The following is a 57,359-nucleotide window of genomic DNA, read 5'->3' as shown; positions in this document are numbered from 1 at the left end:
GCATGCCGGGGCACTCAGGCAACGAGCATGGAGGCGCCATGCACGGCCACTGATGTTTCCTACTCGGAGGGGAGGGTTCCATGACTCAGAAGTACGCCGTGATGATCGTCGCCACCCTGGTGGCCTTGCTGAGCCAGGCCGCCTGGTCTGGAGACCCGCCCCCCCAGGCCCTTGCAGGCGACCCCGAGCGCGGCGCCGAGATGGCCAAGCTGTGTACCAGCTGCCATGGCCACCAGGGGCGCAGCGTGACCTCCCGCTACCCCAGCATCGCCGGCATGGAAGAGGGGCGTTTCATTGACGGCATGAAAGCACTGCGTGCCGGCGACAAGGGGCACCTGATGGCCAACATGACCCGGGGTCTGAACGATCAGGACATCGCCGACCTGGCGGCCTATTACGCCCAGCTGGAGCCGACCCCCTGGGACCAGTCCAATGCTGAAAGCGACCCATGACGCCACGCTGACCGCTTTTCCCTGATACCCTCCGGGGTCGGCGCAACGCCCTTCGGATGCTACTATCCCATGCCTGTCGATCAGGATAAGCGACCATGACTCAAGCCCATCGCCCACGCTCCACTTTATGGCGGCCCGTGCTCGGCCTGTTGGCAACGCTTGCCATTGCCTCCACGGCCCTGGCCACCAACTACAATACCAGCGCGGTCGAGCCGCATGGCAACTGGCTCTCACTGACCCTTTCGCTGGGCGACGAGCGCCATTTCCGCGCCCTGGAGCAACACAGCTACAGCGACTCCATCCTCAGCCTGAACTACACCCCCGGGGTTTGCGACCTGCCCTGGCTCGAAGTGCGCGTCGAGCTCGAGGAGCATCAGGCTGAAAGCCGTGTGGCCAATCTTGTGCCCGGCGACCTGCGAGTCGACCACGAGACGATTCACAGCGGCATGGCGGAGTTCGTCACCCAGCGGGGAGACAGCGGTTTCTATGTCAATTTCTACCTCGACGAACAGGCGCTGCTGGTAGAAGAGATGCGCGCGGGCGAGACCCTCAGGCTGCGTCTCGATCGTGGAGAGGAAGATTACTGGTTCATGAGCTTCGACCTGAACGGCGCCGACGCCGCCATCGAGCGTGCCGCACGGCTGTGCGAGGCGGCCAGCTGATGGCGACGCTACTGTTTCGCCTTGCCAATGTTTCCGAAGAGGAGGCATGGGAGGTGCGCCGCCTGTTCGATCAACACGGCTTTGATACCTACGAGACCCACGCCGGCTTCTGGCGACTGGGCGTCGATGCCATCTGGCTGCGTGATGCCTCTCAGCTGGAAGCGGCACGGGAAGTACTCGACCGCTACCAGGCTGAACGCCAGGCGCGAGTGCAGCAGGAGCATGCAGACCAGCTCAAGCACGGCCAGGCGCCCACCCTCTGGCATCGCCTTCGCCAGCAACCCATTCAGGTACTGCTGGTGGGCCTGGCCGTCGTGGCCATCCTGGCGCTGACGCTGGTGCCCTTCCTGGGTCTGATCTGACCCCTCGCGTATGCGTGTCAGTGACCGATCGCCTCGCGCAGTTCCTCCGGCAGGGTCAGCTCGGTGCCTGCAGGAAGCGGCTCGAGATCCTTGGCGTACCAACGCTGGCCAGCCTCGACGCGACTGAACAGCTGGAAAGCGACCTTGTCGCCAGGCGCCAGGTCGGGCAGTGCCTCTCCTTCCGGCAGGTGCAGATACATGCGCATGGCCATCATCACGCCGGGAACAGCCTCGTGCGCCATGGTAATGCGTCCTTGATCCTCATCGAAGCCCAGGAAGATCCCGCGCACCTCATGGTAACCTGCCCCCTCCTGTGCCCCATCGCCATGATGCCCGTGGTCGTGATGTCCCTGATCGGCCTGAACCGGCACACTCAATATCGCGGTTACCAGCAGCGCCAAGATCGCCTTGCTCTTCATGATTCTTCTTCCTCAAACAGGAAAGCCGCCCTTCGAGAGCGGCTGTTGAACGATTGAGTCGCGACTCACCTGGGACTGCTCAGCGAAACATCTGGGTATCGAGATACTCCACCGAGAGGTAGTCCTCGAAGGACCAGAGTCGCACGAAGCGTCCCCTTTCCCGGTCCTCGTTACCATCGCCCCCCCAGACGGTCAGGCTGCCGGGCTCTTCCGGCATGCCTTCCTTGAGCTGCTCGAACCACCACTCGGCCATCTCCTCTTCCCAGGGCTTGCCGTAGCGCGCTTCGAGATCCGCCTTGACGCTGGCGTAGTCTTCCACATGGGGATGGAACGCCACCACCAGGGCAAGCTGGTCGCGTCCCGCCGGGAAGACATAGCGCAGATCCGTTACCGGCTGATCCTCGGCCTGAAGCTCGCCGTCGATGATGACGTCATTGTCTTCGGTCTCCTGCACCGAGACATTGACGACCCGGTCCTGCTCCAGACGCTCCAGCACCGCCTCGGAGGACATCCCGAAGTCGGCACTGCCAAAGCCGCTGGGGCTCTCCGATGCTAACGCACTACCGGCCATCGACAGCGCCAGGGTAGTCAGCAGTCCGCCGACCAGGGCGGCGGGTCGAGTGATTGTCGCCATGCGAACTCCTCAATGTTGGGTGCATTACGGCACCGCTTGCTTGCTGCGTGGAACCGGCCCCGCCGCGGCCGGTTACTCGTCGCTCTCTTCGACCACTCGGATCACGCCATGCATGCCGCGATTTTCGTGTGGCTGGCAGTAGTACTCGTAGGTGCCGGCCTCGTCGAAGGTGCGCTCCCAGCTCTCCTCGGGGAAGAGACGGCCCGACTTGATGTCCTCTTCCGGAAAGTAGATGTCGTGGTTGGAGCGCCGCTCGACATTGACCCAGCGCACCGTGGTACCAACGGTGACTTCCAGCTCATCGGGCTTGAAGCGGTTATCAACCATCTCGACCTCGACGACATCGCCTTCGCTTGTGGCCTGGTCCTGGTCCTTATCGTCGCCGGCCAGAGCCGCCCCGCTCAATAACAGGGCGGTGGTCAGGGCGGTGGCGCCAAGTGTCAGAAGTCGCTTGTTCATCGAAACTCCCTCCTCCTGAATGAACATCACCGGGTGATACGCGTCGCATTGATTTCCACCATGTCGTCCTCGAAATCACCGGGAATCTCGGCGTCGAAGGCCAGACCATACTGCCAGGAGACGTGGTGGAAGCGTGATGAGGCATAGTCGTCATGCAACGCCACGTTGAAGCTGTACTTGCCGTCGGTGGAGAGCGGCTTGTCGCCTTCCACGCCAGTACGCAGGGCACGGGTCAGATACGCGGTCCACACACCGTCTTCCTCCTGTGCGGACATGACCACGGCTTCGCTCTCGGAAAGGTGGCGCTGCTCGAGGATATAGCCACTCTCGGTCAGCTCGTCACCGCTCTTGAAGCGTGCTACGTCCAGGTAGACCCCACCGCCAAGCAGCTCCTCGATTTCAGCCTGCTCCTTGAGCTTGTCCCAGCCACCGCGAGCGGCACCGCGACGGCCACGAATCTCGATCTCCGTGCGACTCTCGGACAGATATTTGGTCACACCGTTCATCAGGTCGAGTCGCTCGGCCAGCTCGGTCTCAGCCAGCGCCTCATCTTCCGGGGCATCCGGCATATAGGTGGAGTCGTGGTGACAGCTCGCCCAGCAGCCGCCGCGGTCAGCCATGTCCACACGATCGTCGGCGAAGCTCACAGTCAGCTTCATGGGGTTGTCCGGGTCCATGCGCCCACCGTCGACGAAGGGCAGGGGGGCATGCTCGCCGGCTTCCCACTGGAAGCGCATGAACAGGTAGTCATCATCGAAGGAAGCCTGCACGGTCATCGGGATATGGCCGCGCTTGTCGCCGAGATCGAAGGTCTCGATCTTCTCGGCATCGACCGCCATCTGGCCAATCTGCTCCTCTTCACCGGCGTGACACCAGACACAGCGATCGCCGAAGCTGAAGGCGCGACCGCCACCGTGCTCGCTGCCGTCCTGGATCCACTCGATGGAGGCCTGTCCGGGCAGGAACAAGGTCACGTCCAGCGCCGGAACGTCGTCCCAGTCGAGCGTCGCGGCAATGTCACCTTCGGCGGCAACCGCTTCACCCAGGTCCTCGGCCTCGAGCGGCATCGCGGGCTCGCCACGCTCCGCCAGATCGGTTTCGGCCTCGTCGTGTTCGAAGCGGGCGGCCCAGACGGGAGACTCGTCCCAGTCTTCCGGCAGCTCGTGGGCGATGCCCTGGTGGCACTCGATACAGGTCTGGCCCTGCTCGAAGGCGCGAGCATGCTCACGGGCGGCACGCGGCGCCTGCTCCTCGAGATCCATGGCCGACCAGTCATGACAGTTACGACATTCGCGGGAGTCGGTACGCAGCATTGAGCGCCAGACGTTCTCGGCCAGGTGCAGGCGTTTGTCCTCGAACTTCTCCTTGGTATTGATCGTGCCCAGCATCCAGTGCCATACCTCGCGGCTGGCCTCGATCTTGCGGATCATCTTCGGCCCCCAGTCGTCGGGCACGTGACAATCCGAGCAGGTGGCACCTACCCCGGTGGGATTCTTGTAGTGGGGCCGGTCCTTGTACTCCTCGTAGACCCAGGTCATCTCGTGGCAAGCCGAACTACAGAACTTCATGCTGTTGGTGGCTTCCATCACGGTATTGAAGCCGCCCCAGAACAAGATGCCGGCGACAAAGAAAATCATGGCGGCACCAAGCGATGCCCCCATGATGGTAATCCTGCGCCAGTTGCGTAGACGCTCCCCCATGATCAATCTCCCGAAATTATCATGACACGGTTCTTGCTGTAATCAGCCTGCCTTGTCGCCTGGCTGAGTTAGTGTTGTCCGGCCTCTTCTTCAGCCGCTCCGAGGCATTGCCTGGAATGAAACGGCTGAAGAAGGGGCCGGAGCGCCCTGAGGGCGCTCCGGCAGCTCGGCTTAGCCGCGCTCGTACTTCTTCAGACGGTTGTAGACGTTGAACTTGCCGGTCGGCGTGTTCAGGTTCTCGACCCGTCCAATCTCTTCCATGGTCTTGTCGTCATAGATCACGATGGCGCCATCATCCTGATGGCCACGGCCGCGGGCCCAGATGGAGACCCACACTTCGGTACCGGACTTGTCGTATTCGAAGTGCAGTGCCACGGCATCATGCTCGCGCGGACGGTCAGCAACGTGGATCGGAGTCAGCTCGCGGGTCTCCTTGTCCATGACCATGACCCACTGGTTGACGTCGGCCTCCGGGTGCATGGACTGGTCGATCCAGACGTGCGGGGAGTCCGGATGGCTGCGCAGGAAGAGCCCCGGGCCGTCGGTCTCGACGGTGCCACAGATCTCCCATGCATGATCCGGATTGTTCTCCGGGTCGGTGCCCCAGAAGGTCACGAGGCCTTCACCCAGGTGAGTGGTGCCGGCTACCGGACCACACTCCGGGTCGATCCAGTTGGCGCCCGGCCCCGGGTGCGGGATCTCACCGGTATTCAGCATGCTGACGAGCTTGCGCTCCACGGTGTCGATGAACGCCATCTTGTGGCTGAAGTTGGCCGCGATCATGAAGTAGCGGCCGGTGGAATCGAAGAAGCCGTCGTGCAGGTACTCGGCAGACGCGATTTGGTCCATACGCAAGTTGTCGATATCGCTGTAATCGACCTGCCAGACCTGCCCGGTCTCCTTGACGTTGACCAGGAAGGTGGGCGCATGGGGCGTGTCATAGAGCGCCGCCACACGGGCCTCGTGGACATACTCACCTTCGGTGTTGTAGCCACGGGTAGAAACGACCTTCAGCGGCTCCATGGTGTGAGCATCGGCGATCACGAAGTGCGGGGGCCAGTAGCCACCACCGATGACGTACTTGTCCGCCCACTCGCCATAGTGGGAGACGGCCACGTCGCGGGCGTCGATACCGATGAACACCTCGGCGGTCACCTGGGGCGGATCCATCCACAGGTCGATCTTCGACAGGCGGCCGTCGCGACCCTGGACGTACCAGAAGCGGCCGTCGGAGCTCGACTTGGCCACGTGAACGGCATAGCCGGTCTCGGCCTCGGTGACGAGTTCCTTGGTGTCGCCGTCGATGATGCCCATGGCGCCACGGTCACGCAGGATCGTGACCATGAAGTTTTCCCAGTTGAGGTCATGCTGCGGCTCGTCCGGCCACTGGTCCTGCGGTACCACGATTTCCCAGGTGTCGCGGATGTCGGCCAGCGACATTTCCGGCGGCTCTTCCGGCGTCTGCTGGATGTACTTGGAGATCAGGGTGATCTCCTCTTCGTCCAGGATGCCGTCGAAGTTGTTCATCCCGCCTTCGGTACCCAGCGAGATGATGCTTTCCAGACGACGCTGGCCCATCTCCTGGGTGTCCTCGGGCAGCAGACCCGGGCCGGTGGCGCCCTTGCGCAGGGTGCCGTGACAGCCGGCGCAGCGCTGGAAGTAAATGGCGCTAGCCCGGTCCATCTCTTCCGCTGACATTTCCGGGGCCGCGGCGTGGGCGGTGCCCATCATGGCGGCCAGCGGGAAGCTGAGGGCAAAAATCCCCTTGCTCAATGCTCTCTTGTGCATAACGTGCCTCGCTTGGTTTCCCCTTCGGGTAGTACCTGGCGGGTGCCCCAGCCTGACCACTTTGTTGGATTCCAGTCGGTCATGGCCATCAGCCACCCTCCACCTGAACCAAGTAGAGCAGCTTTCACGCCCCCCTCACTTGACCACTGTCAATAGATGCATCCTGGAGTTGACTTATGTCACAAGAGACGCCAAGAAATTTGCCAAAAAGGTGTTGGCCCGAAAGAATCGGGCCGACGAAAGGCAGCGGATGGGGAAGGATTCGGCACTCAGCGACAGGGCTGGATTATGCCGCGAACGGAGGACTTCGCGCCTCCGTTAAGAACCGCCGGAGCCACCGATGGCTGACCGCAGGCATTGGCGAAATTGCGCAGGGCCGCGACATCATCGATCTGCACACAGTTGCGCTCACAGGTGACACCGACCTCCCTGAGGCGCGCCATGGCACGGGAAAAGCTTTCGGGCTTCATGCCCAGGCGTCCGGCAATCAGCATCTTGTCGCAGGGCAGGCAGACGGTAGCCTGATGGGCATCACAGGGGCAAAGCGAGACGATGAAGGCGGCCAGCCGCTGATAGGTGGGCTGGTTGGTCAACTGATCGAGCTGGCGCACCAGGTAGCGCAGCAGCCCCGACAGGTTGGCCAGCAGGTTGAGAGCCAGGCCGTGGTTCTGCTCCAGGGTGGTCAGGAAGTGGTCGGCGGTGAACACCAGCAGTCGGGCATCCTCGGCCACCGCTGCGTGAACGGGAAAGCCCAGCCGGTCGAACATCGCCGCCTCGGCGAAGGACTCACCGCGTGTGAACAGCCCCACCATGCACTCGTTGCCGTCGGGGCTCTCGCGAAAGAGCTTGACCCAGCCATCCAGCACAACATAGAAGCGATCCGCGGGCTCGCCTTCACTGAACAGCAGCGTACCGCGTCGATAGCTACGCTCCACGGCGCCGCCGGTCAGCAGCGCCAGGGTCTCGTCTTCCAGACCCCGGAATAACGGCACCTGCCGAACGGCCTGCAGTGCCTCACGGCTCAATGTCGGCCTCATGACCACCTCCTCGAATATGACTTCACGTTCAACCCTCCGCCGCGGAAAGGGCTACCTGGGACAGGTTGCCGCGGATGATGTCTGCCTCCGGCGACTCATCCGGCAGGACGCCGAGCAGCCGCTCCCAGTGCCGTCGTGCAGCGTCGAGATCCGCCTCTTCGAACGCCAGCGAACCGGCCATCCACAGCCCCTGAGCGTGGTCGGGGTCGATGGAAAGCGCACGCTCGATCAGCTCACGGGGCTCCCCCTCCAGGCTGCCCTGCCGCTCCGCCAGCACATCCGCATAGCGGGTCAACAGGTTCGGATCGCGATCGCCGCCATGGACCATCGCTTCGCGGAAGGCGCGCTCCGCCGCCGCCAGGTCGTCCATGAACGTCAGTGTCCGGCCGAGCAGGATCCAGCCCTCCAGGTCATCGGGGTTCTGCGCCAGCCGCCCCTGCAGCTCCTGGGCGAGCCTCTCGAACTGGCGCTGCATCGCCTCATCGGAAGCCGGTGCGGGCTCCTGCATGCTAGCCATCTCCCCCGGGGGCAGCTGCGTGGCAAAGACCTCATCGGCATAGCCAACGCCCAGATAGAGCCCCACGGCCATGAACGGCAGCACGGCGATACTGGCAAAGGCAGCGATGGCGGCCACTCGCCTCGGTCCGCGAGCTTCATGGGCCGCATTGTTGTCCACCGCATCCGGCTCAATGCTGCCGCTGTCGAGCAGCTCCCGCTCGAGATCGGCCAACGCGGTGTCGTACTGCTCTTGGGTCAGGGTGCCTGTCGCCAGGTCCTGATCGAGCTCACGGACACGGTCACGATGCACCCTCAGGTTGATCGCCCGCCGAGAGTGGCCCGTCTCCTGACGCGGCTCACGCAGCAGCGGATAGACCACGAAGGCAAGCGCCATCACGCACAGCACCATGGCAGAAAGCAGAAAAATTCCGTTCATCATCACCTCCGGCGATCAGTCGCCGCTACGCAGCCGCTGAAGCGTCTCGCGCTCCTGCTGGGTGAATTCCGGGCGCTGCGGCATGCGCTTGCGCCCCACGATCATTCGCCACCAGGCTACCCCCCCGATCAGCAACAGCAGGAAGGGGCTGGCCCACAGCAGGGCGGTATTGGCCTGCAGGGGGGGGCGATAGCGTACGTAATCGCCGTAGCGCTGCACCATGAAGTCGACGATGGCGTCGGCATCGTGGCCGGCCAGGGTCATGTCGTAGACCCGGCGGCGCATGTCGGCGGCCAGCTCGGCGTTGGATTCATGGATGGTTTCGCTCTGGCACACCGTGCAACGCAGCTCGCGCACCAGGGTGTCGTACTGGCGCTTCTGGGCTTCGCTTTCGAACTCGATCGGCTGGCCGATGGCCAGTGCCATGGCAAGCCCTGCCGCCAACCAGAGCGGCAAGCCAAGCAGGCTCAGGAACAGGGATCGCTTCATGACTGTGCCACCCTCCTCGCCTCATTCCTGCGCTGTTCATCGCGCAGCTTTTCAACCAGCGGCAGCACCTCGTCGAGCAGCAGCTGCCGGTTGAGCGGCCCGATGCGCTTGTAGCGGATCACGCCTTCGGCATCGAGCACATAGGTCTCCGGCGTGGCGTAGACGCCCCAATCGATACCGGCATCCCCGCGGGGGTCGTAGGCGATGACCTGATAGGGGTTGTCGCTGACACTGAGATAGCGCAGTGCCGCGTCGCGCTCGTCGCGATAGTTGAAGGCATGGATGGGAATGCCGCCGGCAGCCAGCTCCATCAGCAGCGGCTTCTCGGCGCGGCAGGTGCTGCACCAGGTGGCCCAGACATTGACCAGCGCCACTTCACCGATGAAATCCTGCTCGGTGAGGATATGCTCGGCGTCTTCCAGCGCCTCGAGCTGGAAGGCCGGTGCCGGCTTGCCCACCAGCGGCGAAGGCAGGTCGCGTGAGTTCATGCCCAGGCCGATGAACAGCAGGCCGAGCAGGGCCGATATGGCGATCAAAGGTATCAACAGACGCAGGTTCATCAGGTGGTCACCTCCCGCGCCGGGCCGCTGCCCTGGGTGCCGGCGTGGCGCGTATCGACGGCGCGATTGCGTGCCAGCCGATAGCGTCGGTCGCTGGCCGCCAGTAGCCCACCCACGGAGAGCAGGATGGCACCGGACCACATCCAGAACATGTAGGGCTTGTAGTAGAGACGGAAACTCCAGGCATCGCCCACCAGCCGTTCGCCGAGGGAGACGTAGACATCACGGGTCGCCGCACGGTGCAAGGACGCCTGATGCATGGGGTTCTGGGGCTGCGTATCGTAGTAGCGCCGCTGGGGCAGCAGGGTCGCCACCGGCCGGCCGTCACGGGTCACATCGACGACCGCCTGGTCGGCATCCCAGTTGGGGCCACGCACCATTTCCATGCGCTGCAGGGTGAAGTCGAAGCCCGCCGCCGAGGTAGTCTGGCCAGGCTCCATGCGTACGTCGCGCTCCACCTCGTAGGTGTTGACCATGGCGATGGCCACCACGATCAGCGCCAGTCCCACGTGGGCCAGGTGCATGCCCATGAAGCTGGGGCGCATCACCTTTCGCAGCCGAGTGGCCAGGGGCTGCCTCGCCGACCCCATGCGCTTGTGGATATCCAGCAGCGCGGTGACGATGATCCAGGTCGCCAGCATCAGCGACAGCGCGGTCAGCGGCCGCCAGGCGCCCATGGTGAGGGGCCAGAGTCCCCCGGCGATGACGCTCACCAGCAGCGCCCAGCGCAGCTGGCGGAAGGTGTCGCTGGGGTTGGCCTGTTTCCACATCACCGCGGGGCCGAGGCCGATCAGGAACAGCAGCGGCAGCATCAGCGGGGCGAAGACGGTATCGAAGTAGGGAGGGCCCACCGAGATCTTGCCCAGGCCGAAGGCGTCCAGCGCCAGCGGATAGAGGGTGCCGATGAATACCGCGGCGCAGGCCACTGCCAACAGCACGTTGTTGGCCATCATCAGCGATTCGCGGGAGTACCAGGCGAAGGAGCCGCCAAGCCCCACCTTGGGGGCCCGCCAGGCGTAGACGGTCAGCGAACCCAGCAGGGTCAATGCCAGCATGCCCAGGATGAACACGCCGCGCTCCGGGTCGGTGGCGAAGGCATGAACCGATGTAATGACGCCCGAGCGCACGATGAAGGCACCCAGCACGGTCAGGGCAAAGGTAAGGATCGCCAGCATCAGCGTCCAGACCTTGAAGCCGCCGCGCTTCTCCGTCACCGCCAGCGAATGGATCAGCGCGGTGGCGGTGAGCCAGGGCAGGAAGGAGGCATTCTCGACCGGGTCCCAGAACCACCAGCCGCCCCAGCCCAGCTCGTAGTAGGCCCACCAGCTACCGATGGCGATCCCCAGGGTCAGAAACACCCAGGCCACCGTGGTCCAGGGTCGCGACCAACGTGCCCAGGCGGCATCGAGACGGCCTCCGAGCAGGGCCGCCATGGCGAAGGCGAAGACCACCGCCGTTCCCACATAGCCCATGTAGAGCAGCGGCGGATGCAGGATCATCCCCGGGTCCTGCAGCAGCGGGTTCATGCCGCGCCCATCCATGGGTCCCGGAACGATGCGTTCGAAGGGGTTGGAGGTGAACACGGTAAAGGCAAGGAAGCCCACCGAGACCATGCCGAGCACGGCCAGCACCCGGGCCAGCATCTCCCGGGGCAGCGTTCGGCTGAAGATCGCCACGGCGACACCCCAGGCCGCCAGCAGCCACACCCACAGCAGCAGCGAGCCCTCGTGGCCGCCCCAGACGGCCGTGACCTTGTAGATCGTCGGCTGGCTGAGGCTGGAGTGACTGGCCACATAGCGCACCGAGAAGTCACTGACCACGAAGGCCCATATCAGTACCGCCAGGGAGAGCGACAGGAAGACGAACTGGCCGGTGGCCAGGAAGCGTCCCGTACGCATCAGGCGGCCATTGTCGCAGTAGGTGCCCAGCAAGGGCAGTACGCTCTGGATAACCGCCAGGCACAGCGCCAGTATGAGTGCAAAATTTCCGAGTTCCGCCACCATGGATTGGCTACCTCCTGCCTATCCCCGGCTCGGAGAGGATCACCCTGTCAGCCGGTCACGATCTGGGTATTGGTGGGCGAGGCATCGCGGCTTGGAAGACATCGGCGCAAGGTGCCTCGACCTGCATGACTGAATGGTCCGGCGATCGGCGCATAAAAGCCATACCAAGTACTTCTTTACTCCGGTCACATGTGATCCACGTCAAACAATCCAGCGTGGCGGTATGTCGCGCCGCGGCCTCAGGCATCGAAAGCCTGACAGCAGGGCCTCACAGACCGTAAGCTAGGCACACAAACAACATCCCTTCGTTCCACGAACAGGAGCCTCCAGTGCTGAAACGAACCCTGTTGACCCTTCTTGTCGCCGGCACTCTACCGCTGGCCGCCCAGGCCAATGCGACCGACGCCGATGTCATCCTGCATACCAACCACGGCGAGATCGCCATCGAGCTGTTCCAGGAACAGGCTCCGGAAAGCGTCAACAACTTCCTGACCTACCTCCAGGACGGCCACTATGACGGCACCATCTTCCACCGCGTGATCGACGGTTTCATGATCCAGGGCGGCGGCTTCGATGAGGATTTCCGCCAGAAGCCCACCCGGGATCCGATTACCAACGAAGCCGACAACGGCCTGAAGAACGAGCGCGGCACCCTGGCCATGGCCCGCACCGGCGCCCCCCACTCGGCCACCGCCCAGTTCTTCATCAATGTGTCCGACAACGCCTTCCTCGACCATCAGGGCACCCACTCCGGCCAGGCCTGGGGCTATGCGGTGTTCGGCCAGGTAGTGGATGGCATGGACGTGGTGGACGCCATACGCGCGGTGCCCACTACCACCAGCGGTCCCTTCCAGGACGTGCCCGCCGAGCCGGTGATCATCGAGCGCGCCGAACTGCGCTAGGTTCGTCGTCATTGCCAGGCTGAAAACGACGACGCCCCGTCACCTTGCGGTGACGGGGCGTCGCTGCGTATCAGTGCCGCAAGCCTAGGCCGGTGTTTTTATGAAGCTTCGGACCGGAGCTGAAGCTTCCTCCGACAGCGTCGTGGCACCGTTGGTGGAAAGAATCGCTGTCGGAGCGCTGCTCTGCATCGCGACTGGCGCCGTCAGGCGCCTCGGCGGAGGCCTCTTTCAGTGTGGCTCAAGATTGGCCCGATGGCTGATCAAGGTGAGTAATCAGGTCAACCTTTTACGAAAGACATGCAGTACAAGCACGGCAGTTGCCGCGCCGAGGCTGTTGGCGAGGATATCCCACCAGTCCCCACCGCTGCGGCCGGGCACCGGTATCTGCAGGTATTCGATGAAGATGCCATAGAACACCGCCGTGGCGAAGGCCCAGGGGAGCCGCACCCCTGCCAGCGCCACCAGCCCCGCCAAGCCACCGTAACCGACGAAATGATTGAACTTGTCCCAGGGCAGACTCTCGGGCATCTCGCTACCCGGGGTCAGGCTGCCGATGGCAATGACAATAGCTCCCACAATCGCCAGCACCGCCCAGAGGCGGTGCCGGTCATGCCAGGTTTGCAGCGTGCTTCTGTCAGGCATTCTGGTACTGGATGGTACGGTGGTATTGTGGGCTGAGTTCGTTCAACGCGTCCATGAAGGCAGTGACGTTGTCCGGGTCGGTGAACTGGCTGATGCCATGGCCCAGGTTGAAGATATGCCCCGGGCCGTTGCCGTAGCTGTCGAGGATCCGGCCCACCTCGGCGCGAATCGCCGCTGGACGGGCGAACAGCACGTTGGGGTCCAGGTTTCCCTGCAGCGCCACCTTGTGTCCGACCCGGGCGCGGGCGTCGGAAAGCTCGGTGGTCCAGTCGATGCCCAGTGCATCCGGGCCTGCCAGGGCGATATCCTCGAGCCACTGGCCCCCGTTCTTGGTGAACAGGATCACCGGCACGCGCCGGCCCTCATGCTCGCGGATCAGGCCGGCAACGATCTGCTCCATGTAGCGCAGCGAGAACTCCAGATAGGCCGGCGTGGAGAGTACGCCACCCCAGGTGTCGAAGATCTGTACCGCCTGGGCACCTGCCCTGATCTGGGCGTTCAGGTAGTCGGTGACCGAGTGTGCCAGGGTATCGAGCAGCTGATGCATGGCGTCGGGGTTGTCATAGAGCATGGTCTTCACGTGACGGAAGTCCTTGCTAGAGCTGCCCTCGACCATATAGGTGGCCAATGTCCAGGGGCTGCCGGAGAACCCGATCAGCGGCACGCGGCCATTCAGCTCGCGGCGAATGGTCGATACGGCCCGCATCACGTAGTCCAGGTCACGCTCGGTATCCGGCGCCTTCAGCGCTTCCACGTCCGCCACGGTACGCACCGGCTTGCGGAATTTCGGACCCTCGCCGGTCTCGAAGTAGAGTCCCAGCCCCATCGCATCGGGGATGGTCAGAATGTCCGAGAACAGGATCGCGGCATCCAGCGGGTAGCGCTCCAACGGCTGCAGCGTCACCTCGCAGGCCAGGTCGTGGTTGCGACACAGGTCCATGAAGTCACCGGCCACGGCACGGGTAGCGCGATATTCCGGCAGGTAGCGGCCGGCCTGACGCATCATCCACACCGGAGTGCGGTCCACCGGCTGACGCGCCAGGGCGCGCAAAAAACGATCGTTCTTGAGTTCCATGCAGGCAGTCATCCACAGGAAATGTCGAGCTATTGTAGCGCATGAATTTGCGCAGGGCTTGACCGAGGCCAAGGGAAAACGCGAACGCCGCCCGGCAAGCCGCACATTCGTGAGCCCCGACGGCGTTCCTGTTAGAATACGGGATTCACTTCCGGCATCGCCGTGGTCTTTCACCGAGGTACCCCGTGACGATTCGATTCATCGCCGCCTCCCGGCTGCCCACTCCCTGGGCCACCTTCACCATGCATGGCTTCGAGGACGATGCCACCGGCAAGGACCACATCGCCCTGACCCTTGGCGACGTAGCCGATGGCAAGCCTGTACTGGGGCGGGTTCACTCCGAGTGCCTGACCGGGGACGCCCTGTTCTCGATGCGCTGCGACTGCGGCTACCAGTTGCAGGAGGCGCTCAAGCGCATCGCCGACGAGGGGCGCGGCGTGCTCTTCTACCTGCGCCAGGAGGGTCGCGGCATCGGCCTGCTCAACAAGATCCGCGCCTATCACCTGCAGGACCAGGGAGCCGATACCGTGGAAGCCAACGAACAGCTCGGCTTCGGTGCCGACATGCGCCGCTACGATCTCTGCGTCCCGATGCTCGACCACCTGGGCATCGATGGGCTGCGGTTGATGACCAATAACCCGCGCAAGGTCGACGCCTTGACCCAGGCCGGTGTCACCATCATGGAACGAGTGCCCCTCACCACCGGTCTAAATCCTCATAACGAGCACTATCTTTCCACCAAGGCTGGCAAGCTCGGCCACATGATGGCGTTGGGCGACTTCACCCAGGCCAACGATGTGGATATCGAACGCAAGCCCTGAGCTGCACCACGGCATCGGGTGCCCTTCTGAGTGAGAGCCATGCCCCTTAGCCAGCACCACCACAGCGTCATCGAGGAGCTGCTCAACAGCATCAGTCATGGTGTTGGTGCCATCCTGAGCCTTGTCGGGGTGGTGGTATTGATCGTGCTGGCCAGTCTCGCGGCCCACGTCGACCCGTGGAAGCTCGTCGGCATCAGCCTTTATGGCATCACCCTGGTACTGCTCTATACCGCCTCGACCCTCTATCACGGCATCACGCATATTCGGCTCAAGCGGCTGTTCCAGCACCTGGATCACTGCGCCATCTACCTGCTGATCGCCGGTACCTATACCCCCTTCCTGCTGGTCAACATGCGCGGCCCCACGGGCTGGACGCTGTTCGCCATCGTCTGGTCCCTGGCACTCGCCGGGATCGCCTGCAAGCTCGCCTGGCCTCACCGCTTCACCGTACTGCGGGTGGCCATCTATCTGGTCATGGGCTGGCTGATCGTCTTCGCCAGCGGCGAGATGTCGGCCAGCCTGTCGACCAGCGGCATCGTCCTGCTGGCTGCCGGCGGAATCACCTATACCCTCGGCGTGATCTTCTTCGCCATCAGTGCGATCCCCTACAACCACGCCATCTGGCATCTGTTCGTGCTCGGCGGCAGCACCTGCCACTACTTCGCCGTATATGCCGCGGTGCTGCCGCATGGGGCGTAGGCTCTCTGAGCGCAATTTCCAGGCCCTGTTTCTAAACTCAATCCCAGGCACCCTGTCTCTTGCGGGCCGGCCCCCTTGCCATTGCGCTGGAGTGGCGCAGGGAAAAATATAGCGCTTCATGAACGAGGCTTCTTTCGTGTAAAACATGGGAAAAGCACGATTTACTATAAAAATATAGGACGCACATGAAGCCCCGGCTCAGTCTGGTTGGTCGCTATTCGTTCCTGTCGCTGACACTGATGATCGGTTCGGTGGCGGTGCTGAGCGCGCTCTACGCGACGGTCGCGGATTCAGTCACGGAGCGCCTGGCCGGTGAGCGGCTGGAAGCCCAGGTAGCGGGCACGGCCAACCGGCTGACCAACTTCATCGAGAACCGCATCTACCAGCTCGAAACCCTTTCGACCCACCCCTCCATGCCGCTTTATCTGCTCTACAGCGATGCGGTACCGGAAGGCCTGCAGGAGCTCGTACGGGTGGAAGCCGACGCGCCCGATCTCTATGGCATCCTCTTCTTCGACGCCAGCGACAAACTGTCCGAGGTCATCCCCGGTCAGGCGGCATCCGGGCAGCCCTACTGGGGCCGCGATAACTGGTCAATCCTTGAGCTGCCTTCCGTCTATCTGGGCACCAGCGAGATCATCGGCCCGAGCCTGACCACGGGCAGCGGCCCCGGCTGGCTGCTCATCCGTCAGCCGCTGAGAGACATCGCCGGCCAGAGCACCGACGGAGCGATAGCGCTTCATGTGCGCCTGGCTTCCCTGACCGAACTGATGCGCACCGAAAGTCTGGCAGGCGTGCTGCGGCCGTTCCTGAGAACGCCCGCCGGTGACCTGCTGGATCCAACGGGGAACCTTCATGACAGCGAACCGGAAGGGCTGCGAACCGGCCCGGAAGTGCTGCCCGGCTGGCGCATTGACTATCTGGTTTCCGCCGGAGACATTCTCAGCCCGCTACGTAATGCACAGTTCGGCCTGTATGCGCTTGCCGGCGTGATGGCACTCGGCATCGTCGCCCTATTCTGGGCGTTGGCCAGAAGCCTGCGCCGACGGGTGAGCCGACTGGTTGCAGGGGCCGAAGCCTTCGCCTCCGGCAACCTGCACTTCCGGCTGCTGACCCCCAGAAACGACAAGGACGAAATCGATGTGGTCGCCCATGCGTTCAACGCCATGGCCGACCGGCTGCAGGAGATGATCGAGCGAACCGTACAGGCAGAGAAGATGGCAGTGCTGGGCGAATTCGCCACTGGCGTGGCCCATGAAGTGCGCAACCCGCTGGCAACGATCAAGCTGACGGTACAAGCCCTGGAAAAGGGCGAGCCGGATAGCCGGCGCCGTGATCTACTAATATCCGTGGAAGAGGAGATCGACCGGCTCAACCGGGTCGTCGGCGACCTGCTGGATTACGGCCGGCCAGTCGCCGGTGAGCCGCAAGCCGTGGCGATCGGCCAGGTATTCAGGCACGCTTCCATCTTGACCTCCGGCCTTGCCGACAGGCGGGGCATTACCGTCACCGTCAGTGGCAATCCGTGCCTCGCTGTCTATGCCAGCCCGGACCAGGTGATCCAGTGCCTGGTCAACCTGGTCGCCAATGCCATCCAGGCGTGCGAACCGGGCTGCCAGGTGCAGCTGAAGGCGTTCCCCAGCGGTGACAGCGTGACGATTGAGATCATCGACGACGGCTGCGGCATGGATGAGACGATCCTGGCCCAGGTGATGGAGCCGTTCTTCACCACTCGCCAGGAAGGCACGGGGCTCGGCTTGAGCATTACCCGTCAACTGATAGAACTGAACGGTGGCAGGCTGGAGATCCATAGCACACCGGGAAAGGGCACGACCGTATCCATGAGACTCCCCCTGGTGCCGGCCGACTCCTTAGCACAGCAGGATTCAGCACAGCAGGACTCGTAGCGCCGCTACCATAACAAGAGCAACAATCAGAAAACGCCATGCATACAGATATCCTGATCGTCGATGACGAAAAGAGCTTCGTCCGTTCGCTGACATTCGCCCTGGAAGAAGCCGGCTTCACCACCCGCAGCGCCCATTCCGGCGAAGCGGCCCTGACCGCACTGGCGGACGCCCAGCCAGGGCTGATGCTGCTGGATCTGCGCCTGCCGAAGATGAGTGGCATGGAAGTGCTCGATACCGCCGCTCGCCTTTACCCGGAGCTGCCGGTGGTGATGGTGTCGGCCCACGGCGATACACGAGCCGCCGTGCAGGCCGTCAAGGCCGGCGCGACCGACTATCTCACCAAACCCTTTGCCCTGGACGAGCTGCTGCATCTCGTCGGAGCCATCACCAAGCGCACTCAGATGCGCGATGAGCTGGCCTACCACCGTAGCCGTGGCGCCTCCTCCTCGGGGCTGGTGGGGGGCAGCGATGCCATGGAGCAGCTCTGGCAGACCATCCAGCGCATCGCCGGAAGCAGTGCCGGCCGCATACTGCTGCTGGGCGAGTCCGGCACCGGCAAGGCCGTGGTGGCCAGGGCCATCCACGACCAGAGCCCGCGCAGCGACAACGCCTTTGTGGAGATCAACTGCGCCGCCCTGCCGGAGCAATTGATCGAGGCGGAGCTGTTCGGTGCAGAGAAGGGGGCTTACACCGGCGCGCATCAGAAGCGATCCGGCCTGGTGGCCCTTGCCCATGGCGGCACGCTGTTCCTGGATGAGATCGGCGAGTTGCCCCTGCCCCTCCAGGCCAAGTTCCTGCATTTCCTCGAGAATGGCGACTACCGACCGGTGGGCGGGTCTGCCAGCCATACTGCCGATGCCCGTGTCATCGCCGCGACCAACCGCTCACTGGAAGCCGAAGTCCGCAACGGGCACTTCCGGGAGGACCTATTCTTCCGCCTCAATGTCATTGAACTCTCCATCCCCCCGCTACGCGATCGGGGCGCGGATATCGAAGAGCTGCTGCAGGTCTTCATCGAAGCCCAGGCCCGGGAGGAGGGTTGTCGGCCCATCACCGTGCCCAGGGAGACGCTCGACCTGCTGATCGCCTATAGCTGGCCGGGCAATGTGCGGGAGCTGCGCAACCTGGTAGAGCGCCTGACCATCCTGTATCCCGGCCAGCGGATTCGTCCCAGCCAGCTACCCACCGAGTTCCATCAAGGCTCGGCAGCAAGCGACCAGGCTCACGACCCCTCTCTCGGCGAGCGCCTGCAGAGTACCGAACGGCAGCTGGTGCTCGATGCGCTCGACAAGACCAGTGGCCACAAGGGTCAGGCCGCCCAGCAACTGGGGCTGTCGCGCCACGCCTTCAAGCGCCGCCTGCAACGCCTGGGGCTGGCCTAGCCGAAGGCTCTCACCTGGCCGAAGATCCTGGCCGAGCGGTAACCGCTCACCCTCTCGCGCCGATGAGCGCTATCCGCTCACCTCTCGTACCGCTGTGGCCGAGAGCGCCCCGGAAATGGGGCACTCTCGGCATGGCACGCTTATTGCTCATGCTATAGACCAGCAGGTTTATAACAACAATCAACGACCACACGCCGGACTCAACCGGTCCAGGAGGCAACCTTGCCGGGACTGATAACTCGCCTGCGCTCCGCACAGGGCGCTCGCGTTTTCGCCACCACCCTGATGCTGGCTCTGTACGGCCTACCCGCCGCCCATGGCACAGAGGCACTCTACGAAACGACCTCGGTGGGCCGGGTGGAACTGGGTGCGGACGCCGCAGATGCCGACGCCACCATCGCCTGCCTGTATCCCATGACCGGGCGCTCCGCCAGCTATGGGCGGGACAGTATCGTCGCGATCCGCATGGCCCTCGACGAGCTGGCCACCGACCCGGCGGCGCCCCGCCTGCGCGTCATTGTCGATGACTCCCGCTCCAAGGCCTCCTTCGCGGTGCGCATGGCCGAAGATTTCATCGAGCAGGATAACGCCAACATTCTCTGCGGCATGGTCAGCTCCGGCGTCGGCATGGCCGTCAGCCGTCTGGCCCGGCAGCGCAAGACCATCCTCATCGGCACCGACCACGCCTCCTCCCGCGCGGCGCTGGAAGAGGGGCATCGCTACTATTTCAGGGTCTCCAGCGATACCTGGCACTCCCAGGCCGCCGGTGCGAAATACCTGCAGGAACTCCAGCAACAAGAAGGGTGGAGCAAGATCGCCTTCCTCGGCCCCGACTACGAATACGGTCGAGTCGCCTGGCGCGACCTGCAGGAGGCCTTCGAACTCTACGATGTCGACTACCAGGTAACCGGCAGCTACTGGCCGAAACTCTACGAGCCGGATTACTCCCTCTATATTCAGTCGCTGCTCGAGTCGCCGCCGGACGTGCTGGTGGTCGCGCTGTGGGGCGGGGATTTCACTGCCTTCATCGACCAGGCCCGCACAACCCGCCTGTTCAGCCAGATGCGGGTGGCCAACTTCGATACCGGAGGCGATTACGAGACCCTGGTTGCCCTCGGCGACACACCGCCGGAAGGCCTGATTCTCTCCGCCCGCCACCACGTCAACTGGCCCCCGACGGCGCTGAACCGCCAGTTCGTGGAGCGGTTCCACGAACGCTCCGGCCGCTACCCCAACTATTCGGCGCAGGGTGCCTGGGCCGGCATCCTCACCGTCGCCAAGGCCATCACCCTGGCCGGTGACGTGACCGACACCGAAGCAATGGTCGAGGCGCTGCAAGGCCTGGAAATCCACTTGCCCAAGGACCCGGAAGGCTACGTCTCCTACATCGACGCCGAGACCCATCAGATCATCCAGGCCCAGGCCATCGGCACACCGGTGCCCAGCCAGGATTACCCCCCTGCCCAAGTGGTTCTGGGGAACTGGAAAGTCTACGACGCCGAATCCCTGAAACCCTCGCCAGCTCTCATCGAGAGGCGGCGCGGTACGCCCGGTGGTGACTAGTTCCTCCACCGTTTTCTTCAAGCAGCACCAGTACCTTGCAAGATAACGACGCACCGCAGAACAGAGCAACGCCACATGGCACACAACAACAATCAAGGAGTAGAACCATGAAGCACGCCACTCAACCCGGAAGCTGGAAGCGTACCCTGCTCAGCACCACCACCGCCGCGGCCATCGCCTCGGTGGGGATGTTGGGCGTCAGCGCGACAGTTCAGGCAGAAGAGACCTTCAAGGTCGGCCTGGTCACCTTTCTCTCCGGGGGCGCCTCGGGGCCCTTTGGCGTTCCCGCCGCCCAGGCAGCGGAAACCGTGATCAAGGCGATCAATGCCGGGGAGCTTCCTCCCCCCTACGACACACCTGGTGTCAACGGCTTGCGGCTTGAATCCGTGGTCGTCGACGAGGCCGGCGGCCCCACCCAGCAGGTCGAGGAGTATCGCAACCTGGTGCAGCGCCAGAACGTGAATGCGGTGATCGGCTACATCTCCAGCGGCGACTGCCTGGCCGTCGGCCCCGTGGCCGAAGAGCTGCGGACCTTCACCATCGCCTTCGACTGCGGCACCCCGCGCATGTTCGAGGAACTCGACAACCCCACCTACTTCTTCCGCACCGGTCTCGATGCCGTCGCCGACAACGTGGGTGCGGCACGCTATCTGCTAGACCTCCACCCCGACGTTACACGCATCGCCGGCATCCAGCAGAACTACGCCTGGGGGCAGGACTCCTGGCTCGACTTCACGCTCTCCATGGAGCAGCTGATGCCGGACGCCGAGATGGTCAACAACCAGACGCCACAGCTCTTCTCGGGCAGCTACGGCAGCGAGATATCCGCGCTGCAGCCCCGCCGACCCGAGATCGTCCATTCCAGCATGTGGGGTGGCGACATGGAGTCTTTCGTCTCCCAGGCCAATTCCCGCGGCCTGCTGGGCCAGGCAACCGCCATCCTGACCACGGGTGAATCCGGTCTGCACCGGTTCCAGGGTCAGGCCCCCAACGGCACCATCCTGGGCGGACGTGGCCCCTTCGGTGCCTTCATGCCGGAAAACGCGCTGAGTGAGTGGTTCAACGAAGCCTACGAAGCCGAGCACGGCACCAAGCCCAGCTACCCCTCCTCGAAAATGGCCCAGGCCATCCTTGCCCTGAAGTTTGCCGCCGACAATTCCGGCGCCGACGGGGTACCCACCAGCGAGCAGCTTGCCAGCACCCTGAAAGGGGCCGAGTTCGAATCCGTCAGCGGCACCGTGCGCATGGCCCTGGCCGATGGCCACCAGGCCATGCAGGACATGCTCTACGGCGAGTACCACTACACCCCCGGTGAAGGTGCCGAGCTGCGTAACGTGCGCTCCTACCGCGGCGAATGCGTCTCCGCGCCGGATGGCCAGAACGCCCAGGAGTGGATCGAAGCCGGGTTCCCCGGCGCCCAGTGCGACTGACACTCTCCCCTGCCGGCAACCTTCGGGTTGCCGGCCACCGGGAGTCACTGCCCTCCGCTTGATACGTCTAAATCCTGTGCCACCGCTCCTCGAGTGGTCGGAGGCATGACGCCGAGCGCCAGCAGTGGTTCCTAACCGATAACAGGAGCACGCGAGATGTTAACGGTCTGGGCAATACTGATCGATGGTTTCATCTATGCCTCATGGCTCTTCCTGGTGGCGGCGGGCCTGACCGTCATCTACGGCGTCATGAGAATTCTGAACATGGCCCACGGCAGTCTCTATGCCCTGGGCGCCTACGCCGCGGCTTCGGCCCTCGGCTGGTATTACGCCGGTGGCGGCAGCCAGCTATGGATGGCCTTCGCCATTCTGGCCAGCTGCGCCCTGCTCATCGGCGCCATCAGCGGGCTGTTGATCGAACGGGGCATCCTGCGGCTGATGTACGGCCGCGACGAGATACTCATGCTGATCGTCACCTTCGCGATCCTGCTGATTCTTGAAGATGTGATGAAGCTGCTGTGGGGCACGACCCCTTATTTCGCCTGGCAGCCCTACGCCGCCATGGGGCGAGTGGAGATCGACGTCCTGACTGTCTCCGGCTACGACATCATGGTGCTGTGTCTGTCCGCCGTCATCGGCCTTGGCCTGTGGTTCTGGCTGGAGCGTACCCACACCGGCAAGATCCTGCGCTCCATCATCCATGACCGGGAAGTCTCGGAAGCCATGGGCGTCAACGTACGCCGCATGTTCACCATTACCTTCATTATTGGCGCCACCCTGGGCGCGGTCGCCGGTGGCATCACCGCGCCGATCATCTCCGTGGTACCGGGTATCGGTATCGAGGTCATCGTGCTGGCCTTCGCGGTGGTGGTCACCGGTGGACTGGGTAGCATCACCGGTGCGGCGGCGGGTGCCATCATCGTCGGCCTGGCACGGGCCACCTCGATCCACACCATGCCCCAGTTCGAACTGTTCATCATCTACGCCGTCATGGCCGGGGTGCTGATCTTTCGGCCCAACGGCCTGTTCGGCCAGGCAATCGCGAGGAAAATCTGATGAGTATCCAGAAATCCGAAGCCCTGATGATTGCCGCCGCCGTGGGCATTGGCCTGGCCGGCTTGATGAGCCCCAACTGGCTGATCTTCACCACCACGCTGGCGGTCGCCAAGGCACTGGTGGTGCTGGGCGTGGTCATGCTGATGCGCTCCGGGCTGGTCTCTTTCGGCCAGGGCCTGTTCTTCTGTATCGGGGGCTATGCGGTAGGCATGGGCGGTCGCTTCTGGGGTATTCAGGACGCCCTGCTGCTGATTCTCCTGGGCGTACTGGCCTCGACGGCGCTGGCCATGATTCTCGGCCTGCTGTTGACCCGATACCGGGAGATCTTCTTCGCCATGCTGACCATGGCGTTCTCGATGATCCTGTTCGGCGTACTGGTCAAGAGCCACAACCTGGGCAGCACGGACGGCTTCAGCGTGGTTGAGTGGTCCCTGCTCGGCTGGGTGCCGCAGTCCGGCATGGGGGTGTTCTGGCTCGCGCTGGTCCTCGGCCTGCTGGTCGCGCTGTTTCTCAATCGCTTCTTCCAGTCCAGCATCGGCCTGGCCTGCGAGGCCATCCGCGAGAACGAGGTGCGCGTCGAATACATGGGCATCTCACGCCGCCAGGTGCTCTACATCAACTACGTGCTGGCCGCAGCCATCGGTGCCATAGGCGGTTCGCTGACGGCACTGGCTGCCGGCCACGTCGACCCCGAAATGGCCTACTGGACGATTTCCGGTGAATTCGTCTTCATCGCGCTGCTGGGCGGTACTGGCCATGTGGCCGCGGCCTTCATCGCCGCCATGCTCTTCGCCCTGGTGCGCACCTACGCGGTGGAGTTCATGCCCCACACCTGGCAAATGATCCTGGGCATCGTGCTGCTGCTGATCGGTATGGGACTGTACCGGCTCGGCGTGTTGAGTGGCCTGGCTTCCAATGTGACCTACTGGTGCCTGCTGATGGCTGGGTTGCTGATCGGCCTGCCGCTGGTGGGTTATGGCGTCGTGTGGAACTTTGCCAACGACTGGGGACCGCAGTCGCTCTTTCTCGGCAGCCAGTTCAACTACTGGGGGAGCCTGCCGGTCAGTCTCGGCTGGGTGGCCGGTATCATGCTGCTGCTGCGGCATGGGGCACTCCGCTGGCTGACGCAGCGGCTGGCAGCCGTGGGGCGGATGGCCTTTACTCACTATATCCTGCAGACCGTCATCGGTGTCTTGCTCTTCTATGGCCAGGGCTTGGCGCTGTTCGGCCAGGTCGAGCGGACGGGCCAGATCGCCATCGTCCTGGCCATCTGGCTAGTCCAACTGCTGTTGTCGCCGATCTGGTTGCGCCATTTTCGCGCGGGTCCACTGGAATGGCTATGGCGCTCTCTGACCTACGGTCAGCGTCAGCCTTTTCGTCGTCTATAACCCAAGACAGGCAATTTCCATGTCCCGGACGACACGGCTATTCGACCTCATGCAATGCCTGCGACACCACCGTCGCCCCGTCAGCGGTGCCGTGCTGGCGGAGGAGCTGGGCATATCGTTGCGGACTTTGTATCGGGATATTGCAGCGCTCAAGGCAATCGGTGCCGATGTCGAGGGAGAAGCGGGGCTTGGCTATGTGCTGAAGCCTGGAATGCTGTTGCCGCCGCTGATGTTCTCCGAGGAGGAGCTGGAAGCCGTGGCCCTGGGCCTGAAATGGGTGGAAGAGCGTGCTGACGAAGGGCTGGCCGTGGCAGCCGGTGAAGCCCTCGCCAAGGTTGCCGCGGTGCTGCCCGGTGACCAGCGGCACCGGTTGGAGGACTCGGCGCTCGTCATCGGCCCCGGCTGGAAGCGGCCACAGTCCGTGGATCTAAAGTTGCTCCGCCGGGCGATAAGGGACGAGCAGAAGCTCGATATTGCCTATCGTGACCAACTGGGTCGGCATTCTTCCCGCACCATCTGGCCCTGCGCCATCGCTTTCTTCGAATCGACCCGTGTCGTTGCGGCCTGGTGTGAACTTCGAGGGGAGTTTCGCCACTTTCGTGCCGATCGCATCGAGGGGGCGGTCATGACCGGACAGCGCTATCCCCGTCGTCGGCATCTGCTACACAAGGAGTGGCTGCAAACGCTGCTGCCATGTTCTGTCACTGCCCCGGTCTATCCTCTTTCCACCCCAAGACAAGAGAAGGAGCAGTCGACAATGGAACAGGAGCTTATCTTTTACACCAACCCGTGGTCGCGGGCGGGCATCGTGCACTGGATGCTGGAGGAGATCGGTGTCCCTTACCGGATGGAGGTACTGGAGTACGGTGCATCCATGAAAAGCCCCGATTATCTGGCGATCAACCCCATGGGCAAGGTGCCGGCGATTCGGCATGGCGATATCGTCGTCACCGAGGCTGCGGCGATCTGCGCCTACCTGGCAGACGCGTTTCCCGATGCGGGGCTGTTACCGCAGCCGGCGGCACGCGGTGATTACTACCGCTGGCTGTTCTTTGCGGCCGGGCCGCTGGAGCTGGCCATCTCGCTTAACAGCTGTGGCGTGGATCTGACGGCAGAGCAGGAGATGCAATTGGGGTGCGGCAACGTTGCGACGGTGGTCGACACCCTCGCTTCGGCCGTGAGAGGACGACGTTACATCGCGGGGGACACCTTCACTGCAGCAGACGTTTATGTCGGCTCCCACATTGGCTGGGGGATGCAGTTCGGCACCCTGGACAAGCGCCCTGAGTTCGAAGCCTATTGGGCCGGGCTGAAGGATCGACCCGCGCATCGACGTACCGAAGCCTCCCTGGAGGTCGCTGCATCGCCGTAGGTCTGGAGCGAATGGGCGCCGGTCGCTCTCCGGAGGCGGTTGCATGATGTGCGCGGTTGGCAGGGCTGTTATGGTTAGCGAAACCGACGAAACTCGCCGAGGTGTCATGGACAACGCCCGCTTGAAGAGCCCTGCGGCCGCTCGCAATCGCCAGCCCATCCTGGACGTGTTGCAGGATGTGCTGCCCGAGAAGGCGACCATCCTGGAAGTGGCCAGCGGCACTGGCGAACACGGCGTCTATTGCGCCGGCGCCATGCCGGGATGGGAGTGGCAGCCCAGCGACCCGAACCCCCATGCCCGCCGTTCCATCGAGGCGTGGCGGGAGCACGCCGGGCTACCCAACCTGCTTCCGCCCATGTCGCTGGACGTGACGACGGTCTGCCCTGCGGGGCCGTTCGACGCCATTGCCGCAATCAACCTGATCCATATTTCGCCCTGGGAGGTCACCGAGGCGTTGATGGCCTGTGCCGGAAGGCGGTTGACCGAAGGCGGTGTGCTCTATCTCTATGGCCCTTATCGGCGGGCAGGACGCCATACGTCGCCCAGCAACGAAGCCTTCGATGCCGACCTCAAGGCTCGCGACCCCCGCTGGGGGGTGCGCGAACTGGAATCGGTGACGGAGGAAGCCGAACGCCATGGCCTGGTGCTTGAGCGCGTGGTCGAGATGCCGGCCAATAATCTCAGCGTGGTGCTGCGGCGCTCGCAGTGAGCCATGAGGCTTATCCCGCAACTAGATGCGGTGCTCTATTCGGCTTACTCGGCGGCTTCGGGCCTTTCCTCGATCTCACCCGGCACCCGATAGCGCACGCCCTCGGCCTGGCGGTCGTCTTCAAAGCGCCGGGTTTCCTCCTCGGCCGGCACGCCCCAGAGGGTCTCCCGGCTGCCATCCTGGAAGGTATAGGTGGTGCAGCCGGCGAGCAGGGCAATGGCCAGCAGCGCGCCGGAGGCCGGCAGGAAATGAGTCACTCGAATCACGATGAATCCCTTCAACAAGAGGCTGATGCGGCAAGCCTGAGGCCATGCCGTGCGGGCGTCAAGCGCCTGATTTGGGTCAGCCCGATATGCCCAGCATGATCGGCACGTAGACCACCAGCAGCAGCACCCCGATCAGGCCCAGGAGATAGGGAATGATGGCACGGGTGATGCGCTCCAGCGGCAGTTGGGTCACCGACGAGGCGACATAGAGATTGATCGCCACCGGCGGGGTGATCATGCCGATGGCCAGCCCCACCACAATGATCAGGCCGAAGTGGATCGGGTCGATACCCAGTTGGAGAACCAGCGGCAACAGCACCGGGGTCAGAATGATCAGGGCACTGGCTGTCTCGATGAATACGCCGGTAAGCAGGATTACCGCCACGACCAGCAGCATGATCACGTAGGGGTTCGTGGAGATCGAGAGCACCGCCTGGGCGATGGCGCCGGGCACCTGCCAGCTCGACAGCGTCCAGCTGAGTACCGCCGAGGTGGCGATGACCAGCATGATCACCGAGGTGGTGATCGCCGAGCGGATCAGGATGCGGTAGACGTCGGGAATCTTCAGGTCGCGATAGACGAATAGCGATACGAGCAGGGCGTAGTTGACCGCCACCACCGCCGCCTCGCTGGGCGTGAAGATGCCGGAGAAGATGCCGCCGAGAATGATCACCGGGGTCATCAGGCCCCAGCTGGCACTCTTGAGCGTGCGCCAGATGGTGGCCAGGGAGAGCGCCGTGCCGCGAGGGTAGTTGCGCCGGTAGGCCTGGGTGATGGCTATCGCCATCAGCCCCAGCCCCATGACCAGGCCGGGAATGAAACCGTTGAGGAACAGCTTCGAGACCGACTGCTGGGCGATCACCGCATAGATGATCATCGGCACCGAGGGCGGTATCACCACGCCGATGGTACCGCTGGCGGCGATCAGGCTGGCCGCCGACGCGGGATCGTAGCCCTTCTTGCGCAGTTCCGGCACCAGGCTCGAACCCACCGCGGCGGTGGTAGCGGCACCGGAACCCGAAATGGCGGCGAAGAACATCCCGGCCAATACCGAGACGATGGACAGCCCCCCCTTGAGGAAGCCGAACAGCGAATCGGCAAAATCGACCAGCTTCTCGCTGACCTTGCCCTGGGCCATCAGGTCGCCGGCGAGGATGAACATGGGTACCGCTACCAGGGCAAAGGAGTTGATGCCCTGGAACATCTGCTGGGTGACCACCATCAGCGGTACACCCTGTGCATTGAGTGCCAGCATCGTGCTGGCCCCGATGGCCAGGGCGATGGGTACTCCTGCCAGCATGAAGAGGAAGAACAGCGCGAACAGCAGGCCCGTCATGCCGGCGGTTCCTCGGCGGTTCCGCTGCCGATGCCGGCGGTCGTGCCGGGGCCGTTGACAATCAGCTCGACCAGGTCGACGAGGGCGTACCAGGCCATGATGGCGGCGCTGATGGGGATAATGGCGTAGACATAGGTCATGGAGAGGCGCAGCGAAGCCGATTTCTGGAAGCTCTGCGCCTGCATGTAGCGATGACCTATGACGATCAGTGCGACCATGAAGACGAGAACGACCAGCACCGCCGCCACGCGCAATAGCTGCTGCAGCCGACCGGGCAGCGCCTCGACCACGAAGGTCACGGCGATATGGCGGCCGCGCTGGAAGGCCAGCGTGGCGCCAAGGAAGGTGATCCACACCAGCAGGAACCGCGCGACCTCTTCGGTCCAGCCGACGGCGGAGAAGAAGACGCGCGAGACGATCTGCAGGGTTATCACGCCGATCAATGCCGCCATGCCCGCAAAGACCACGGGCTGTATGACGGCATCGAGGACGTGTTCAAGGCGCTGCAGGAACCTGAGCAGCGCCTGGGAGCGACTTGACACCTATTCCAGCGCCTCCTGGATGCGCGTCAGATAATCGCCGAACTGCTCACCGTATTTTTCGTAGACCGGTGCCACGGCAGCCTGGAAGGCTTCTAGGTCCGCGTCGTCGACGATCTGCATGCCGGCGGCGCGCAGATCGGCGAGCTGTTCGGCTTCCATTTCGGCGTTGTAGCGGCGCTCATGCTCGGCGGCTTCTTGCGCGGCCTGGCGCAGCACGTCCTGGGCTGCCTCCGGCAGGTTGTTCCAGACCGGCATGCCCATGACGAAGATCGCCGGGGCGTAGGTGTGCCGCGACAGGGTCATATGGGACTGGGTCTCGTTGAGCTTGAACGAGTGGATGACGTTGACCGGGTTCTCCTGGCCGTCGATGGTGCCCTGCTGCATGGCGGTAAGCGCCTCGGTCCAGGCCATGGGGATGGCGTTGGCGCCGAGCTCGGTGAAGGTATCGGTATAGACCGGGTTCTCCATCACGCGGATGCGCAGGCCGTCGATATCGTCGGGGGTGCGGACCTCACGCTCGCTGTTGGTCAGATTGCGAAAGCCGCGCTCGGCATAGGCCAGGCCCTTGAGGTTCACCTCGCCAAGCTTGTCGAGGAGTTCCTGGCCAATGGGACCATCGAGCACCTCATAGGCCGCTTCCGGCGAGGGGAAGAGGAACGGGAGTTCGAATACCGCCATCTCCTCGACGAAGTTGGCCACCGGTCCGTTGGTGATCACGCCCATGTCCACGGTGCCGATCTGCATGCCTTCGAGCAGGGTGCGCTCGTCGCCCAGCGAAGCATTGGGATAGATATCGATGGTGACCGCACCCTCGGTGCGTTCGGCGACCAGTTCCTGAAACTTCACCGCGGCGATATGAAAGCCGTCCTGCTCATTGACCACATGGGCCAGGCGAAGGGTGACGGGGTCCATCTCCTCGAAGTCGGAGGCTTGGGTGGCGGTCGCCATGGCCAGAGAAACGGCCAGGGCCAGCGTTGCGCGTGCTGCGATTTTCATTGTCGTTATTCCTCTCTCGGGACGATCCGTCACCGAGCATGCCCCAGGGCGGCCGAGGGGGTCAACGGCAATGATACCAAATGGTTACAAAAGCGCCGCGTTCCGCCTTCCCTCACAGGAGACGGTACATGATATGTGCATCCACCAGCCCCTGCTCGGGATGGCGAAAGGCACAGGGAAGGGTGCCGGCGATCGAGAAACCGTGTTTCTGCCACTGCCGGATGGCGACCTCGTTGGTTGCCACCACGAGATTGTACTGCATGGCGGTGAAACCCAGCTCGCGGGCCAGGCCAAGGGAATCCTGGCACATCCTGCCGGCGATGCCCTGGCCACGGGCATGCTCGGCGACCAGATAGCCGCAGTTGCAGACGTGATCACCGGGGCCGGGCTGGTTCGGCTTGAGGTAATAGGTGCCGAGTACCTTGCCCGCAGCGTCTTCGGCCACCCTGACCGCACGGGGTAGCTCCACCCACATACGGTAGGCGTCGGACTCACCGATTCCTCGCGGCACGGCATAGGTGGTGCCGGCATGCAGGACCGGCGCCATGAATTCCCACATGGCGGGCCAGTCGTCGGGCTGAAAGGGACGGATGCGGATCATGCGGTTTCCTCCTTGAACACGTGGAGCCTGCTCCTGAGCATCGATCCAAGATTTTACGCCAAGTCGATCAGCAAAGGGTAATTCAAGTTTCGTCACCACTACCGGTGGGCCCGATCAGGTGCTTTACCTCCAGGTAGGCGGAAAGCCCCCAGGGGCCCAGCTCCCGGCCGATGCCGCTGCGCTTGAAGCCGCCCCAGCCGGTCTGGGGCAGTACCAGCTGTTCGCTGTTGAGCCAGATGCTGCCTGCCTGCAGCTGACGACCGATGCGAGAAGCCCGCCGAGGGTCGTCGCTGATTACTGTGGCGGCCAGGCCGAACTCGCTGTCGTTGGCCAGTGCGACGGCTTCCTCCTCATTGGCGACGCTGCGTGCGCAGAGCACCGGGCCGAAGATCTCCTCCCGCCATAGCCGGCTCTCGATCGGCACGTCGCGGTAGAGGGTGGGCGCCACGAAGTAGCCCTGGCCAGGCAGCTCACGATGCCTGGCATCGCGTACGGCCACGAGCCCCTCCCGCTCGGCCACGGCGAGATAGTTCAGTACGTTCTCGCGCTGGCGCGCGCTGGTCAGTGGCCCCATGTCGCTGCTCTCGTCGAGCGGGTCGCCCAGCACCAGGGCGTCGATACGTTTCGCCAGGGCGGCATAGAGCGGCTCGGCAACGGCTTCATGGACGATCAGGCGCGAGGTGGCCGAGCAGATCTGGCCGGCATTGAAGTAGATGCCGGCCATGACCCAGTCGGCGGCCTGGTCGGGGTCGGCATCCTCCATCACGATGATCGGCGACTTGCCGCCCAGTTCCAGGGAGACACCGACCGTGCGCTCGGCGGCGGCCCGCATGACCGCTTCGCCGACCCGGTTGCTGCCGGTGAAGGAGACCTTGTCGATGCCGGGATGTCGGGCAAGCGGTGCGCCGACACCCTCGCCATCGCCGAACACAAGGTTGAGTACGCCAGCGGGCAGGTCGATCTCCTGGGCGATTTCGGCCAGCGTGCGTTCGGGCAGCGGGGTCACCTCGGAGGGCTTGAGTACCGCCGTGCAGCCCGCCGCCAGGGCCGGTGCCAGCTTCCAGGCGCTGGTCACAAGGGGGAAGTTCCAGGGCGTGATCAGTCCCACCACGCCCACCGGGTCGTGATAGCAGCGAGCCTCGACGCCTTCCATTTCCAGCGCCACGGGCCGGCCCTGACGGGCGTCCAGCGCCCGGGCCAGGCCGGCATAGTAACGGTAGCAGGCAATGGCGTCGTCCAGGTCGATACCGGCTTCGGCGAGCACCTTGCCGTTGTTGGTGGAGGAAAGGCGAACCAGCTCGTCTCGGCGTCGGGTCAGGGCGTCGGCGAAGCCCTCGAGGTAGGTTGCCCGCTGGGCGCCAGAGAGAACCTGCCATGCCGGCAGGGCTCGCCGTGCCGCGGCCACGGCGGCCTCGACATCGGCGGGATCGCCGGCGGTGACCTCGGCGATCACCGTCTCCGTGTAGGGGTTGGTCACCGTCAGCCGCCGTTCGCCCCGGGAGGCCACCCAATGGTTATTGATGAATTGCTGGTCAAGGCGTTGCATGAGGATTCTCTTCTTGGTTGGCTAACCGATAGCTCGCTGCCAGGCGTGGGCATCCACCTCGATCAGGAAGGGGCCGTCCAGCGGGCGGCTGGCCAATGCCTGGGCCAGTGCGCCGGGGCTGTCGACATGGGTCGCCAGGCAGCCGAATCCGCGGGCCAGGGTCAGGAAATCCGGCGCCTGGATGTCGACACCGATGCGCTCGACCCCATGGGCGTCCATATAGCGCCGGATCTCCTCATAGCCGGCGTTGTGCCACAGCAGGATCACGACGGGCAGTCGCTCTTCCACGGCGGTGGCAAGCTCGGAGAGGGTGAACATGACGCCGCCGTCACCGACCAGGGCGACCACCGGCAGGTCGGGGCGGGCGAGCTGGGCACCCAGCGCCGCCGGAAGACCGTAGCCCAGGGTGCCGTAACCGGTGGAGGCGTTGAAATAGCGCCGCGGCGCCGGCTGGGAGACCAGGTGGTTGCCGGCATAGACCGGTGCCGTGGAGTCGCCGACCAGGATGGCGTCGGGCAAGGCCTCCTGCAGTACTTCATAGAGGGGCACGAAGGGAGCGAAGGCGGGGTCCTCCACCAGCCCGAGTGTGGCCAGCGTACTGGCCGTGCGTTCGGCGCCGTCCTTGGCCAAGGGGTGGGGGAAGTGGTCGAGCAGCAGCGCAAGGCTGTGGCCGGCATCGCCCACCAGGCCCAGGGCCAGGGGCTGGTTGCGCACCAGCTGCTGGGCGTCGAGGTCGATTCGGATCAGTTGGCCGGTGAGGACGAAGCCGTCGTCGAAGACCACGTCGTAGTCGGTCTCGCCGAGCTCGGTACCCACGGCGAGAATCACGTCGGCCCCGTGGGCCAGCTCGCGGACCGCCGGCAGGGCAGCGTTGGCCCCCAGGTCCAGCGGGTGCGAGCGTCCGAGCAGCCCCTTGGCGTTGATGGTCGTGACCGTCGGGGCATCCAGGCGCTCCACCAGGACCCGTGCCGCTTCGGGCGCATCGGCGCAGCCGCCGCCAAGCAGTACCAGGGGCCGCTCGGCCTGGTGTAGCCATTGCGCCGCCAACGCCAGGCCCTGGGGGTCCGGTGCCGGACGATAGAGTGCCGGTGCCTGCCAGCTGCGCGGTGGTGCTGCGGGGGCATCGAACAGGTCGATGGGGATCTCGATATGCACCGGGCCGGGCCGTTCGCTGCGAAACACGGCAAAGGCCCGTGCCAGCACTTCGGGCAGGGCGGCGGGGTCGAGCAGCGTATGGCTGAAGCGCGAAACCCCGGCCAGCAGCTGCTGCTGGCTCGGCAGTTCGTGCAGCCGCCCCTGGCCGCGTCCCAGGGTGTCACGGCGGTTGACGCTGGAGATCACCAGCATCGGCACCGAGTCGGCGAGTGCCTGCCCCATGGCGGTGGCGATATTGGTCATGCCGGGGCCGGTAATGATCAGGCATACCCCTGGGCGACCGGTAGCCCGTGCGTAGCCGTCGGCCATGAAGCCGGCACCCTGCTCGTGACGCGGTGTGACGTGGCGGACGCCGCTGGCCTCCAGGCCCCGATAGAGCTCGACGGTGTGTACCCCGGGAATGCCGAAGACGGTGTCGACCTCATAGCGCTTGTTGAGGAGCGTCAGGAGGAGGCTGGCGCAGGTCAGGGTATCGGTTGCCATCGAGAAACCTCAGAAGAAGAAGGTGTGGGCCATGAAGGCGATGATCGGCAGCGTCACCGCGGTGCGCAGCAGGAAGATCGCCAGCAGCTCCCACAGTTTGAGCGGAATCTTCGATTTCATCAGCAGCGCGCCGATTTCCGACATGTAGATCAGCTGGGTCAGCGACAGGCAGGCAATCACGAAGCGGGTCAGCTCGCTTTCGATATTGGTGGCCAGCACCGCCGGCAGGAACATGTCGGCAAAGCCGACCAGGGTGGCGGGTGCGGCCGCCTCGGCTTCGGGAATGCGCAGCAGTTCCAGCACCGGCACCATGGGGTAGGAGAGCCAGGTGAACAGCGGCGTGAACTCGGCGAGTATCAGTGCCACGGTGCCGATGGCGAATACCAGCGGCAGCAGGGCGAGGAAGATATCGGCGACGTTGAACAGAGCATTGCGTGCCAGCTCCCGAGGGCCGGGGGCATGCTCGGCACGGCGCATCGCCTGGTTGAGGCTGTAGCGCCACAGGCCTACGTTTTCGGTGCGCTTCTCGGCCAGCTGGCAACCTACCGGCTCGTAATAGGTATCCGGCTTGCGCGACAGGGGCGGCAGCCGCGGCACGATCACGGCAGCGATCAGTCCCGACACCACCACGGTGAAGTAGAACTGGACGAACATGTGATTGAGATCGACGAAGCTGGTGATCAGCAGGGCAAAGGCGATGGAGACGACAGAGAAGTTGGTGGCGATCACCGAGGCTTCACGTCGGTTGTAGAAGCCCTTCTCGTACTGCTGGGTGGTGATCAATACGCCGACGGTGCCCGAGCCCATCCAGGACGCGGTGGCATCGATGGCGCTGCGCCCGGGCAGGTTGAAGATCACGCGAAAGGGCTTGCGCACCAGGCTGCCGATGAACTCCATGAAGCCGAATTCGACCAGGAAGGGCAGCAGCAGGGCGGCAAAGAAGAAGAAGGTGAGCAGCACCGGGGCCAGGTCGTTGAGCATCACGCCGCCGGTGAAGGGGGCGGTGACGAACTCGGGGCCGAACTGGAAGAAGGTCATCAGCGCGAAGGCGGCGCCGAGGATGCGCATGCCGAACCATACCGGGCCGACATGGAACATGTCGCGCAGCACCCCTTTTTCCGCCCAGGCGGGCTTGCCCAGCTTGACGTAGAGGGTGGCGAGCACCGAGACCGTCAGGACGGCCACGGCGATGGCCGGCAGGGCCCCATCGAGCAGCGCCTTGAGGCCATCGGCCATCAGGCCCATGCCGATATTGATGGTATCGCCGACCTGGAAGGGGATCAGGAACAGGCTGACCCCGATCAGGGAGGGGATCAGAAAGCGTAGCAGATTGCGGCGGTCCAGCGGTTGGCGCTCCATCGGCTTAGGGGCGGCCGTCTCTTCGGAAGTCGATTCAGTGGAAGACATGCTGTTATTCCTCAGGCTTGTTGTCGTTGAATCCGGAGTGCTGAAATTGCCTTGGGGCCTCAGCCGCGGCGGGTGACGCCGGGTAGCACGCAGAGCATCTCGTAGAGCAGGGTCGCGCCCATCAAGGCAGTGTTGCCGCTGGGGTCGTAGGGCGGTGATACCTCGACCAGGTCGCCGCCGACGATGTTCAATCCCGCTGCGCCACGGACGATCTCCAGGCCCTGCGCCGAGGTCAGGCCACCCATTTCCACGGTGCCGGTGCCGGGGGCGACCGAGGGATCGAGGCCATCGATATCGAAACTGATATAGACGGGGCCATCGCCCATCTGCTCACGTACTTCGTCCATCAACGGCGCCAGCGATTTGTGCCAGCACTCCTCTGCGGTGACGACGCGAAAGCCCTGCTGGCGGCACCAGTCGAAATCCTCGGCGGAGTAGCCGGTGCCGCGCAGGCCGATCTGCACCACGCGGTTTGCCGCCAGAAGGCCCTCTTCCTGGGCGCGTCGAAAGGGCGTCCCATGAGCGATGGGCTCGCCGAACATGTGCTCGTTGACGTCGGCATGGGCATCGATATGAATCAATCCCACGGGCCCATGCTTCTTGGCGATGGCGCGCAGTATCGGCAGGGTGATGGTGTGCTCCCCGCCCAGGGTGAGCGGGATGCAGCCATTGGCCAGCACCTGGTCATAGAAGTCGGTAATGATGTCGACGCTCTTGGGCAGGTGAAAGGTGTTGATCGGCACATCACCTATATCGGCGACCTGCAGGCTGTCGAAGGGCGCGGCCCGGGTGGCCATGTTGTAGGGGCGCAGCATGCGTGATTCGTCGCGAATCTGGCGCGGGCCGAGCCGGGTGCCCGGTCGGTTCGAGGTGCCGATGTCCAGGGGGATACCGATGAAGGCGGCATCAAGACCCTCTGCCGTCGGCTGGGCGGGCAGCCGCATCATGGTCGCGGGGCCGCCGAAGCGGGGCATCTCGTTACCGCCGAGGGGCTGATTGTACTCGGACATGAGGAACTCCGGTTGTGCTGGCTGAGAGGGCGCTGGCATTAGTACCTGTACTGATAGGAATGCATGTTTCGTGCCAGCTGGTGCTTCCCGGCCGGCCGGCGTTCCGTGCTCGCAAGTGATTCACTAGCGCATCGAATTGGGTGGGATTCGATGCAATATTGAATCAGCGATGCAATACTGTATTGGCACGCGGAATAATCAGGAGCCGATATGAGTGAGATCGATGCGCGGGTCGTGCAGGCCATCGTCGAGACCGCCAATGACCATTTCTTCATCGTTGACGGAAGCGGCCGAGTTCTCGATGTCAGCCCGGGTGCCGCGGCGGTCTACGGGATGACTCGGGAAGCGCTGACCAGTAGTACGGTACAGGCGCTGGAGGCAAGCGGCGTGCTGAAGCCCTCGATCAGCATGGAGGTGATGCGCACGGGCAAGCCGGCCCAGCTGATGCAGGTCACCGGGACCGGCAGGCGGGTCATCGCCGAGGCCCATCCGGTGTTCGTCGATGACAGGCTGGAGCGTATCGTCAGCCGCTCCCGGGATCTCACCGACCTTCAGCTGCTGCAGGATGAATATGCCTTGCTCCAGAAGCGATTCAGCGAGCATCTTCGGCGCAGCCAGCCGGGGCCGACGGAGCAGGATGGCGAGCTGGATGAGACGCTGGAGGCACTGCAGGTGCGTAGCAGCGTGATGCGTGAACTGGCGCTGCTGCTCAAGCGCGTGGCGCCATCCGATGCCACCGTGCTGATGCTGGGCGAGTCCGGGGTCGGCAAGACCGCTTTCGCTCGCCAGCTGCATCGCTGGAGCCGACGCGGCGACGGGCCCTTCATCGAAGTCAACTGCGGTGCCATTCCCGAGAACCTGTTCGAGTCGGAGATGTTCGGCTACCAGCCGGGGGCCTTCAGCGGCGCCGCCCGGCAGGGCAAGGCCGGCCTGCTTGAGCAGGCCGAGGGTGGCACGCTATTTCTCGATGAGCTGGGCGAGCTGCCGCTGCTGATGCAGACCAAGCTGCTCAAGGTGATCCAGGATGGCACCGTCACCCGACTGGGGGACACCCGGCCGCGGCGGGTCGACTTTCGACTGGTGGTGGCGACCAACCAGGACCTGGCTAGCCGGGTCGAGGAGGGGGCCTTCCGGCTGGATCTCTATTACCGGCTCAACGTGATCCCGGTGACGCTGCCACCGCTGCGGGAGCGCCGCGAGGACATACCGGCGCTGGTGGAGTCCTGCCTTGATCGCCTCAACCAGCGCTATGGCCGCCAGAAGTTGCTGCACGGCAGCGTCTGGTCGGAGCTGATGGGCAGCGAATGGCCGGGCAACGTCCGCGAGCTGGAAAACTGGCTCGAACGCGCCTGGCTTTCCAGCGCCGGAGACGTGATCGAAGCCCCTACCCTGGGGCGGCCCGTGGGACACGCTGCAACCACTGATGCTGCTGTCGTTACCCCTGCCCCCCTGGCAATGGCGGAGGACGAGTCGCTGAAGGCGTATCTCGCCCGGACCGAACGCCAGGTGCTGGCGACACTGTGCGAACAGCTGTCGAGTACCTATGCCATGGCCGGGCGGCTGGGCATCAGTCAGCCCAGTGTCGTGCGCAAGCTGCAGCGCCATGGGTTACGTATCGAACGCACCCATCGCTAGCGCGTCATCTCCGCCAGTGCCTTCTCGAGGATCTCGAATCGGCCGGGCTGCAGAGCGTCTTCCACCGCGGTGATGCGCAGAATGTGACCCAGGTCCGGGTGGGCGGGGCGGGCGATGAGTCGGCCGGCCTCCAGCAGCTCGCGGTTGAGTCGTTCGCCTAGTTCGGCGCTGGGCAGGCGTAGAGCGATGAAGTTGGTGGCGCTGGGCAGCACCTCGGCACCGATTGCTGAGAAATGATCGGCAAGCCGCTGGCGGCGTGCCTTGACGTCGCTTACGTGCTGGCGCACCTCCTCGTTGTGATCCAGTACCGTCTCGGCTGCGGCCAGGGTCAGGGTCGAGACCGCATAGTGGATACGCACCTTCATCATCATCTCGAGCGTGTCGGGTTCGGCGATGGCATAGCCGATCCGCAGGCCGGCCAGGCCATGAGCCTTGGAGAGCGTGCGCAGGCGAATCACCCCCGGCAGCACCTCGCGGCTGAAGGTCGAGTCGGCGTCGTCACGAAAGTCGTGGTAGGCCTCGTCCAGCAGCAGCCAGCAGTCGTCGGGCAGCTCGGCACGCAGTCGGCGGATGGCGTCGTCACCGTGCAGGTGGCCGCTGGGGTTGTCGGGGTTGGCGAGATAGACGAGGCGGGCCTGCTCTTTCCATGCAGTGTGGAGAAGAGTATCGAGGTCCGGGGCGAGAACACCCGGTCGTTCCTCGTAGGGTATCTCGATCAGGCGGCAGCCCTGGCCCCGGGCGAAGTAGCCGAAGGTGGGATAGGTGCCGCTGGCGCTGACCACCGTGGAGCCCGCTGTGGCGGTGGTGCGCAGCGCCAGTGCGATCAGGCTGTCGGCGCCGGCGTCCACCAGGGTCGCTTCCAGCGGGAAGCCGTGAAGGGCGCTGAGCCGTTGCCGTACCCCCAGCGCCTCCGAGTCCCCGTAGCAGTAGACATGCTCGGCCATGGCATCGCCGAAGCGCTCGCGCAGGGCGCGGTGAGGCATGTCCAGGCCTTCGTTGGAGCCCAGCCGATGGGGTATCTCGCGGCCGATGCGTCGCTCCAGTACCTTGATGCCGGGGAAGGGATTGCTGGGGCCGGAACCGGTCAGGTGGTCGGGGAAGCGGGGCATGCAGGTCTCCCGTTTGATGATGAATGAAGGATGGGGTCTGGCGTCATGCCGTAGTCTTTCGTTGTGTCATGACGATCGCTACGGCGGACAGGGTCAGTGCCAGTGCCACCAGAATATGCAAGGTGAAGGGCTCGCCCAGCAACACAACGGCGCTGGAGACGCCGACCACCGGGATGATCAGCGTGCTGATGGTGGACTGGCCGATGGTCAGGCGATTGACGTTGCGAAACCACAGCATCTGGGCCAGGCAGATCGCAAAGACAAGATGATAGCTCAGACCCAGCCAGGTGGTGGTCCGCCATTCGAGCGGAGAAGGTGGTGACTCCAGTCCTGCAGCCAGCAGCACCATCGGCACGGCGCAGATGGCGAACTGCCAGCCGGTGATGGCCACGGGATGGCCCTTCCAGCCGCCGCGGCGCTTGATCAGTACGGTGCCCAGCGCCCACGACAGGGCGGCGCAGAGCACGAACAGGGGGCCGACGAGCCCCTCCGAGCCGGCCCGCCAGGCGGCCGGGCCCAGCAGTATCAGCAGGCCGGCCTGGCCGAGTCCCAGGCCCAGCCACTGCCTCCGGGTGATGCGCTCGCCGAGGATGCCGATGGCCATCAACAGCGCCCAGCAGGGCATGGTGAAGGCGATGATGGCTGCCTGGGAGGTGGGCATGTGCAGCTGGCCGAAGGCGGTGCCGACATTGAAGCCAAGAATGGTGAACACGCCGGCAATCACCAGCCAGGGCCACTCCTCGGCACTGATGGCCAATGGCAATTGTCGGATCCAGGCCCATCCGAGCAGCATCACGGCACCGACGGTAAAGCCGATGGCCCTGAGGCTGAACGGGGGGATGTCCATCAGGCTGAAGCGTACCGCGGGCCAGTTGCCTCCCCAGAACAGACCGATGGCGCCAATCAACAGCGCCGTCGTGATACCGGTTCGTTGCAGCAGGGCGGGGGAAGCAGGGGCCGTCATGGCGGCTAGGACTCCGGGGCCAGCACCTTGTGGCGGTTGAGCAGGTTGCGAGGATCGAGCGCCTGTTTCAGGGTGCGCATCAAGGCGATCTCCTCGGGGGTGCGCGAGAGTGCCAGGTAGTCACGCTTCTCCAGCCCGATGCCATGCTCGGCGGAAATCGAGCCGCCCAGCTCGGCCAGCGGGCTGTAAACTAGCTGTTCCACGGCTCGTCGTACCTCGGCGGTGGTGCTTCCCACGCTGATCGAGACGTGCAGGTTGCCGTCTCCCAGGTGGCCGAATACCACCATGCGTCCCTGGGGCCAGTCTCTGCGCAAGGCGGCTTCGAGCCCGTCCGTATAGGCCTCCATTTCAGGGATGGGGAGGCTTACGTCAAAGGTGAACAGAGGAGCCAGATTCAGTATCAACCCCTCGATGTCCTCGCGGATATCCCAGATGCCGCGACGCTGATTGTCGGACTGTGCCAGCACGGCATCGACGATCAGGCCGGCCTCGAAGGCGGACTCCAGCGCCTGGCCGAAGCGTGCTGCATTGGTCTCGTCATCGATGTCCAGGGACTCGATGATCACGTAGAACGGCGAGTGGGTGGGCAGGGGGGGCGTATGCCGGCCGCTCTCCACGGTGAGTAGCGCATAGTGGTTGCGCCACATGACCTCGAAGGTACCGAGGCTTCCTCCAAGGGTATGGCTCATATGCTGCAAAAGGCCCGTAAGCGCCTCGAACGAGGGGCAGGCCACCAGCGCGGTCTGTTCGCTGCTCATCTTCGGCTGCAGGCGGAGCACCGCCCGGGTCACGATGCCGAGGGTGCCTTCGCTACCGATAAACAGCTGCTTAAGGTCGTAGCCGGCGTTGTTCTTGAGCATGTGGTTCATGGAGCTGACCACGGTGCCGTCGGCCAGCACGGCTTCGAGTCCCAGCACTTGCTGGCGCATCATCCCGTAGCGAATGACCCGCACACCGCCGGCATTGGTGGCAATATTGCCGCCGATGGTGCAGGAGCCACGCGCACCCAGGTCCAGCGGGAACTGGACGTCGTGCTCATCGGCCAACTCCTGTACCCGCTGGAGGGGGACACCCGCCTCAACGGTCATGGTGCCACCGACAAGATCCACCGCCTCGATGGCGGTCAGTCGTTCCAACGAGATGGCGAGTTCGTCGGGGGAGACTTCTCCACCATGCACCAGTCCGGTCAGGCCGCCATGGGTCACAACCGGCTGGTTGGCTGCATGGCAAAGGCGCATCACGGCGGAAACCTCGCTGGTATCGGCAGGGCGCACGATGGCCCCGGCCTGACAGGGGGCGCCGGTCAGCCAGTCGACCCGCCGCTGAGCAACGTCGGTGCCGGTCAGCACATTGCCTGCGCCAACGACGGCAACAATCTCCTTGAGTAGGGCTTCCATTCGGTGTCCTTGTTCGTTCATGCGCTTTCCAGCTCATGGGCGCGACCCGGAATGGCCTCAAGCAGCTCGCGGGTATAGGCCTCCTTGGGCGAAAGGAAGACGTTCTGGGCAGTGCCCTGCTCGACGATACGGCCATGCTGCATGACGATGATCCGATCACAGATCTGGGCCGCCACCCGCAGGTCATGGGTGATGAAGAGCAGCGACAGCGACAGCTTCTGCTTGAGGTCCTCCAGCAGTTCCAGGATCTGGGCCTGGATCGAGACATCCAGCGCCGATACCGCCTCGTCGGCGACGATCAACTCGGGGTTCAGGGCCAAGGCTCGTGCGATACCGATGCGCTGTCGCTGGCCGCCGGAGAACTCATGGGGGAAACGGTCGACAGCCACGGCGCCGAGGCCCACCAGGTCCAGCAGTTCCCCGGCCTGCTTCATGGCCTGCTCCCGGGAAACGCCGTTGGCCATGGGACCCTGAGCGATTGCGTATCCGACGCGGGTACGCGGGTTCAGCGAGGCGTAGGGGTCCTGGAATATCATCTGCACGCGCCAGCGCTGGCGGCGGAGTTCCTCGCCGGTCAGTGTGGTGAAGTCGGTGCCGGCCAGTGAGAGCGTGCCGCTGTCGGGGCGTTCGAGACGCACAACGCAGCGACCCAGGGTCGACTTGCCGGAGCCCGACTCGCCGACGATGCCGACGGTTTCGCCGGGGGCCAGGGTGAAGGAGACATCGTCCAGGGCGCGAACCTCCCGGGCCGCCTTGAACAGGCCGCCCTTGGAACGGAACACCTTGTTGAGCCCGTTCACCTCCAGCAGGGGGGCAGGCCGCTCGCCGCCGCGGGCTTCGGGAATGATGTTGCTGGGTATCGCCTCGATCAGTGCGCGGGTGTACTCATGCTGCGGGTTTTCGAGTACCTCGCTGGCTGTGCCGAGCTCGACGATCTGGCCGTAGCGCATGACACAGACCCGGTTGGCGACCTCGGCCACCACGCCGAAGTCGTGGGTAATGAACATCACCGACATGCCGCGTCGCTTCTGCAGGTCCCGGATCAGTTCCAGGATCTGCGCCTGGGTGGTCACGTCGAGGGCCGTGGTAGGTTCGTCGGCGATCAGGAGTTTTGGCTCCAGGGCCAGCGCCATGGCGATCATTACCCGCTGTCGCTGGCCGCCGGAGAGCTGGAAGGGGTAGGCGCGAATGGCCTTGTCGGGCTGGGGTATGCCCACTTCCTCCAGCAGTGCCAGCGCCCGGACCTCGCGTTCCTTGCCGTTGTACTTGCCGTGGGCCTCGAAGACCTCGGCGATCTGAGCACCGACCCGCATCAAGGGGTTCAAGGCCGTCATGGGCTCCTGGAAGATCATGCCGATATGCAGGCCGCGAAGCTTGCGATGCTGCTTTTCGGTGAGCGTCAGCAGATCCTGGCCATCGAAGATCACTTCACCGGCGGTAGGGCGGACGCCCTTTGGCAGCAGCCCCATAAGGGCGTTGGCCGCCATGGACTTGCCCGAGCCGGATTCGCCCACCACGCACATGATCTCGCCTCGCTCCACGTCATAGCTGACCTCCTCCACGGCGTAGGCGCGGTCGGCGCCCTTGGGCAGGGCGATGGTCAGGCCGCGAATGCTGAGTATTGGTTCACTCATGGGACACTCCTTATTGACGGTCCGGCGCTTATCAGCGTTCGCGGGAAAGTTTCGGGTTCAGTGCGTCATCGAGACCCTCACCCACCAGGTTGAGTGCCAGCACCGTCAGCAGGATGGCAAGACCCGGGAAGAAGCTCAGCCACCAGGCCTGGCGAATTACGGTCCGGGCGGCGCCGATCATGTAGCCCCAGGACATGACGTTGGGGTCGCCAAGGCCCAGGAAGGAGAGCGCCGACTCGAGCAGGATGGCGGTGGCCACCATCAGCGAGGCGAGCACGATGATCGGCGACAGAGTGTTGGGCAGGATCTGACGCAGGATGATCGTGCGGTTGGTCTGGCCGACGAGTCGGGCTGCTTCCACATACTCGCGGTGGCGCAGCGACATGAACTCGGCTCGAACCAGGCGGGCAACCGGTGGCCAGCTGACGATGGCGATGGCGAGCACGATGGAGGTCACGCTGGGCTGCATGATCGCCACCAGCACAATCGCCAGGGCGAAGTTGGGAATGGTCTGGAAGAACTCGGTGAAACGCATCAGGCCATCGTCGATGAGGCCGCCGTAGTAGCCGGCGATGGCGCCAAGGGGGACACCGATCGCCAGTGCCACGGTCGTCGAGACGAGACCGATCAACAGCGATACCCAGGCGCCGTGCATGATGCCGGCGGCGACGTCACGGCCCATGGTATCGGTACCTAGCAGGAAGCCTTCCACCTCCATGGGGGCCAGGAAGGGGCGCTGTACCATGCGCCAGGGCGAATCGGGGTAGAGGAAGGGGGCGAGCAGGGCCATCAGGATGATCGTCAACAGAATGATCAGGCCGACCAGGGCACCCCGGTTCTGGGCGAAGCGGGCGAAGAAGCTCATGAGCCCTCCTTGATACGCGGATCCGCCAGGCGGTAGACCAGGTCGGTGATGATGTTGAACACGATGACCAGCGCCGCGGAGAAGAAGAAGATACCAAGCAGCAGGTTGTAATCGCGTTGCATCAGCGCCTCATACATCAGGCGGCCGATGCCGGGCCAGGCGAACACGGTCTCGGTGAGGATGGCGCCACCCACCATCTGGCCCGCCTGCAGGCCGGCCAGGGTAATGATCGGCAGCAAGGCGTTGCGCAGGATATGACGTCGCTGAATGACCCTGGGGCTCAATCCCTTCGCGCGAGCGGTCTTGACGTAGTCCTGCTGGCTGGCTTCCAGCATGGAGGCGCGAGTCATGCGGGTATAGATGGCCATGAAGAAGAGCGCCAGGGTGGTGGCGGGCAGCACCAGATGCTTGGCCACGTCCAGCACCAGGGCAAAGCCGTCGAGTCCTGCCCCCACGGTGTACATGCCGTAGGCGGGAAGCCAGCCGAGGTAGACTGAGAAAAGTACCACGGACATCAGCGCCACCCAGAACAGCGGCGTGGCGTAGAAGATCAGGGCCAGCGCCATGATGATGGAGCCGGAGGGCTTCTTGACCCGGGCGGCGGCCATGGAGCCGGCGACGATGCCGAGTGCCAGCGATAGCACGAAAGCCGTGCCGGTCAGCAGAAGAGTGGCGGGCAGCCGGGCCAGGATCAGGTCGAGAACCGGCATCTGCTGACGATAGGAGTAACCGAAATCGAGCATGGCGATGCCGGAGACATAACGCCATAGCTGAACATAGAGGGGCTGGTCGAGGCCGAAGCGTTCGCGCAGCTGGCGCAGAAACTCCTGATCGGTGGCGCCGGCCTCGCCGGCCAGTATGGCGGCGGGATCCCCGGGTGCCATCTGGATCAGGAAGAAATTGAAGATGATGATCATGAACAGGACGACGACGGCTTTGAGCAGCCGCATCAGGATCAAGCGTGCATAGAGCATGCGGGAGCCTCAACAATCGGATGGAAGCCCTGATCCATGTCGCGCTCGACACCGCCCATGGATCAGTGCTTTCGATCAGTGCTTACCGGGACAGCGGGGGCGGTCGGACCGCCCCCGCTTGGTACGCTAATGGATTAGCGGTCTAGCCAGGCATCCTTGAAGCCGTCGTTGACCCCCACGCCGGAAGTGACCAGGTTCTTCACGTCACAGCGGATCGACGAGCTGTTCAACGAGGCAGCCACCGCCTTCCCTGACGAGGAGCGTGAAGCGCTGTACATGGAAGCTCAGGAAATCCTCCATGAGGACGTTCCGGTGGGTTGGCTGATGGAGCTCGGCTTCCCGACATGCACCTGCCGACGAGCGCCATGATCGGCCAGCCAGGCCAGGGGTTTCGCATCGCCATGGCGGTACTCGACGTGTGCCGGCCGGTCTGGTCGGCGTCGAGGCCACGGTCACCGTCACCGACGGTGACGGCGACGTGGTCAGCGAGACCCTGAGCGCGGATCTCAGCGGCAGCATCAGCATCGTCGACGACGTGCCGACGCTGAACGTTGCCGCTGCGGCTGAGCTTGAGGATCTGCTGACCACTGATGCTGAGCTCGGCACAGCCAGCGCAGAGCTGCGTACCTTCTTCACCTTAGCCGACGTTCAGTATGGTGCCGACGGCGAGGCGGCCAGTGATGCCAAGACCTGGAGCTACAGCCTGGTGCTGGGCGAGGGTGTCGACGGAAGCATCGCGAAGGACAGCGACGACAAAGCTATCACCAGCGGTGGTGATGTGGTCTACCTGCATCTGGTTAACGGTGAAGTCATCGGCAGCACCGCGGCTGAATCGAGCGCTATCAGTGACAGCAACACTGTATTCGTGGTGCGCCAGGAAGGCGACAACCTTGTGCTGGATCAGCAGCAGGCCATTGACCACCCGACACCGAGTGATAGCAGCGAGATCCTGTACCTGGGTGACGGGCAGGTCTTGCTGAGCGGCACGGTGACCCTGACCGATGGGGATGGTGATCAGGCCAGTGACATGACCTCTGTTGATTTGGGTGGCCAGCTCGGCTTCCAGGATGACGGTCCAGTATTCCTTTCCGTCATGGACGCTGTATTGGTCAGTGCGGCTGGCACCACTTTCACTGGTCAGTATCAAGCTGATTTTGGTGGAGATGGTCTTGATTACCTTTCTGCAGTACTTGCTGGAACAGGCTCTTTCGATGGTCAGTCCATTACTTTTATTGAGGGAGAACCTGACAGTAATGGCTTCGTGAAGGTCGATGCTATAAGTAACGGTAGTAGCCTGTTTAACTTCTACTTGGTCACGACAACCAATCCTGTATCAGAGGGGGGGGATGGCGGTACAAAGCTGCTGGCATTTACTAATCCAGATAGTCCTGACACTAGCCTCTTCTTTTCGCTGGAGATAAATCCAGATGGCACCTATGCATTCACGCTCTACTCAAATGATTTGGCTACCACTGCTACGGTTTCCGGAAAGGCATTTAGTGCTTTCGGGCCAACAGGGTCTGTTACCACTGAAGATGAAACCCTAGTAATCTCTGGCTCTGATAATATTAATGCATCTGATAATGGTATTGGTGTAAAGCAGCCAACGATCAGTGGCGATGATTGGATGCAACTGGATTTCAATACCGAGCAGAAATTTGTCAATTTTGATTTTGTGCAGTGGGGTGGCTCTGGGCCTGCAAATATTAAACTTTCTTTCGATGGAGTGGAGTTCGAAGGTGGTGTGCTTCCTGTCGCTCGAAATTCGAGCGGTCTAACAGTCGTCTTTGATTCTGATAAAGCTGGAACTTGGGAGGTGGTTGACTCCGAATACTTCGTATATGTTGGTGACACGTTTGAAACCATGAGAATTGACCACGAAGGTGGTTCTAGATTTGGTATCAACGACATTACATATGACCTTGCTTTCGAGGTCGATGATCTGATTTTTGACTTCGAATTGTCTGTATTCGACGCGGATGGCGATAGTGATACCCTTGAAGATCTGCTTTCTATAGCTTTGATTGGTGAGGGTGGTGAACTTTCAACTGACACCATCGCTGGTATTGATGGTGATGAAGGGGTCGTGCTCGTAGGAGGTGATGGTGATGACACCCTCATCGGCGGCGATGGGGACGACATCCTCATCGGCGGCGCCGGCGACGATATACTCACCGGCGGTGCAGGCGCCGACACCTTCGTCTGGAACCTCAACGACGGCGGAACCTCCGATTCTCCTGCCATTGATACGGTAACAGACTTTACCCCTGGCGAGTTCGGTGTTAACGAGGAAGCTGATCGGCTGAATCTCTCTGATCTATTGATTGGTGAAGAGGAAGAGGGGGCAGACATTTCCAACTTCATCCTCGCCGAGGGGGACGAGAACGAGACGACGCTTTATATCAGCTCTCAGGGCAATCTGGATGGCAACAAGTACAACGCCGACCAGATCATCAAGCTTGAAGGAAAGAGCTTTGATAGCTGGAGGGACGGTGATGACCAACCCTTTGCCAATGGCGATGATCTGATTAAACATTTGATCGAGACAGGTCAGCTTCACATTGACCAATGATCTAATCGTCTAGTCATCGTTATACCCCGCCTGGTTAGCCCAGGCGGGGTTTTTTTTCTCACTCAATCAGGTGGAGTGAGCAATGTTCATCAAACTCGACGAGTCGGTGCGGGTCATTCAGTTCAGCCGTGAGGCGACTGCCGGATTTAGGGAATTCGTGCTGCTATGCTTGGCGTAGCGGCAAACGTTCGTCTCCGATGATGGGTGTGCCGTGAAACCGGTCCATCGCTAGGCTGGGCACTACCACTCATTTTTTCTTCTCACCCTGTACTTCGGTCCAATATCGCGCCGCTGGCCTTGGCGCATACTCGGCATCAAGCACGCCCCCTCCAAGCTGTGGTCTGTTTGGCCGTGGCGAGCCTCGTGAATTCGTATCATTCCTTTGCGGGGTTTTCCCAAAATGTCTATTGCAACCGTTCTGTCCCTCTCCGGTCAGGCCTGGGCTCGTGATGCCTCTGGCAACTTGCGTGAATTGCGTGTCGGTGACTTCCTGCAGGAAGGAGAAACCGTTGTCACGTCCAATGGAGCGAGTGTACAGCTCGACTTTGGTGACAACCTGGATCCCACCTTGATCCAGGGTGGTGAACAGGTCGTGATGACGTCTGAACTCAATGCCGAGGAGCCGCTGGAACCTAGTGAGTTCGCGGCCCTCGATGAGGACATCGAAGCACTGCTGGCGGCGCTGGGTGATGATTCCGTCGATCTTCTCGACGTACTCGATGCTACTGCAGCAGGGGCCGGGGCCGGCGGCGCAGCCAATGGTGGCCACAGTTTCGTGCGCCTGGCGCGTATCGCCGAGGATCTGAACCCTCAGGCATTCAACTTTGGCTTGAACGACCTGGGAGGACCGCCGGAAGAGCAGGGAGGGGCTTTCTTGCTGGCGGAAGAGGAAGAGCCGGAAGTGCCTGAAGTGCCTGTGGTCATTGCACCGACGGCGGAAAGCTTCGATGCCACGCTGCTCGATATCGAGACGTTGAACGAGCCGGGTTCGGTAGCCAGCGGCGTGCTTCCTTTTACCTTCGGTTCCGGTAGTGGTGGAACGGTAACCTTCGCTGCGATGGATGGAGTGATACTCCAGGTTGGCGGAGACACGCTCACGTTCAGTTGGAATGCCGTCACCAATACCTTGCAGGCGGTTTCCGAAGCTCGTGGTATCACCATTTTCCGCCTAGAGATCAACCCCTCCACCGGTGCCTTTACCGTGACCCAGGTGAACAGCCTGTTGCACGGTGAGGGGATGGATGACGCGCTAGCCAGCTTGGTTTATACAGTCTTCAGCACAAGCGGGAATGTCACGGGTACGCTTAAGCTTACCTTCGTTGACGATGCTCCCCTGGCCTTCGACGACACCGCCAGCATCGGCGAAGACACCCCCATCACCGTTAACGTGATGGCCAACGACACTGCCGGTGCCGACGGCGCCACCCTGACCGCGGCCAGCCTGCGCAACCCGAGTCAGGGTACGCTGAGCTTCGCGGCCAACGGTCAGGTCACCTTCACCCCAGCGCCCGGCTTCGAAGGCGACGCGGTGATCGATTACACCATTACCGACGCCGACGGCGACACCGCCAGTGCCACCCTGACCGTGACCGTGGCACCCGACTCCGAGCCCACGATCGCCATCAGCGCCGACAGCGACAGCGACAGCGTCGCCGAAGCCGGCCTGCCGAACGGCAGTGCGGCGGGTGACGGCTCCCACGTCACCCAGGGCACTTTCATTATCGACACCGGCAACGACGGCCTGGCGAGCCTGGTAATCAACGGCGTCAACGTCACCGCCGGCGGCACGGTCACGGGCAGCCACGGCAGCCTGGAGGTCACCCCGGGCGTCGGCGGCAGCTTCAGCTGGACCTACACCCTGACGGGCCCCACCAGCGGTGACACCACCAGCGACAGTTTCACCCTGGAGGTCACCGACAGCGACGGCAGCACCGCCACGGACAGCTTCACCGTCGACATCGTCGACGACGTGCCCGTGGCCGGCAACGACAACGGCGGCATCGTAACCGAAGATGGTGCCGTGAACGTGCTCAGCGGCAGCGTGCTCGGTAACGACAGCTTCGGCGCCGACGGCCCTGCCGGCGGCACCGCCGGCGTGATCTGGAACGTCACCGAGGCACAGCTGGCCGATATCGGCCAGTACGGCAGCCTGGTGCTGAACACGGACGGCAACTGGAGCTTCACCCTCGACAACAGCCTGGCCGCGGTGCAGGCGTTGAACGCCGATGACCTGCTGACCTTCAACCTCGGCTACACCATCACCGATGCCGACGGCGATACCGCCAGCGCCACCCTGAGCCTGTCGATCCAGGGTGCAGACGACAGCGCCGAGGTGATCGTCAACGCCGAAGGGGCCGACAGCACTGTCTACGAAGCGGGTCTCACCTCGGTGGACGACACGCGTGAAAGCGCCAGCGGCAGCTTCCAGGTGGCGGCCAGTGACGGCATCGCAACGGTCACCGTCGGAACGGCGACGTTCACCCTGGCGGAGCTGCAAGGCTTCAGCAGTGCCACGCCCTCGACCGGCATCGCCACCGCCAAGGGCACGCTCTACCTGACCGGCTACAGCGGTACGGCCACCTCCGGTACGGTCAGCTACCTCTACGTGCTGAACGAGGCACAAACCCACGGTGACTCGGGCAGCACGGCCGACGCCGTGCTGACCGACAGCGTGTCGCTCAGCGTAAGCGGGGTGGGTGGCAGCAGTGGCGGCGCCAACCTGACGATTGCCATCATCGACGATGCCCCGGTGCTGAATGTCACCAATGCTGTCTCGCTCAATGCTATTGGTGTCAGCTTTACCGGTACGCTTGCCGATATCGGCGCCGACTTCCCTGGCAAAGTGACACTATCCGGCACGCCGCCGGCAGGGCTTACATCGGGTGGCAAGGCCGTTACATACCAAATATCGGCTGACGGTAGCGTTCTGACTGCAACAGCAGGGGGCCAGGCAGTGTTCGAGCTGATCGCGCATCCGAACGGCACCTACACCTATGAGAAGTTCCAGCCTCTGGACGTGGCTGTCCTCAACTCCAGCCTGCTAGGCTCGGTAGGGGCCAGCGGTCCGCAGCCTGCCTACTTCATCTATGAAGACGGCTCCTTTGGCTCGAGCCCGAATGCTAAGCCCTGGGCGATCAAGATTACGGGCAGCCGAGATGTCAATCCCAGTACGCAGGGAATGGGGATCCATAACAACCAGTTCGACACTGGCGAAACCATGCGCCTTGACTTCGATAATGAGGGAGCCAGCGGAAAGGTTAATTTGGCCTACGTCGCCAAGATTGGTATCAACGGCCTGGATGGCAGCGAAACTGTGGCGTACACGGCAAAACTGACTGACGGTACCACCCTTTCGGGTATCGCATCGTCGAGTTCGCTCGTGGATGGAAGCTTGTTCATCACAGCCTCGCCTGGCACTTACATCGACTATGTGGACCTCACGGCAGGGAGCAACACGTCGGTACGGATCACTTCCATCTCGACCTTCACACTGGATGAAGGCGTGCCGAAGCATCTGCAGTTCGGCTTTACAGCGACGGATGCCGATGGGGATATCGTATCCGGGTCTCTGAATGTCACTGTTCAAAACAGCAACGTGCTGAATGGAGATGCGGACAATAATGTGCTCTCTGGTGGTGCGGGTGACGACATTCTCATCGGCGGGGCCGGTAATGATACCCTGATCGGTGGCGATGGCGACGATGTGTTCCAGTGGTACTTCGGTGACCAAGGTACAACCAGCGCACCGGCCATTGATACCGTTAAGGATTTCGGCAACGGTAAGGATGTGCTGGATCTGGCGGACCTGCTGCAGGATGAAAGTGTCGAGACTATCGATAGCTTCATCGTTGCGGCTCAGGAGGGGGCGGACACCGTGCTCTACGTCAACCATGGCGGCGGTATTCATATGGATGGCAGCAATGCCACTCAAGTAATCGTGCTGGAGAACGTCAGCATGGACGGTGGCAATTCCGCGGGCTTCCTCCAGGGGATGCTGGAGAGTGGGCAACTGAACATCGATTAGTGACATGATGTTTGGTTAGAGACGCTGCCCTGCCTGGAGACACCAGGCAGGGCTTTTGTTACCCTGCGTAAAGATCTTGGAAGGGCAGAAAAATGTTCATCAAACGCGACGAGTCGGGTCAGGTCGTTCAGGTCAGCCGCGAGGCGACCGCCGAGTGCAAGGAATTCGTGCCGCCATGCTCACCGGAGCTGCAGGCCTTCGTTTCCGATGACGAAGACGTGGAGAGCATGGCCCTTTCCAAATCGGACCTTGCCTTCGTGCGGGTGCTCGAGGACGTCATCAACGTGCTGATGGACAAGAGCGTGATCAGTTTTACCGATCTGCCCGAACCCGCCCAGCAGAAGCTGATGGAGCGCCAGTCGCTGCGCAAGCGGTTGAATAGTGTGGGCTTGATGTCCGATTCCGACGACGACAGCGGCGTAATCTAACAATTTTATCGTACGAACAGCCGGCACAGGTGCCGGCTGTTCGTCATTCAGGCTGTCCGTTTCCGGGCGCCGGTTATTCCCCTCAATCCTGGTCCTGATCATCCTTGTTCTGGCGAATGCCGGGGCCGGTTACGCCATCCATCCCCAATTCGAAGAGCGTATTGGCTGCGGCACGGGATGCCACGCCCTCGGCAATCGCCATGATGCCAAGTGAATGGGCGAGGGTACACATGCCACGTAGCAGGCTCTGCTGCTGGCTTTGATTCTCGATGTCCTGGCTCAGCGAGCCGTCGATTTTCATGAAGGTCAGTCCCAGGTCCTGGAGCCCCTCGATCTTGCCGAACTGGGTGCTGACGTGTTCGAGGCCCATCCGGCAGCCCAGTGGCAGCAGCTCCTTGCACAGGTGCTGTAGCGCCTTGGGTTGTTGCATGGCGACTGATTGCGGGAGCTCGAACCACAGCCGGGACGCGCAGTCCGGGCGGGAGCGAATTCGTGTGAGCAGCTCACTGACGAAGCGGCCGTCTCGCAACGAATGCGCCGAGAGGTTGATGCCGACAGGCTTGCCGCTTGTCTCGGTGTCCTTCAGGGCCGCCGATACCACGGCCAGGTCCAGTTCTGCCGACATGGCCAGGCGCGACACCCAGGGCAGGAACACGCCGGCCGGCTGCCACTCTTCCTTCAGGCGCAGCCGGGAGGGTACCTCGTGGTGGATCAGGTGCCCCTTGGGATCGAGAACGGGGTAGTGGGCCAGAAAGACGCCTTGGTCAAGCGCCTGTTTCAGCGCCTTGCGCCACTCTTCATGGCTGGTGTAGAGCACGCTGCTGGCAGGCACGCTCAGTATTACCTGGCCATTCTGCTCCTGGCTCTCGGCTGCGGAAAGTGCGCCGTCCAGGCTTGCCAGCAGCTTGGCCCGGCTCTCTCCCTGGGTGTATTCACACAGGGCGGAAGGTAGCGAAATCGCATCATCGTGCTCACGCGAAAGGCCTTCAAGGCATGTCTTCAATTCACTGCCGAGGGTTTCAAGGTCATGGTGACGCGGCACGATCAGCGCAAAATCGCTTCCGTTCAGTCTTCCTACCTTGCCGTCTCCGGAGAGATGACCCAGCTGTTTCAGGCTGCGGGCCACTTTGGCCAATAGAGCGTCGGTCGCGTTATGACCAAGCTGCTGATTGACTTCGGCCAGGCGGGCCACCCGTACCAGGGCGAGTGTGCCGCTGGCATCATCGCTGTCGCTGCTAAGATGTGCCTGTAGCTGATCGAGGAAGGGGCCCCGTGTGGGTATTGCCGTAACCGAATCGTGCTGCATCCGCCGACGCAACTGGTCGAGCTTGTCGCTCTCTTCTCCCAGCATCTGTCGCACGGCGCCTGATAGCCGGTTCATGGCCTGTACCACCTCGCGCAGCTCCAGGGTCCTGGGTTCCCTTGCCGTGGCGAAGCGGCGCTCGCCGATGGCCTGCGCCTGGGAGACCACATCGCGGAGAGGGAGGCGAATGGTGCGGACGATCCAGCTCGCCAGCAGTAAACTGATCACGCCGGCAATGGCAAACCAGCCGGCCAGTTCGAGGCTGCTTCGCCAGAGTGAGCGGTAGGCAAAGCTGTGCTGACTTTCCAGCTCAAGCGTACCGAACTGCTGCCAGCCATCCTGTATGACGGCCTGGCCGGCTGGGATATCGAAGCGGACCAGTTCGACGAACCAGCCCGGCACGTCTTCGATGTGGTCGTTGGCAATGCGTTGTTCGATGACTTCGCCTTCGGGGTCACGAAGTTCGATGCGTCGATAGTGCCCGGTGTCGAACTGAGCGGCCAGCAGTAGCTCCAGGATGACTGGGTCCTTCTCCATCTGGCTCATGGAAAGCGCCAGCGCATTGGCGTTGTCGGTATTCTTGATGCGGATTTCCTGCTCGATATAGTGGCGGCTGCTCGTCACTCCGATGAGCAGGCTGCCGACGAACGCCAGCAGCAGCAGTACCACGATGGTCAGCCAGAGCTGCTTGATCAGTGACATCTCGGTTATTCCTCCGCCTGGGGTTGGTACCCCTGTTTTTTATGTCGACCGCTTTTCCGAATCATCCAATGAACCCCTGTTCCTGCATTCGTCCGATCACGCTTCTCCAGCGCGACAGCCTGGCTACCGGGTCCGCGCGTGACTGGGTGGACTCACCGGCCCACAGGCCTTCACTGTTGAAGCTGAAGACGGGATCCAGGTCGGTGCGCTGGGTGGCCGGCGTGATGGATGGCACCAGGTTGTCCAGCACCAACGGCACGGCGCTGGGGCGCTCGTAATAGCCGAGCACCATATGTGCCTGAACGATCTGGCTGCGGCCAATGCGGGCGCGAACATAGATCATGCGCAGGCGGTCGCCGGGCACGCCAAGCTCCTTGAGGGAGACGTACTTGGCGATGGAGTAGTCCTCGCAGTCGCCCTGGCCCTGACCCATGGTTTCCAGCGGCGTGGCCCAGTGGTCCTCTGCGCCCCAGTTGTCGATGTCGTCTACCCAGCGCACCCGGCGATTGAAGAAGTCGTTGACCTCCCGCAGCTGCATGTCGAGGTGGGCGCCGCTCAATCGGTCCAGTAGTGAAAACCAATCTTCCAGGATGCGCAGCCCCTGTTGGCCGTACAAACGCTGCATGCTCTCGCGCAACCTGCTGCGGTTGATGCGCGCCTCGAGCGGTGCCGGCTTGAGGCCTAACCCGGCGGCCAGCAACAGAGACCCAAGGCCCGCCAGAAAGTGGCGGCGACCGGGCCTGAAAGCGTGTCGGTTATGTCCATGGGGCATCTGGGGTGCCGGAATGTTTAACAATGTAATGCTGCGTTTCAATGAGTATAAAGGAGTGAAGGAAGTAGGACGACCCGCGTGATGATCATCATGCGAAGGTATGCCGAGCGATGTGCTTTCAGGCTATGACTAGCCCTTGCCGGGCCCTTGCCATACCCTGAGCCGACCGATCCAGTCCAGGTCTCGAGAAGCATGGCGCAGCTCGTTGGCAGCGTCATCCAGGCTCTGGTTAGGAGGTAGCTGGCGTACATAGATCGAGACATCGACCTGATTGTCGAGATAGTGCAGGTCGAGAGCAACACGGGTCTGCCATACCGTGCAGCGCGACCAGACGCCATCTAGCACGCCTTCCACATCGCGGCGCAGCGGCAGGCCGGGACGCAGGCTATGCTCAGTTTCACCGGCATCGTCTTCGGGGTCGATATGGAAGGTGACATCGGCCAGGTTGGAAAAGTTGTCCCGTAGCCTGCGGCTCACGGCATTGCCGATCTCGTGGGCCTCCGAGACGGTCAGCCGCGGGGCGACGACGATATGCAGGTCGAGAAGGGTCTGGCTGCCCAGCGAGCGGGTGCGCAGGTCGTGGATGCCGTGAACGCCGGGCACTGCAGCGGCCACTGTCTGCATCGCGTCACGGTCTTCCTCTGGAAGAGCCGTATCGATCAGCTCCCGGCTGGACTCCCATAATAGGCGCCCCCCCACCTGGCCGACCATGATGCCGACCACGATCGCGGCGACGGCGTCCACCCAGCCGGCACCGAGCTGTGCCGCGATCAGAGCGATCAACACCACCACGGTGGATAGGGCGTCCGAGCGGGAGTGCCAGGCGTTGGCTTCCAGCAGACGCGAATTGACGCGCTTGGCGATTCGCAGCGTGTAGCGGAAGATCCACTCCTTGGCGAGCAGGGCGATGACGGCAACGCCGATCGCCCAGATGCCGGGGGCAGAAATCGGCTCGCCGACCAGCAGGCGAGTGAGGCTGGCCCAGGCGATACCGCCGGCCACGAAGATCAGCACGCTGCCGAGCCAGAGGGTGGCGAGGGTCTCGATGCGGCCGTGGCCGTAGGGGTGGTTGCTGTCCGGGGCCTGGCGACCGAAATGCGTGGCGGCCAGGACGAAGCCGTCGGTCACCAGGTCGGAGAACGAGTGGATGCCATCGGCGACCAGCGCCGCGGAGCCCACCAGCCAGCCGGCAATGATCTTCATCAGCCCCACGACCAGATCGACCATGGCGCCGACCAGGGTGGCCTTGTGGGCTTCCCGGGTCTGGGCGCCGGTGTCGGTAGGGGGGCTATTCAATTCTCATCCTTCAACTGTCCTGCCTTGTTGCGCACGGGGTTGGCGTATTGGGCCAGCCACCAGGGGCGTAGTTCGGCGGGGACGTCGTTCAGGCGTGCCTGGAAGCGTGCCCGGTCGACGTCACTGACCTCGCTCATGTCCAGCAGCTCCGGCGCATCGCCCAGCGCCTCTAGGGCGAGGTAGTGGCTGGGGAACAGGTGATAGCCGGATATCACCTGACGGTCTATCTCGGCGGCAACGGCTTCCGGCGTATCGAAGCTGGCTCCCAGCGGTTCGCCGAAGCGCAGCTGCACCCGACCCTTGTGGCCTGTGATCCCGGCCACGATGGACTGGATATCTTCGAACTCGCTCTTGGCATAGCCGCCCTGGCTATGTATGGCGTGCAGCTCCCGGGCCTTCTGTACGTCGCAGGGGTCGTACTCGTAGCTGATCGATACCGGTACCATGCGCAGTTCGGCGATCGCTTCACCGATCGGGGCCTTACGGTCCTCCTGCCGCCGGGCCATGGTCAGCATCTTGATGATGGCGGGGTCCGTGCGGTCGATGCCATCCTTGGCCCGCCCCTCGCGCTGGGCCATCCAGATCGAGTGGTTGTCCTCGGTGATGCAGTGTCGGATATAAGCGGATAGTGACTGGAATGCGGCCAGCATGGCGCGCTTCCCGCGCAGGGCCCGGGGAACGATGAAGCTCTTGTTGAGCCGCATCAGGTCGGTCACGTAGGGCTTCTTCAGCAGATTGTCGCCAATGGCGATACGGACCGTATCGCGGCCGGCGCGATGAAGGCCGTAGTTGACGAAGGCCGGGTCGAGCGAGATGTCGCGGTGGTTGCCGATGAACAGGTAGGCCGTATCCGGTGCCAGGTGTTCCAGCCCCTCGACCCGAAGATCATCGGTGGAGGTGCGGATCATCCGCTCCATGTAGTAGGCCACGCGCATCTGAAAGTCGTGAACGCTGGCAACGCCACGGGTCTCCCGGCGAATGGCGTAGGAGGCGATGGCGCGGGCCAGCGCGGGCAGCAGCCGGTTGAGGCGCGGTAGCCGATAACGCGTCAGGGCGTCGAGCAGCTCCCGGTTGCTGGCCAGTCGGGCCAGCACCTCGGCGACTTCGCTGTCCTCATAGGGTCGAATGTCGGCCCAGGGGTCCTGTTCCGGTGCTGGCGTGACGTTTTGCGGTTCAGTCATCGTCGTCTTCTGGTTGACTGGATCGATCATGCGCTGCCCTGCAGCGACGCAGTAGAGGCTTCTCCATCCAGCCAGCCGATCAGTTGCTCGATCTCATCGGCGAGAGTCTGGGTCATCAGCATGAAGTCTGCCTCCAGTCTCACGATGGCGTCGCCATCGTCTTCGGTTTCATTGGCCTCGTCGATCAGTGCATCGCTGAAGCGCAGGGACTTCAGGGTCAGGTCGTCGTGCAGAACGAAGCTTAGCCGGCCTTCGATCTCCAGGGCCAGTCGGCTGGCCTGGCGGCCTGCCGCCAGCAGCTGCTGGATCTCGTCGCTGTCCAGGTCGACCTGGCGCGCGCGCAGCACCCCGTCGTCGCCCTTGGCCTTGAGTTCGACCTGATCGCCGAGCTGCATGCTGGCCGGGCGAGAGTCTTCTTCGGCAAGCCACTGCGTCATGGCACGCATCGGCAGTGTCTGGGTGGCAAGCGGTGTCACCTTGAGGCTGCCCAGGGTCTCGCGCAGCAGGTCGAGTACTTCTTCGGCGCGTGTGCGAGAACTGCTGTTGATCGCGATCAGGTTGCGCCGCGTATCCCACCACAGGTCGACCTTCTGGCTGCGAATGAAGGCGCGAGGCAGCAGCTCTTCATAGACCTGCTCCTTGAGTTCCTGCTTTTCCTTTCGGCGCAGTTTTCGTCCTTCCCGTGCCTCGATGTCGGCGCCACGCTCCTCGAC

At 63.2% G+C, this 57,359-nt stretch carries 52 protein-coding genes (2 of these 52 cut by a window edge); 20 read left to right on the top strand and 32 right to left on the bottom strand.

Annotation, left to right across the window (positions count from 1 at the left end):
• The 4 genes from LOKO_RS08215 to LOKO_RS08200 form a co-directional block, all read left to right on the top strand.
• Positions 1 to 53: the end of a nitrous oxide reductase accessory protein NosL gene (locus tag LOKO_RS08215; protein WP_066447526.1), read on the top strand. The gene continues 532 nt to the left of window position 1, outside the view; only the last 53 of its 585 coding nucleotides appear in the window; its start codon lies beyond the left edge, outside the window; its stop codon occupies positions 51 to 53.
• A gap of 27 nt (positions 54 to 80) precedes the next feature.
• Positions 81 to 452: a c-type cytochrome gene (locus LOKO_RS08210; protein WP_066447521.1), complete on the top strand. Its 372-nt coding sequence runs from the start codon at positions 81 to 83 to the stop codon at positions 450 to 452.
• A gap of 95 nt (positions 453 to 547) precedes the next feature.
• Entirely contained in the window at positions 548 to 1,114 is a 567-nt protein-coding gene (locus tag LOKO_RS08205) for a hypothetical protein (RefSeq protein ID WP_066447518.1), read from the top strand.
• Positions 1,114 to 1,476 carry a DUF6164 family protein gene (locus tag LOKO_RS08200; RefSeq protein WP_066452284.1) on the top strand — a complete coding sequence of 121 codons (363 nt, stop codon included), beginning with the start codon at positions 1,114 to 1,116 and terminating at the stop codon, positions 1,474 to 1,476. Before LOKO_RS08205 ends, LOKO_RS08200 begins: the two co-directional genes overlap by 1 nt.
• Before the next feature lie 17 nt (positions 1,477 to 1,493).
• Here LOKO_RS08200 and LOKO_RS08195 read toward each other — a convergent pair whose 3' ends face one another.
• The 10 genes from LOKO_RS08195 to LOKO_RS08150 form a co-directional block, all read right to left on the bottom strand.
• Complete coding sequence (locus tag LOKO_RS08195) at positions 1,494 to 1,895, bottom strand: copper-binding protein (protein ID WP_066447515.1); 402 nt, start codon at positions 1,893 to 1,895, stop codon at positions 1,494 to 1,496.
• A 79-nt stretch (positions 1,896 to 1,974) separates the two neighbouring features.
• Complete coding sequence (locus tag LOKO_RS08190) at positions 1,975 to 2,529, bottom strand: hypothetical protein (RefSeq protein ID WP_066447511.1); 555 nt, start codon at positions 2,527 to 2,529, stop codon at positions 1,975 to 1,977.
• A 72-nt stretch (positions 2,530 to 2,601) separates the two neighbouring features.
• Positions 2,602 to 2,988: a cupredoxin domain-containing protein gene (locus LOKO_RS08185; RefSeq protein ID WP_235588975.1), complete on the bottom strand. Its 387-nt coding sequence runs from the start codon at positions 2,986 to 2,988 to the stop codon at positions 2,602 to 2,604.
• Positions 2,989 to 3,014: 26 nt separating this feature from the next.
• Positions 3,015 to 4,688, bottom strand: a complete 1,674-nt coding sequence (locus LOKO_RS08180; RefSeq protein WP_235588974.1) for a NapC/NirT family cytochrome c — start codon at positions 4,686 to 4,688, stop codon at positions 3,015 to 3,017.
• Positions 4,689 to 4,859: 171 nt separating this feature from the next.
• Positions 4,860 to 6,476 (bottom strand): cytochrome D1 domain-containing protein, encoded by a 1,617-nt coding sequence (locus LOKO_RS08175; protein WP_201025372.1) that lies wholly within the window; start codon positions 6,474 to 6,476, stop codon positions 4,860 to 4,862.
• Between the two features lie 269 nt (positions 6,477 to 6,745).
• Positions 6,746 to 7,513, bottom strand: a complete 768-nt coding sequence (locus LOKO_RS08170; RefSeq protein WP_066447505.1) for a Crp/Fnr family transcriptional regulator — start codon at positions 7,511 to 7,513, stop codon at positions 6,746 to 6,748.
• A gap of 28 nt (positions 7,514 to 7,541) precedes the next feature.
• On the bottom strand, positions 7,542 to 8,447 hold the full coding sequence (gene ccmI / locus LOKO_RS08165) for a c-type cytochrome biogenesis protein CcmI (RefSeq protein WP_066447502.1): 906 nt from the start codon (positions 8,445 to 8,447) through the stop codon (positions 7,542 to 7,544).
• A gap of 15 nt (positions 8,448 to 8,462) precedes the next feature.
• Positions 8,463 to 8,936, bottom strand: coding sequence for a cytochrome c-type biogenesis protein (locus tag LOKO_RS08160; protein WP_066447499.1), 474 nt, complete (start codon positions 8,934 to 8,936; stop codon positions 8,463 to 8,465).
• Positions 8,933 to 9,496 (bottom strand): DsbE family thiol:disulfide interchange protein, encoded by a 564-nt coding sequence (locus tag LOKO_RS08155; RefSeq protein ID WP_066447495.1) that lies wholly within the window; start codon positions 9,494 to 9,496, stop codon positions 8,933 to 8,935. Before LOKO_RS08155 ends, LOKO_RS08160 begins: the two co-directional genes overlap by 4 nt.
• Entirely contained in the window at positions 9,496 to 11,499 is a 2,004-nt protein-coding gene (locus LOKO_RS08150) for a heme lyase CcmF/NrfE family subunit (RefSeq protein ID WP_066447492.1), read from the bottom strand. Before LOKO_RS08150 ends, LOKO_RS08155 begins: the two co-directional genes overlap by 1 nt.
• 377 nt (positions 11,500 to 11,876) lie before the next feature.
• Here LOKO_RS08150 and LOKO_RS08145 point away from each other — a divergent pair, with 377 nt between their 5' ends.
• Complete coding sequence (locus LOKO_RS08145) at positions 11,877 to 12,401, top strand: peptidylprolyl isomerase (protein WP_066452281.1); 525 nt, start codon at positions 11,877 to 11,879, stop codon at positions 12,399 to 12,401.
• Positions 12,402 to 12,674: 273 nt separating this feature from the next.
• Here the strand turns inward: LOKO_RS08145 and LOKO_RS08140 are convergent, their stop codons facing one another.
• Together LOKO_RS08140 and hemE are read right to left on the bottom strand one after the other, a co-directional pair.
• Positions 12,675 to 13,043: a VanZ family protein gene (locus LOKO_RS08140; RefSeq protein WP_066447489.1), complete on the bottom strand. Its 369-nt coding sequence runs from the start codon at positions 13,041 to 13,043 to the stop codon at positions 12,675 to 12,677.
• The gene (gene hemE / locus LOKO_RS08135; RefSeq protein WP_144439638.1) at positions 13,036 to 14,118 is read right to left on the bottom strand and encodes a uroporphyrinogen decarboxylase; all 1,083 of its coding nucleotides are present in this window, start codon (positions 14,116 to 14,118) and stop codon (positions 13,036 to 13,038) included. The genes LOKO_RS08140 and hemE overlap by 8 nt, the downstream gene beginning before the upstream one ends.
• Positions 14,119 to 14,303: 185 nt before the next feature.
• Here hemE and ribA point away from each other — a divergent pair, with 185 nt between their 5' ends.
• The 10 genes from ribA (at position 14,304) to LOKO_RS08085 (ending at position 26,448) form a co-directional block, all read left to right on the top strand.
• Entirely contained in the window at positions 14,304 to 14,939 is a 636-nt protein-coding gene (gene ribA / locus LOKO_RS08130; RefSeq protein WP_066447484.1) for a GTP cyclohydrolase II, read from the top strand.
• A 39-nt stretch (positions 14,940 to 14,978) separates the two neighbouring features.
• Positions 14,979 to 15,638, top strand: coding sequence for a PAQR family membrane homeostasis protein TrhA (gene trhA, locus LOKO_RS08125; RefSeq protein ID WP_066447480.1), 660 nt, complete (start codon positions 14,979 to 14,981; stop codon positions 15,636 to 15,638).
• A 185-nt stretch (positions 15,639 to 15,823) separates the two neighbouring features.
• Positions 15,824 to 17,545 carry a sensor histidine kinase gene (locus tag LOKO_RS08120; RefSeq protein ID WP_066447477.1) on the top strand — a complete coding sequence of 574 codons (1,722 nt, stop codon included), beginning with the start codon at positions 15,824 to 15,826 and terminating at the stop codon, positions 17,543 to 17,545.
• Between the two features lie 38 nt (positions 17,546 to 17,583).
• Entirely contained in the window at positions 17,584 to 18,930 is a 1,347-nt protein-coding gene (locus LOKO_RS08115) for a sigma-54-dependent transcriptional regulator (protein WP_066447474.1), read from the top strand.
• Positions 18,931 to 19,152: 222 nt separating this feature from the next.
• Entirely contained in the window at positions 19,153 to 20,493 is a 1,341-nt protein-coding gene (locus LOKO_RS08110) for an ABC transporter substrate-binding protein (RefSeq protein ID WP_201025371.1), read from the top strand.
• Between the two features lie 107 nt (positions 20,494 to 20,600).
• A complete protein-coding gene (locus LOKO_RS08105) occupies positions 20,601 to 21,923 on the top strand; it encodes an ABC transporter substrate-binding protein (protein ID WP_066447473.1) in 1,323 nt (440 codons plus the stop codon).
• 156 nt (positions 21,924 to 22,079) lie between these two features.
• Positions 22,080 to 22,979 carry a branched-chain amino acid ABC transporter permease gene (locus LOKO_RS08100; protein WP_066447471.1) on the top strand — a complete coding sequence of 300 codons (900 nt, stop codon included), beginning with the start codon at positions 22,080 to 22,082 and terminating at the stop codon, positions 22,977 to 22,979.
• Positions 22,979 to 24,367 carry a DUF418 domain-containing protein gene (locus LOKO_RS18780; RefSeq protein WP_083517499.1) on the top strand — a complete coding sequence of 463 codons (1,389 nt, stop codon included), beginning with the start codon at positions 22,979 to 22,981 and terminating at the stop codon, positions 24,365 to 24,367. The genes LOKO_RS08100 and LOKO_RS18780 overlap by 1 nt, the downstream gene beginning before the upstream one ends.
• Positions 24,368 to 24,386: 19 nt before the next feature.
• On the top strand, positions 24,387 to 25,739 hold the full coding sequence (locus tag LOKO_RS08090) for an HTH domain-containing protein (RefSeq protein WP_066447468.1): 1,353 nt from the start codon (positions 24,387 to 24,389) through the stop codon (positions 25,737 to 25,739).
• A gap of 106 nt (positions 25,740 to 25,845) precedes the next feature.
• On the top strand, positions 25,846 to 26,448 hold the full coding sequence (locus LOKO_RS08085; protein ID WP_066452279.1) for a DUF938 domain-containing protein: 603 nt from the start codon (positions 25,846 to 25,848) through the stop codon (positions 26,446 to 26,448).
• A 44-nt stretch (positions 26,449 to 26,492) separates the two neighbouring features.
• On the opposite strand, the gene LOKO_RS08080 is transcribed toward LOKO_RS08085, so the two are convergent.
• The 9 genes from LOKO_RS08080 to speB all read right to left on the bottom strand — a co-directional run bounded on the left by LOKO_RS08080 (position 26,493) and on the right by speB (position 35,790).
• Positions 26,493 to 26,714 carry a hypothetical protein gene (locus LOKO_RS08080; RefSeq protein ID WP_410505408.1) on the bottom strand — a complete coding sequence of 74 codons (222 nt, stop codon included), beginning with the start codon at positions 26,712 to 26,714 and terminating at the stop codon, positions 26,493 to 26,495.
• A 76-nt stretch (positions 26,715 to 26,790) separates the two neighbouring features.
• Positions 26,791 to 28,050 carry a TRAP transporter large permease gene (locus tag LOKO_RS08075; protein WP_066447463.1) on the bottom strand — a complete coding sequence of 420 codons (1,260 nt, stop codon included), beginning with the start codon at positions 28,048 to 28,050 and terminating at the stop codon, positions 26,791 to 26,793.
• Positions 28,047 to 28,592: a TRAP transporter small permease gene (locus LOKO_RS08070; RefSeq protein WP_066447460.1), complete on the bottom strand. Its 546-nt coding sequence runs from the start codon at positions 28,590 to 28,592 to the stop codon at positions 28,047 to 28,049. Before LOKO_RS08070 ends, LOKO_RS08075 begins: the two co-directional genes overlap by 4 nt.
• Entirely contained in the window at positions 28,593 to 29,588 is a 996-nt protein-coding gene (locus LOKO_RS08065) for a TRAP transporter substrate-binding protein (RefSeq protein WP_066447458.1), read from the bottom strand.
• A gap of 112 nt (positions 29,589 to 29,700) precedes the next feature.
• Positions 29,701 to 30,189, bottom strand: a complete 489-nt coding sequence (locus LOKO_RS08060; RefSeq protein WP_066447456.1) for a GNAT family N-acetyltransferase — start codon at positions 30,187 to 30,189, stop codon at positions 29,701 to 29,703.
• 82 nt (positions 30,190 to 30,271) lie between these two features.
• On the bottom strand, positions 30,272 to 31,735 hold the full coding sequence (locus tag LOKO_RS08055; RefSeq protein ID WP_066447450.1) for an aldehyde dehydrogenase family protein: 1,464 nt from the start codon (positions 31,733 to 31,735) through the stop codon (positions 30,272 to 30,274).
• Between the two features lie 21 nt (positions 31,736 to 31,756).
• The gene (locus LOKO_RS08050) at positions 31,757 to 33,373 is read right to left on the bottom strand and encodes a 5-guanidino-2-oxopentanoate decarboxylase (protein WP_066447446.1); all 1,617 of its coding nucleotides are present in this window, start codon (positions 33,371 to 33,373) and stop codon (positions 31,757 to 31,759) included.
• A gap of 9 nt (positions 33,374 to 33,382) precedes the next feature.
• Positions 33,383 to 34,780, bottom strand: coding sequence for a YjiH family protein (locus LOKO_RS08045; protein ID WP_066447445.1), 1,398 nt, complete (start codon positions 34,778 to 34,780; stop codon positions 33,383 to 33,385).
• A 59-nt stretch (positions 34,781 to 34,839) separates the two neighbouring features.
• Positions 34,840 to 35,790, bottom strand: a complete 951-nt coding sequence (gene speB / locus LOKO_RS08040; protein ID WP_066447443.1) for an agmatinase — start codon at positions 35,788 to 35,790, stop codon at positions 34,840 to 34,842.
• A 210-nt stretch (positions 35,791 to 36,000) separates the two neighbouring features.
• On the opposite strand from speB, the gene LOKO_RS08035 reads away from it, so the two are divergent.
• Complete coding sequence (locus LOKO_RS08035) at positions 36,001 to 37,425, top strand: sigma-54 interaction domain-containing protein (RefSeq protein ID WP_066447441.1); 1,425 nt, start codon at positions 36,001 to 36,003, stop codon at positions 37,423 to 37,425.
• Here LOKO_RS08035 and LOKO_RS08030 read toward each other — a convergent pair.
• Genes LOKO_RS08030 through LOKO_RS08005 form a run of 6 tightly spaced genes read right to left on the bottom strand, consistent with a single transcriptional unit; the run spans position 37,422 to position 44,368 of the window.
• The gene (locus LOKO_RS08030; protein ID WP_066447438.1) at positions 37,422 to 38,534 is read right to left on the bottom strand and encodes a pyridoxal phosphate-dependent aminotransferase; all 1,113 of its coding nucleotides are present in this window, start codon (positions 38,532 to 38,534) and stop codon (positions 37,422 to 37,424) included. The genes LOKO_RS08035 and LOKO_RS08030 overlap by 4 nt on opposite strands.
• Before the next feature lie 43 nt (positions 38,535 to 38,577).
• The gene (locus LOKO_RS08025; protein ID WP_066447435.1) at positions 38,578 to 39,498 is read right to left on the bottom strand and encodes a DMT family transporter; all 921 of its coding nucleotides are present in this window, start codon (positions 39,496 to 39,498) and stop codon (positions 38,578 to 38,580) included.
• Positions 39,499 to 39,503: 5 nt separating this feature from the next.
• Complete coding sequence (locus tag LOKO_RS08020) at positions 39,504 to 40,895, bottom strand: FAD-binding oxidoreductase (RefSeq protein ID WP_066447432.1); 1,392 nt, start codon at positions 40,893 to 40,895, stop codon at positions 39,504 to 39,506.
• A gap of 17 nt (positions 40,896 to 40,912) precedes the next feature.
• Positions 40,913 to 42,529 (bottom strand): ABC transporter ATP-binding protein, encoded by a 1,617-nt coding sequence (locus LOKO_RS08015; RefSeq protein WP_066447429.1) that lies wholly within the window; start codon positions 42,527 to 42,529, stop codon positions 40,913 to 40,915.
• A 31-nt stretch (positions 42,530 to 42,560) separates the two neighbouring features.
• Positions 42,561 to 43,394 (bottom strand): ABC transporter permease, encoded by an 834-nt coding sequence (locus LOKO_RS08010; RefSeq protein ID WP_066447426.1) that lies wholly within the window; start codon positions 43,392 to 43,394, stop codon positions 42,561 to 42,563.
• Positions 43,391 to 44,368 carry an ABC transporter permease gene (locus tag LOKO_RS08005; protein WP_066447424.1) on the bottom strand — a complete coding sequence of 326 codons (978 nt, stop codon included), beginning with the start codon at positions 44,366 to 44,368 and terminating at the stop codon, positions 43,391 to 43,393. The genes LOKO_RS08010 and LOKO_RS08005 overlap by 4 nt, the downstream gene beginning before the upstream one ends.
• Positions 44,369 to 44,524: 156 nt before the next feature.
• Here LOKO_RS08005 and LOKO_RS19350 point away from each other — a divergent pair, with 156 nt between their 5' ends.
• From LOKO_RS19350 to LOKO_RS07985, 4 genes are all read left to right on the top strand, one after another.
• On the top strand, positions 44,525 to 44,737 hold the full coding sequence (locus LOKO_RS19350) for a hypothetical protein (RefSeq protein ID WP_162492493.1): 213 nt from the start codon (positions 44,525 to 44,527) through the stop codon (positions 44,735 to 44,737).
• Positions 44,738 to 44,786: 49 nt separating this feature from the next.
• Complete coding sequence (locus LOKO_RS07995; RefSeq protein WP_066447415.1) at positions 44,787 to 46,940, top strand: DUF5801 repeats-in-toxin domain-containing protein; 2,154 nt, start codon at positions 44,787 to 44,789, stop codon at positions 46,938 to 46,940.
• Between the two features lie 400 nt (positions 46,941 to 47,340).
• Complete coding sequence (locus LOKO_RS07990) at positions 47,341 to 50,964, top strand: retention module-containing protein (RefSeq protein ID WP_066447412.1); 3,624 nt, start codon at positions 47,341 to 47,343, stop codon at positions 50,962 to 50,964.
• Between the two features lie 92 nt (positions 50,965 to 51,056).
• On the top strand, positions 51,057 to 51,392 hold the full coding sequence (locus tag LOKO_RS07985) for a tryptophan synthase subunit beta like protein (protein ID WP_066447409.1): 336 nt from the start codon (positions 51,057 to 51,059) through the stop codon (positions 51,390 to 51,392).
• Between the two features lie 82 nt (positions 51,393 to 51,474).
• On the opposite strand, the gene LOKO_RS07980 is transcribed toward LOKO_RS07985, so the two are convergent.
• From LOKO_RS07980 to LOKO_RS07960, 5 genes are all read right to left on the bottom strand, one after another.
• Complete coding sequence (locus LOKO_RS07980; protein ID WP_066447403.1) at positions 51,475 to 53,397, bottom strand: bifunctional diguanylate cyclase/phosphodiesterase; 1,923 nt, start codon at positions 53,395 to 53,397, stop codon at positions 51,475 to 51,477.
• A 61-nt stretch (positions 53,398 to 53,458) separates the two neighbouring features.
• Positions 53,459 to 54,169: a transglutaminase-like cysteine peptidase gene (locus LOKO_RS07975; protein ID WP_066447399.1), complete on the bottom strand. Its 711-nt coding sequence runs from the start codon at positions 54,167 to 54,169 to the stop codon at positions 53,459 to 53,461.
• A gap of 129 nt (positions 54,170 to 54,298) precedes the next feature.
• Entirely contained in the window at positions 54,299 to 55,465 is a 1,167-nt protein-coding gene (locus LOKO_RS07970; RefSeq protein ID WP_066447396.1) for a cation diffusion facilitator family transporter, read from the bottom strand.
• Positions 55,462 to 56,646 carry a 1-acyl-sn-glycerol-3-phosphate acyltransferase gene (locus LOKO_RS07965; RefSeq protein ID WP_066452277.1) on the bottom strand — a complete coding sequence of 395 codons (1,185 nt, stop codon included), beginning with the start codon at positions 56,644 to 56,646 and terminating at the stop codon, positions 55,462 to 55,464. Before LOKO_RS07965 ends, LOKO_RS07970 begins: the two co-directional genes overlap by 4 nt.
• A gap of 26 nt (positions 56,647 to 56,672) precedes the next feature.
• Positions 56,673 to 57,359, bottom strand: partial view of a recombination-associated protein RdgC gene (locus tag LOKO_RS07960; protein WP_066447393.1) — the 3' portion only. Its footprint extends 246 nt past the window's final position; 687 of the gene's 933 nt are visible here — the last part of the coding sequence; the start codon falls outside the window, past its right edge; it ends in the stop codon at positions 56,673 to 56,675.

It is taken from the genome of Halomonas chromatireducens, from assembly GCF_001545155.1.
Taxonomy (GTDB): domain Bacteria; phylum Pseudomonadota; class Gammaproteobacteria; order Pseudomonadales; family Halomonadaceae; genus Halomonas; species Halomonas chromatireducens.
Note: the sequence above shows the minus strand (reverse complement) of the source record. Positions and strands in the feature narration are given on the sequence as shown.

Excerpts from the sequence above, each read along its gene's own strand:
- LOKO_RS08060 (WP_066447456.1), bottom strand. The coding sequence starts at position 30,189 with ATGATCCGCATCCGTCCCTTTCAGCCCGACGACTGGCCCGCCATGTGG.
- hemE (WP_144439638.1), bottom strand. The coding sequence starts at position 14,118 with ATGGAACTCAAGAACGATCGTTTTTTGCGCGCCCTGGCGCGTCAGCCG.
- LOKO_RS08010 (WP_066447426.1), bottom strand. The coding sequence starts at position 43,394 with ATGAGCTTCTTCGCCCGCTTCGCCCAGAACCGGGGTGCCCTGGTCGGC.
- speB (WP_066447443.1), bottom strand. The coding sequence starts at position 35,790 with ATGTCCGAGTACAATCAGCCCCTCGGCGGTAACGAGATGCCCCGCTTC.
- LOKO_RS18780 (WP_083517499.1), top strand. The coding sequence starts at position 22,979 with ATGAGTATCCAGAAATCCGAAGCCCTGATGATTGCCGCCGCCGTGGGC.
- LOKO_RS07985 (WP_066447409.1), top strand. The coding sequence starts at position 51,057 with ATGTTCATCAAACGCGACGAGTCGGGTCAGGTCGTTCAGGTCAGCCGC.
- LOKO_RS08035 (WP_066447441.1), top strand. The coding sequence starts at position 36,001 with ATGAGTGAGATCGATGCGCGGGTCGTGCAGGCCATCGTCGAGACCGCC.
- LOKO_RS08195 (WP_066447515.1), bottom strand. The coding sequence starts at position 1,895 with ATGAAGAGCAAGGCGATCTTGGCGCTGCTGGTAACCGCGATATTGAGT.
- LOKO_RS08050 (WP_066447446.1), bottom strand. The coding sequence starts at position 33,373 with ATGGCAACCGATACCCTGACCTGCGCCAGCCTCCTCCTGACGCTCCTC.
- LOKO_RS08120 (WP_066447477.1), top strand. The coding sequence starts at position 15,824 with ATGAAGCCCCGGCTCAGTCTGGTTGGTCGCTATTCGTTCCTGTCGCTG.
- LOKO_RS08150 (WP_066447492.1), bottom strand. The coding sequence starts at position 11,499 with ATGGTGGCGGAACTCGGAAATTTTGCACTCATACTGGCGCTGTGCCTG.
- LOKO_RS08015 (WP_066447429.1), bottom strand. The coding sequence starts at position 42,529 with ATGAGTGAACCAATACTCAGCATTCGCGGCCTGACCATCGCCCTGCCC.
- LOKO_RS08205 (WP_066447518.1), top strand. The coding sequence starts at position 548 with ATGACTCAAGCCCATCGCCCACGCTCCACTTTATGGCGGCCCGTGCTC.
- LOKO_RS08090 (WP_066447468.1), top strand. The coding sequence starts at position 24,387 with ATGTCCCGGACGACACGGCTATTCGACCTCATGCAATGCCTGCGACAC.
- LOKO_RS08075 (WP_066447463.1), bottom strand. The coding sequence starts at position 28,050 with ATGACGGGCCTGCTGTTCGCGCTGTTCTTCCTCTTCATGCTGGCAGGA.
- LOKO_RS07975 (WP_066447399.1), bottom strand. The coding sequence starts at position 54,169 with ATGCCCCATGGACATAACCGACACGCTTTCAGGCCCGGTCGCCGCCAC.
- LOKO_RS08155 (WP_066447495.1), bottom strand. The coding sequence starts at position 9,496 with ATGAACCTGCGTCTGTTGATACCTTTGATCGCCATATCGGCCCTGCTC.
- LOKO_RS07990 (WP_066447412.1), top strand. The coding sequence starts at position 47,341 with ATGTCTATTGCAACCGTTCTGTCCCTCTCCGGTCAGGCCTGGGCTCGT.
- LOKO_RS08085 (WP_066452279.1), top strand. The coding sequence starts at position 25,846 with ATGGACAACGCCCGCTTGAAGAGCCCTGCGGCCGCTCGCAATCGCCAG.
- LOKO_RS08175 (WP_201025372.1), bottom strand. The coding sequence starts at position 6,476 with ATGCACAAGAGAGCATTGAGCAAGGGGATTTTTGCCCTCAGCTTCCCG.
- LOKO_RS08210 (WP_066447521.1), top strand. The coding sequence starts at position 81 with ATGACTCAGAAGTACGCCGTGATGATCGTCGCCACCCTGGTGGCCTTG.
- LOKO_RS08170 (WP_066447505.1), bottom strand. The coding sequence starts at position 7,513 with ATGAGGCCGACATTGAGCCGTGAGGCACTGCAGGCCGTTCGGCAGGTG.
- LOKO_RS08030 (WP_066447438.1), bottom strand. The coding sequence starts at position 38,534 with ATGCCCCGCTTCCCCGACCACCTGACCGGTTCCGGCCCCAGCAATCCC.
- LOKO_RS08105 (WP_066447473.1), top strand. The coding sequence starts at position 20,601 with ATGAAGCACGCCACTCAACCCGGAAGCTGGAAGCGTACCCTGCTCAGC.
- LOKO_RS08025 (WP_066447435.1), bottom strand. The coding sequence starts at position 39,498 with ATGACGGCCCCTGCTTCCCCCGCCCTGCTGCAACGAACCGGTATCACG.
- LOKO_RS07965 (WP_066452277.1), bottom strand. The coding sequence starts at position 56,646 with ATGACTGAACCGCAAAACGTCACGCCAGCACCGGAACAGGACCCCTGG.
- LOKO_RS08160 (WP_066447499.1), bottom strand. The coding sequence starts at position 8,936 with ATGAAGCGATCCCTGTTCCTGAGCCTGCTTGGCTTGCCGCTCTGGTTG.
- LOKO_RS08055 (WP_066447450.1), bottom strand. The coding sequence starts at position 31,735 with ATGCAACGCCTTGACCAGCAATTCATCAATAACCATTGGGTGGCCTCC.
- LOKO_RS08190 (WP_066447511.1), bottom strand. The coding sequence starts at position 2,529 with ATGGCGACAATCACTCGACCCGCCGCCCTGGTCGGCGGACTGCTGACT.
- LOKO_RS08020 (WP_066447432.1), bottom strand. The coding sequence starts at position 40,895 with ATGGAAGCCCTACTCAAGGAGATTGTTGCCGTCGTTGGCGCAGGCAAT.
- LOKO_RS08045 (WP_066447445.1), bottom strand. The coding sequence starts at position 34,780 with ATGTCTTCCACTGAATCGACTTCCGAAGAGACGGCCGCCCCTAAGCCG.
- LOKO_RS08005 (WP_066447424.1), bottom strand. The coding sequence starts at position 44,368 with ATGCTCTATGCACGCTTGATCCTGATGCGGCTGCTCAAAGCCGTCGTC.
- LOKO_RS08100 (WP_066447471.1), top strand. The coding sequence starts at position 22,080 with ATGTTAACGGTCTGGGCAATACTGATCGATGGTTTCATCTATGCCTCA.
- LOKO_RS07980 (WP_066447403.1), bottom strand. The coding sequence starts at position 53,397 with ATGTCACTGATCAAGCAGCTCTGGCTGACCATCGTGGTACTGCTGCTG.
- ccmI (WP_066447502.1), bottom strand. The coding sequence starts at position 8,447 with ATGAACGGAATTTTTCTGCTTTCTGCCATGGTGCTGTGCGTGATGGCG.
- LOKO_RS08180 (WP_235588974.1), bottom strand. The coding sequence starts at position 4,688 with ATGGGGGAGCGTCTACGCAACTGGCGCAGGATTACCATCATGGGGGCA.
- LOKO_RS08185 (WP_235588975.1), bottom strand. The coding sequence starts at position 2,988 with ATGAACAAGCGACTTCTGACACTTGGCGCCACCGCCCTGACCACCGCC.
- LOKO_RS08065 (WP_066447458.1), bottom strand. The coding sequence starts at position 29,588 with ATGAAAATCGCAGCACGCGCAACGCTGGCCCTGGCCGTTTCTCTGGCC.
- LOKO_RS08115 (WP_066447474.1), top strand. The coding sequence starts at position 17,584 with ATGCATACAGATATCCTGATCGTCGATGACGAAAAGAGCTTCGTCCGT.
- LOKO_RS08140 (WP_066447489.1), bottom strand. The coding sequence starts at position 13,043 with ATGCCTGACAGAAGCACGCTGCAAACCTGGCATGACCGGCACCGCCTC.
- trhA (WP_066447480.1), top strand. The coding sequence starts at position 14,979 with ATGCCCCTTAGCCAGCACCACCACAGCGTCATCGAGGAGCTGCTCAAC.
- LOKO_RS08200 (WP_066452284.1), top strand. The coding sequence starts at position 1,114 with ATGGCGACGCTACTGTTTCGCCTTGCCAATGTTTCCGAAGAGGAGGCA.